Annotated in this window: 33 protein-coding genes and 3 pseudogenes; 15 read left to right on the top strand and 21 right to left on the bottom strand. The window is 70.9% G+C overall.

The genetic code is table 11. The features are described 5' to 3' along the window. The 3 genes from AMK31_RS41230 to AMK31_RS38250 all read right to left on the bottom strand — a co-directional run. Positions 1-159 (bottom strand): transposase (locus AMK31_RS41230; RefSeq protein WP_143204317.1); only part of this gene is annotated, 159 nt, incomplete at its 3' end. A 393-nt stretch (positions 160-552) separates the two neighbouring features. Continuing rightward, on the bottom strand, positions 553-873 hold the full coding sequence (locus AMK31_RS38255; protein WP_143204316.1) for a hypothetical protein: 321 nt from the start codon (positions 871-873) through the stop codon (positions 553-555). Positions 874-1,118: 245 nt separating this feature from the next. Continuing rightward, positions 1,119-1,682: a CbrC family protein gene (locus AMK31_RS38250; RefSeq protein ID WP_073945371.1), complete on the bottom strand. Its 564-nt coding sequence runs from the start codon at positions 1,680-1,682 to the stop codon at positions 1,119-1,121. A 2,004-nt stretch (positions 1,683-3,686) separates the two neighbouring features. On the opposite strand from AMK31_RS38250, the gene AMK31_RS38240 reads away from it, so the two are divergent. Beyond that, positions 3,687-4,229, top strand: coding sequence for a hypothetical protein (locus AMK31_RS38240; RefSeq protein WP_241842874.1), 543 nt, complete (start codon positions 3,687-3,689; stop codon positions 4,227-4,229). Between the two features lie 521 nt (positions 4,230-4,750). On the opposite strand, the pseudogene AMK31_RS38235 reads toward AMK31_RS38240, so the two are convergent. The 11 genes and pseudogenes from AMK31_RS38235 to tap all read right to left on the bottom strand — a co-directional run. Continuing rightward, positions 4,751-6,220: pseudogene (locus tag AMK31_RS38235) on the bottom strand (Helicase associated domain protein); the annotation flags it as partial. A 391-nt stretch (positions 6,221-6,611) separates the two neighbouring features. Continuing rightward, the gene (locus AMK31_RS38230; RefSeq protein WP_241842873.1) at positions 6,612-7,523 is read right to left on the bottom strand and encodes a TniQ family protein; all 912 of its coding nucleotides are present in this window, start codon (positions 7,521-7,523) and stop codon (positions 6,612-6,614) included. Next, on the bottom strand, positions 7,520-8,560 hold the full coding sequence (locus AMK31_RS38225; protein WP_073945370.1) for a TniB family NTP-binding protein: 1,041 nt from the start codon (positions 8,558-8,560) through the stop codon (positions 7,520-7,522). The genes AMK31_RS38230 and AMK31_RS38225 overlap by 4 nt, the downstream gene beginning before the upstream one ends. Further along, positions 8,554-10,647: a DDE-type integrase/transposase/recombinase gene (locus AMK31_RS38220; protein WP_073945369.1), complete on the bottom strand. Its 2,094-nt coding sequence runs from the start codon at positions 10,645-10,647 to the stop codon at positions 8,554-8,556. The genes AMK31_RS38225 and AMK31_RS38220 overlap by 7 nt, the downstream gene beginning before the upstream one ends. Further along, entirely contained in the window at positions 10,641-12,620 is a 1,980-nt protein-coding gene (locus AMK31_RS38215; RefSeq protein WP_143204315.1) for a transposase, read from the bottom strand. Before AMK31_RS38215 ends, AMK31_RS38220 begins: the two co-directional genes overlap by 7 nt. An 11-nt stretch (positions 12,621-12,631) precedes the next feature. Next, a complete protein-coding gene (locus tag AMK31_RS38210; RefSeq protein ID WP_241842872.1) occupies positions 12,632-13,456 on the bottom strand; it encodes a TnsA-like heteromeric transposase endonuclease subunit in 825 nt (274 codons plus the stop codon). Positions 13,457-13,662: 206 nt separating this feature from the next. After that, positions 13,663-13,983 (bottom strand): hypothetical protein, encoded by a 321-nt coding sequence (locus AMK31_RS38205; protein ID WP_206745516.1) that lies wholly within the window; start codon positions 13,981-13,983, stop codon positions 13,663-13,665. Positions 13,984-14,138: 155 nt separating this feature from the next. After that, complete coding sequence (locus tag AMK31_RS38200; protein ID WP_073945365.1) at positions 14,139-15,365, bottom strand: hypothetical protein; 1,227 nt, start codon at positions 15,363-15,365, stop codon at positions 14,139-14,141. A 183-nt stretch (positions 15,366-15,548) separates the two neighbouring features. Beyond that, positions 15,549-16,940 (bottom strand): DNA-binding protein, encoded by a 1,392-nt coding sequence (locus AMK31_RS38195; protein WP_198948672.1) that lies wholly within the window; start codon positions 16,938-16,940, stop codon positions 15,549-15,551. 50 nt (positions 16,941-16,990) lie between these two features. Then, positions 16,991-17,548 carry a telomere-protecting terminal protein Tpg gene (gene tpg / locus AMK31_RS38190; protein ID WP_073945373.1) on the bottom strand — a complete coding sequence of 186 codons (558 nt, stop codon included), beginning with the start codon at positions 17,546-17,548 and terminating at the stop codon, positions 16,991-16,993. A 16-nt stretch (positions 17,549-17,564) separates the two neighbouring features. Continuing rightward, a pseudogene (gene tap / locus AMK31_RS38185) lies at positions 17,565-19,826 on the bottom strand (telomere-associated protein Tap); the annotation flags it as partial. 180 nt (positions 19,827-20,006) lie between these two features. Here tap and AMK31_RS38180 point away from each other — a divergent pair. From AMK31_RS38180 to AMK31_RS38160, 5 genes are all read left to right on the top strand, one after another. Then, the gene (locus tag AMK31_RS38180; RefSeq protein WP_073945364.1) at positions 20,007-22,436 is read left to right on the top strand and encodes a DEAD/DEAH box helicase; all 2,430 of its coding nucleotides are present in this window, start codon (positions 20,007-20,009) and stop codon (positions 22,434-22,436) included. Positions 22,437-22,855: 419 nt separating this feature from the next. Further along, on the top strand, positions 22,856-23,701 hold the full coding sequence (locus AMK31_RS38175) for a hypothetical protein (RefSeq protein WP_143204314.1): 846 nt from the start codon (positions 22,856-22,858) through the stop codon (positions 23,699-23,701). A 209-nt stretch (positions 23,702-23,910) separates the two neighbouring features. After that, on the top strand, positions 23,911-24,507 hold the full coding sequence (locus AMK31_RS38170; RefSeq protein ID WP_073945362.1) for a hypothetical protein: 597 nt from the start codon (positions 23,911-23,913) through the stop codon (positions 24,505-24,507). Between the two features lie 451 nt (positions 24,508-24,958). Then, entirely contained in the window at positions 24,959-25,249 is a 291-nt protein-coding gene (locus tag AMK31_RS38165; protein WP_073945361.1) for a hypothetical protein, read from the top strand. Further along, positions 25,246-25,431: a hypothetical protein gene (locus tag AMK31_RS38160; protein ID WP_073945360.1), complete on the top strand. Its 186-nt coding sequence runs from the start codon at positions 25,246-25,248 to the stop codon at positions 25,429-25,431. Before AMK31_RS38165 ends, AMK31_RS38160 begins: the two co-directional genes overlap by 4 nt. Positions 25,432-25,679: 248 nt before the next feature. Here the strand turns inward: AMK31_RS38160 and AMK31_RS38155 are convergent, their stop codons facing one another. Together AMK31_RS38155 and AMK31_RS38150 are read right to left on the bottom strand one after the other, a co-directional pair. After that, positions 25,680-25,997, bottom strand: a complete 318-nt coding sequence (locus AMK31_RS38155) for a hypothetical protein (protein WP_073945359.1) — start codon at positions 25,995-25,997, stop codon at positions 25,680-25,682. Positions 25,998-26,033: 36 nt separating this feature from the next. Continuing rightward, positions 26,034-26,261 carry a hypothetical protein gene (locus AMK31_RS38150; RefSeq protein WP_073945358.1) on the bottom strand — a complete coding sequence of 76 codons (228 nt, stop codon included), beginning with the start codon at positions 26,259-26,261 and terminating at the stop codon, positions 26,034-26,036. A gap of 299 nt (positions 26,262-26,560) precedes the next feature. Here AMK31_RS38150 and AMK31_RS38145 point away from each other — a divergent pair, with 299 nt between their 5' ends. Then, the gene (locus AMK31_RS38145; RefSeq protein WP_143204313.1) at positions 26,561-27,364 is read left to right on the top strand and encodes a hypothetical protein; all 804 of its coding nucleotides are present in this window, start codon (positions 26,561-26,563) and stop codon (positions 27,362-27,364) included. A gap of 588 nt (positions 27,365-27,952) precedes the next feature. Here AMK31_RS38145 and AMK31_RS38140 read toward each other — a convergent pair. From AMK31_RS38140 to AMK31_RS38125, 4 genes and pseudogenes are all read right to left on the bottom strand, one after another. Then, a complete protein-coding gene (locus AMK31_RS38140) occupies positions 27,953-28,750 on the bottom strand; it encodes a hypothetical protein (protein ID WP_073945356.1) in 798 nt (265 codons plus the stop codon). 173 nt (positions 28,751-28,923) lie between these two features. Next, positions 28,924-29,636, bottom strand: a pseudogene (locus AMK31_RS42355) (8-oxoguanine DNA glycosylase OGG fold protein). Between the two features lie 110 nt (positions 29,637-29,746). Next, positions 29,747-30,715, bottom strand: a complete 969-nt coding sequence (locus AMK31_RS38130; RefSeq protein WP_079187119.1) for a PIN domain-containing protein — start codon at positions 30,713-30,715, stop codon at positions 29,747-29,749. A gap of 372 nt (positions 30,716-31,087) precedes the next feature. Next, positions 31,088-31,915 carry an SDR family oxidoreductase gene (locus tag AMK31_RS38125; protein ID WP_073945353.1) on the bottom strand — a complete coding sequence of 276 codons (828 nt, stop codon included), beginning with the start codon at positions 31,913-31,915 and terminating at the stop codon, positions 31,088-31,090. A gap of 517 nt (positions 31,916-32,432) precedes the next feature. Between AMK31_RS38125 and AMK31_RS41950 the strand changes: the two genes are divergently transcribed. Further along, positions 32,433-32,633 carry a hypothetical protein gene (locus AMK31_RS41950; protein ID WP_073945352.1) on the top strand — a complete coding sequence of 67 codons (201 nt, stop codon included), beginning with the start codon at positions 32,433-32,435 and terminating at the stop codon, positions 32,631-32,633. Positions 32,634-32,875: 242 nt separating this feature from the next. Here AMK31_RS41950 and AMK31_RS38115 read toward each other — a convergent pair whose 3' ends face one another. After that, complete coding sequence (locus AMK31_RS38115; protein WP_073945351.1) at positions 32,876-34,549, bottom strand: hypothetical protein; 1,674 nt, start codon at positions 34,547-34,549, stop codon at positions 32,876-32,878. A 519-nt stretch (positions 34,550-35,068) separates the two neighbouring features. Between AMK31_RS38115 and AMK31_RS38105 the strand changes: the two genes are divergently transcribed. The 7 genes from AMK31_RS38105 to AMK31_RS38080 all read left to right on the top strand — a co-directional run bounded on the left by AMK31_RS38105 (position 35,069) and on the right by AMK31_RS38080 (position 43,120). Then, positions 35,069-35,773, top strand: a complete 705-nt coding sequence (locus AMK31_RS38105; RefSeq protein WP_073945349.1) for a hypothetical protein — start codon at positions 35,069-35,071, stop codon at positions 35,771-35,773. Continuing rightward, positions 35,770-37,752: an ATP-binding protein gene (locus AMK31_RS38100; RefSeq protein ID WP_073945348.1), complete on the top strand. Its 1,983-nt coding sequence runs from the start codon at positions 35,770-35,772 to the stop codon at positions 37,750-37,752. Before AMK31_RS38105 ends, AMK31_RS38100 begins: the two co-directional genes overlap by 4 nt. Positions 37,753-37,789: 37 nt before the next feature. Continuing rightward, positions 37,790-39,865 (top strand): hypothetical protein, encoded by a 2,076-nt coding sequence (locus tag AMK31_RS38095; RefSeq protein ID WP_073945347.1) that lies wholly within the window; start codon positions 37,790-37,792, stop codon positions 39,863-39,865. Positions 39,866-40,001: 136 nt separating this feature from the next. After that, positions 40,002-41,651 (top strand): hypothetical protein, encoded by a 1,650-nt coding sequence (locus AMK31_RS38090; RefSeq protein ID WP_073945346.1) that lies wholly within the window; start codon positions 40,002-40,004, stop codon positions 41,649-41,651. A gap of 124 nt (positions 41,652-41,775) precedes the next feature. Further along, positions 41,776-41,976: a hypothetical protein gene (locus AMK31_RS38085; RefSeq protein WP_073945345.1), complete on the top strand. Its 201-nt coding sequence runs from the start codon at positions 41,776-41,778 to the stop codon at positions 41,974-41,976. 200 nt (positions 41,977-42,176) lie between these two features. After that, positions 42,177-42,347 (top strand): hypothetical protein, encoded by a 171-nt coding sequence (locus AMK31_RS40825; RefSeq protein ID WP_158074577.1) that lies wholly within the window; start codon positions 42,177-42,179, stop codon positions 42,345-42,347. Continuing rightward, positions 42,344-43,120, top strand: a complete 777-nt coding sequence (locus AMK31_RS38080; protein WP_241842871.1) for a hypothetical protein — start codon at positions 42,344-42,346, stop codon at positions 43,118-43,120. The genes AMK31_RS40825 and AMK31_RS38080 overlap by 4 nt, the downstream gene beginning before the upstream one ends. Positions 43,121-43,149: the final 29 nt, after the last annotated feature.

Genomic DNA, 43,149 nt, shown 5'->3' with positions numbered 1-43,149 from the left:
CTCCGGCAGATCCCTCCAGGGCACACCGGTACGGAACTTGAACACGATGCCCTCCAGCACCTGACGGTGATCCCGCCACCTGCCCCGAGCACGCCCCGCCGGCGGCAGCAACGGCTCGATCACCGCCCAGACGGCGTCAGATATCTCCCCATCCCTCACGATCAGTCCAACGATCAGATGATCGGAAAGACACTGCCTAGGGCGCACGAGCGACTGACATGACTCGGACGCCTTTTGGGAGGCACGGAAGGACTACACCGACGCTCACGCCTGGACCGAAGGGACGAGGGCGAGGGCATGGGCGAGTCGTTCGACTTGAAGACGCCCAGCAGATGCGCTGGCGTCTGCAGCGCCTGGCTGCGCTCCATCTCCGTGCGGGACCAGGCTGACTCACGGAAGCCCGCCAGTTCTGGAACCTCCGCGCGAAGGCCGCCGCATCGGTCGGTGTCTCTCGCAATGCCGACGGCGCGCGTCTTCGGTGTGACCGAGGTTGCTGGTGCTCCAGCCGGTGTGCCCCGAGTTCACAAACACACACTCAACTTGACGCTTGACCTAGGCGTTCAGCGAAGCCGGTTCGCTTCCGGCGGCAAGGGTGACTTGGGCGGTCCATGACCAGGGTTCCTGGGTCGGCTCCCAGTTCACCTCAACGTTGGTGCCGTGGAAGTCCCGGGCGAGTTCTGCGACCATCGCTGCCGCTGCGGCTTGCGCGTCTTCTGGGTCGGTGTGGTTCGGCACGTCCAGGCGTCGACAGAGCATTCCGCCTTCCATGGTGAGGACGCTGGTGCGCCAGCCCTCCGGCGTTGCCAGCAGGACGATCCCCTGCGGAATGCCCCAGGAGGGCCGGTTCTTCTTCTCCTTCTTGCGTCTCACCATGCCGCTATCCAACATCGTCTGGTTCGTAGTGGTGAGCTTGAGTGGAGGATCAACTGCCGCGACGGAGTTTGGTTTGGTGCCTGTCTTGTGATGAGCGGGCCGGCTGTATGCCTCGCCGGTGGCGAGGATGCGTCCGACGTCGTAGCGGGTGGCGGGTTGCCGGTTCTTCGAAAGGACCAGCGGGCGGCCGGGGCCGGGTCACCCCCGCGCCGCGTACCGAGCGGACCAAAGAGCTTCGTGGAAGCTCAGCCGACGTCCCAGGATGCCAGGCCTGTGCCGCAGTGCAAGCAGCGGAACAGGTAGGCGGTCGGCTCTCCAGCCCGGTCCAGGGCCCGCAGGAAATGTTCGGTTTCTGACGGCGCCCAGCCGTAACGCTGATGATCTATACGGAGCATGGCTAGAGCCTCCGGGTAGGCCTCGAGCTCGTGATAACCGGCAGGCCCGAGAAAGGCCGCGCCGTCGTCGCAGTGGTACAGCCAGGACCCCTGCTGCCAACCGGCAAAGCCGGGAGTGCGTCGGGTGATCTCTTCGACGACCGGCAGAGGAACGCCGTCGGGTACGTCAACGGCATCGCTGAACACCGCAAGCATGTCGAAGTCCTCATCGCCTCCGGCTGAGACGCTCAGGGCACTTGACGCTGCCCCGGAGTGGATGCAGTGAAGGCAAAGGGAATCAGGTTGGCGACCGTAGATGGGGCCTCGATAGCGAATCTGTCGATGCACGCCACAGACACTGCAGACATGGTCGGTGCGCACCGCGGACCCGGTAGCCAGCGGATCCGGATGGTATCGAAAGGTCGGCTCTGCCACGGGACCATCATGCCAACCAGCAATGAACACCGCGAAGCAGGCATCTGCCACAGGCTGCGATGTACGCAAGATCACCTCACGCGAAGATCGGAGATCTTATGCTCTGTTGGGCTCCCATCGGACTGCTGCCGTCACTGCCAGGGTCACAGCCGGGGCTGCCCGTGGTCATCGCGTCACCTGCTGCACCGTGGGTGCCAGCCAAAGTGCTCCCACCGCGCCTGCCGAAGCGACGGCCGAGGCACTGGCCAGCTGGATCCCGCCGTACGCGGCCGGGTCCCGGTCGCCGTCCGGGCCGGGTGTTGATGGCCGGCCTGAGGAAGAACGCCGCCGCCAGGGTCAACAGCACTACCGGAATGGCGAGGATCACGCGGAGCAGGCGGCGGTCGTCGTCGGGGTGGTGTGGGTGGTCGTCCACCGGGTGACGGCAGTGGCCGATTCTCTGCCGGTCGCCGGGGTGCGAGGGTTTCGGGGACTGCATCAGCGGGTCGCGTTCCTTGCCTGGTCCAGGTGGTGGGCGAAGTCACGGCCGTAACGTTGCGCCTGGTCGTTGTCCCGGTAAGGCCCCCTGACCGTCGAGACCATGGGCAAGCATTCCCTGCCCGGATCGCCGAACCAGCTCTCCCGCGCCGTCCCCCGTGCCGACGGCAGTGACCCGCTCGCGGCCTACCTCAAGAGGTGCCGCCCGCCGCTGGACATCCATCACCAGCACTGCCCACTCCACGACGGTGGCGGACACCTGAGTCCGGACGGCCCGGACGGGCCGCGAGTCTTGGAGGAGTGGAAGGTTTTCTCGTGCGAGCCCGCAGGTACGGCACTCAACCTTGTAGATGCCGCACGATGGGTGAACGAAGAGGCATCCCGCGGAGGTAGCGGCAGGCCGCCCTGCGCCATGTCCCTGGTGCTCGAGGAACTGCATCCCGTTCCCCGGCGAGTACCACGCCTCGTCGAGTGCGCCGCCGGCCTCGCCGGCCACTCCCTGGAGCGCTGAAACATTTCCGCACGAACGCTACGACTTCCGTAGACGGTTCAAGGCAAGCCCCGTCCGCGGCGGCCTGGTCCCGGAAGCCCTTGCTCGGACGTCTGGGGGCGCGGTACAGCCACCTGCGACGCTGCGGGCTGCGGCGGTGCCGCCCTGCACGCGAGTCGCGCCCGATGCCCCTCACCCGGGATGTGCGCCCCTGTCCGCCGCCGCGCACCCTGCCCGATTGGCAGTCGGCACGGCGTTCTCGCAGCGGCAGGGTGACAGGACTACTGGCTCGGTGCTCTGCCGACATCTGCTCATGCTTAGGCGGCGGCAGTCCGGGACGGGCGCTGCGGATGCGGGGGCGAGGCACGCGATGCCTGCTGCTTGAGAAGCCGCCCGGCCATGGAGCGGACCCGCTGGGCGAGTTAGGCATCCCCAGGGGAAGAGGAGACTGGCCGTGCCACGGGCTCCCTCGTCGACGAGGTGAGCAAGTTCCTGGTGGAACAGGGGACCGGCCCGGGCGAAACCGTTGGTGATTGAGCGCCGGGTATCCCTTGAAGGAGCTGGTGTCGGTTACCCGCCGGGAGAGCTCCGAGGCGGATGAACACCTAGTGGAAGACCGAATTCGTGCTGGTGGGTAGGGCGGCATTCCTAGGATTCGGTGGCACCACCCCGGGTGGTCCCATCGGCAGGGGGCAACAGCCGTGCCGGGCTCGGAGGCCAGCGGCCCCCTTTGCAGGGCCGCGAAAGGGATAACGGGGGCAGCATGCCCTCGGTCTCGATCGGCGGAGCACCTCCACGTCGCTGGGGAGGACGCGGGAGCGTCGAAGTACGTCGAGCCGGGCCGCGGAATATTCCTGCGTCGGCTGGCAGGATGCGGACCCGGGTGAGTCCTGCGTCTGCCGCGCCGGAGCACCTCCACGTTGCTGGGGAGGACCGGGCTCTGTGCCTGGTCTCGAATTGGTGAACCTTCAACGGACCCGGCTTGTCCGACATCATCTGACGGTAGCCTGCCGCCCCATCTCATCCCTGGGGGGACCATGACCAACCTGCCCGAGCAGCCCACCACCCCGCCGCAGCCCATCACCCCGCCGCAGCCCGCGGCCCCGCCCACCCCGGGCGTCCCGCAGCAGCCGCCCATCCCGCCCGCGGCGGCGAAGGGCAGACTCAGCCCGCTCGCCGCCGGGCTCCTCGGCCTCGCCGTCGGCGCCGGCCTGATGGGCGGCATCTGGGCCATCACCGCCAAGAGCTCTGACGAACCGGGGACGTTCACGCTGACGGGAACGTTCTCCCTCACCGAGGACGCCCTCACCCTTGGCGACACCTGCAGTGGCACCGGTGGCTACGACGACATCAGCGAAGGCACGTCCGTCACCGTGTATGGGGCGAAGGGGGACGTCATCGCCACCGGGCAGCTCGGTGACAGCGAGAAGACCGGCTACAACTCGTGCGACTTCGCCGTCGCAGTCCCCGACGTACCGAGAGGCGAGCGTTTCTACAAAGTCGAAGTCTCGCACCGGGGCACGGTGCAGCTCACCGCGGAAGAAGCCGAGAACGGGGAGTTCGGCGCCAGCCTCGGCTAGTCGGCGACAGGGCCCCGGCCGTCATCTGTGACGGTCCGGGCCTTCGTCGTGGGTACGGCGCGAGCCAGTCACCGGCCGTCCGTGACCACACGGCCGTGTACGGGATACTCCCCTGTCGGCGGGGAGGCCCTGGCGTACTCGCGCAGCGAGCCCGGGACGATACGAGGCTGACGGCGCCGCCGACCTGCCATGGCGCTTCCGTACCGTCTGGCGGAGACCGGAGGGTTCGCGAGGCAGATCTTGCCGGAGGATGTTGGTGGGGTACCGGTATGCGACGGTGGCCGCGAACGGACGCCCTGCCTCCGGCCGCGGGGCGAGGGTGAGGTGCTGCTGCCCGAGGCCGATCTCGCCGGCATGGTCGCCGTATGCGATGTCGGAGGCCGCCCCGGCTGCCCAACCGCCCGGCCCTCGAGCCCGACCGGCGCTCCTGACCCACATTCACCGATGCGTACGTCTGTTGTAGGGCGTGTCCAGGCGCCCCGCGGGACACGCCACGCTTCAGCACCCCACAGAATCTGCGGCTACGCCCATTCGATGCCGAGTGCGGCGAGTGCGGTGCGTTGGTCGTGGCTGAGTTTGTCACGGCGGGTCTTGGTATTCGATAGCCATACGCCGAGCTTGTGCTGGTGCTCCTGGCCGTCGATGACAACGCATTCGACGTGTCCCCTCGGCACTGGCTTTTGAACGCCCTCGCGCTGGATCCACTGGGTGAGGGCCGCCAAACCGCGCTGGAAGGCTGCGGACGCCTTCCCAGCCCTCTGGGCCACCGGCGCCGGAGTGGGCCGCTCAGCGGGCTTCACGCCCAGCTTGGACAGCCGCTGCTGCTGCTCGTCGGACAGCTGCGCCCAGGTGCCCGGCTGTTTCTGCCGTTGCAGCCATCGTCCGAGGTCGTCGCCGTCGAACGTCACGCCGGGCTGGATGTCGGGCAGTACCCCGCTGGGCTCGTCCTCCGCGAGGTGGGCGAGGATGCGGTAGTAGCGTTGCCAGTCCAGGGGCCAGGGGCAGTTCCAGTCGGGGTCGATCTCGGTGAGTTGTGCGGCCCGTGTCTGTACGCGTTCGGGGTTCTTGCCGAGGCCGTCCCTGCGACGGAGATTCGCTAGTAGCTGACCGATGGGGACGGGCTTGCCGTCGGCGGGGTCGTCCCACAGGGCGTCCTGCCTCGGGGCCATGTGCCCGTGCGCACGGTGGTACGAGCGCAGGACCGCCAGCTTCTTCTCCCAGGCTTCTTCGCCTGGTTCCCAGACCATCCCGGCTTCCGGCGCCTCGAGGAGTTCCTTACGCCGAGGTTCCAGCTCTCCGGCCCGCAGGGCTTTCCGCTGCTGGTGCACCCACCTGCCCAGGGGAAAATCTTTCGTCACGCCCACCGTCGTCTGCTCCTCATAGGGGACGGCGTGCAGGCCAGTGATGCCGTGCTCGGCTCGCCAGCGCAGGAGGGCCTGGTAGCCCTGCAGCCAGACCAGGGATTCCGGCCGGTAGACGCGGGTGCGCAGGAACGCGGCGATGGTGGCGGGGTCACGAGGGCTGGAGAACTGCAGCAGGTCGGACTCCACCATGTCACCGTTCTGCGTCTCCTGCCCTTCTTGGCCGGTGGTGGCGACGATGTGGCCTTCTTCGTCCCGTTGGACGTGGACCTTCCGCTTGCCGCTACTCAGGGCCCTGTTGGCGAGTTGCTCCACGAGGTGCTCGGAGTGGGAGCGCAGGCCCTGGAGCACGGCCACGAGCGGGGCATAGGAGGCGCTGGCGACCATGTCGGTCGGCTCTTCGCCGGGCTGGAGGAAGACGGGCACGATGATGCGGGCGACCTTGGTCGTGCCGTCGAGATTGGGCCGCAGCGCCCGGCCGATGTTCTGCACGATCTCGACCTGAGAGGTGCGGGTGTCGGCGAAGCACACGGCCTCGACCCCCCGCTCACCGGTGATGTCGACGCCTTCCCCGAGCACACGACAGCTGGCGAGGAACGCGCGGTGCACGCGCCGGCCCGCCGCGTCAATGTCCTCGCGGTCCACGAGAGAGGCGTACGTGGCGAGCACGACCACCGGACCGGACCCGGCCCACAGCGCCAGTTGGATTGCGTTGGTGGTGGTGCGCACCCCCAGCGAGGTGAGCACCGGGTCGTTCTCCAGCGAATGTGGCGTACCTGTCGCGCAGGCTGAATGATCTTGGTTGTGACCTGCTGTTGCTCAGCTGTACTGAGTGGTACGTCTGGATCCCAGGGGAGGCTTGCGCCGGGCCGAGGCGTTGGGGATGGGCGATGCGTGGGTTGAGCTGGGCGTTTTCTCTGCGCAGTGAGCTGAGCGTCGTGCCGGCTTTTGCGCAGTGTGGTCGGCGCGCCTGTAGGCAGGGGGAGTTGGCGGCTGTTCCCGGCTGGTGGAAGCGGGTTGTTCAGCGGGCGTGCAGGCGTTGCCAGAGCAGGTCGTGGTCGGCGGGTGCGAGGCGGGGCAGCCGGAGGCGGTCGGAGAGGTTGTGGAGGAAGGCGGTCTGCTGCGCGCGGGTCAGGGGGTGCGGGGGCAGGCGGTCAAGGGCCGTGGCGAGGATGAGCGTCTCGGGATAGGTGATCAGGTCCCGGCAGGTCAGAGCTGGGGAGGCCGGGCCTGGGGGGATGTGGGGATTGGCGTCGGTGAGGCGGTCAAGGCGTGTGAGCCACCGCTGGTGCAGGTGCTGTTGGTGGTCGTACCAGCGTGTGGTGATCGTCGATGCCCAGCTCAGGGAGGCTGTCGTCGCGCGGCGGGCTGTGGGGCGGGGCCGGGTGAGCTCGGGGACGGGGCGGATGTCGAGCGGGGCGGGGTGCCGGGCGTCGCTGGAGGCCTGCTGGTGGGGGGTGCAGATCATGATCCGGGGCGAGTTGGGTGCTGGGTGGCTCCACGCTGGGGCGGCTTGGTGCGGGCTGCGGCGGATGGTGCAGGCGGTGCAGGCCAGCAGCGGCTGCACGGCGGGCGGGACGGGCTGCCAGCGGGCGATGGCGGCGCGGGCCATGCCGATGGAGGCGGGTGGGGGCTGACGGGCCAGCGCGCGGGTGAGGTGTGCGGGCGGGATGCGGGTGAAGGCGGACAGCCGGTGAGCGGCTTCGGCGCTGAGGTGGATGTCGGTGGCGGGCGGGGACGCGAAGGTACCGGTGGTGGCGATGTTCAGGCCGTCCAGGAGCTGGGCGGCGGTCAGTTGGTAGGTGCCTGCGAGGCGGGTGAGGTAGGAGGCTGCTGACTCGCGGGGCAGGGGCCTGGTCCGCAGGGCGCCGGGCTGGGACGGCCACATCGTGCGTGCCCGCACCACCGGGCTGCTCCAGGCGTGCGCGGTCACCGGCTGCTGGGTCGGGTGCGGCGGCTTGTCGGGGTTCGGGGCCGGTAGTGCTCCTCGGCGAGGTGGTCCAGCGCGATGGAGTCCAGCAGTGTCTTGGTGATGCGTTCTTGGCCGTCGAGGAGGGCTTCGATGGCCGCCTGGCGGATGAGGCGGGCCAGGCTGCCGATGCGTCCGGCGGTCCGTTCGTGCAGGTAGGGGGCGAGCCTGGGCAGGCTGCCGGTGCGGTGGGAGCGGAGGTCGAGGGCTGCTTCCAGCGCGGCGATGAGCTCCCGGAACGGCTCGCGTGATCCGGCGCGGGCGGGCAGTGCCCCGCAGTCGATGAGTGAGGCGCGTCCGGCCAGCTGTGCGCCGCGGACTCCGCTGAAAACCGTGCTGGCGGTGACGTCGATGCCCGCGTACACGAACGTGGCGCCGACGCGCTCGGTGAGGTCCTTGAGCCAGTCGGCGGCCTCCGCGCCGTTGGAGGTGCGGGGGTTGAGCCGGTGGATCTCGTCGATCAGCACGAGCTTGACACCGGCCGCGGTGTAGGTGTGGCAGACGGCGGTCGTGATCTGCGCGGTGGTCATGCGGGTGGTGACGGGGATACCGAGATAGCGGGCGAACTCGCAGGCCAGAGTCTTGGCGGTGGCGCCGGGCGGCACCAGCACATACGCCACGGGCACGCTGGTGTCGCCCGGGGCGGCGCGGCGGGTGTGGGCCAGGTGGCAGGTCCGGCCGACCTCGAGCAGCGCGGTGGTCTTGCCGGTGGTGGCCGGCCCGGTGACGATCAGGGACGGGCGGGCGGTGACGCTCTGGCTGCGGCCGAGGATCATCAGCGTGCGCACGTTGCGCGAGAGGCTCTCGATGGCCGGGGTACGCACGGTGACGAACTGCGAGTGGTAGGCCAGGCGTTCCTCCACCGAGCGTGCCGGCTGGCCCGGCTGCGGGGGAGCGGGCGGGGCGGCGTGGGCGAACCGGGCGAACGCATCGAAGGTGGTGACTGTCCCGGGGGAGGCGTCCTCGGCGGCGGGTGTGGTGTGGGGGCTGGTGGTCACCAGTGCTCGGCCTCCTCAAAGGCGTCATACAGCGCGTAGCGGCCCGCAGGCGCAGAGAGCTCCTCGCCTTCGGCGAGGTGCCCGTCAGCGTCAAGGGAGTGGGTTTCGAGGGCGTCGGGACTGTCCTCGGCCCGTAGGTCGTCATCTGCCGTCTGCACCGTGCTTGTCGCCGCCGCGTGGCCCGCCGCTGCGGAGGGTGTGCCGGTGCCGGGCAGGGGGCGGGCCCGGCGCAGGACCTGGTCGGCTGCTTCGGCCAGGTCGGCCTCGTGCCGCTCGCGGTCTGCGCGCTGGTGGAGGGTGTCGCGGATGTGGCGCCAGGCGGTCTCGCTCATCGGGGCGTGGACGTGGTCGCGGTGGATCCACGGGATCTCGTGCAGGCGTCCGTCGGGCAGGCGGATGTAGACCTGCCGCACGTCGTGCGGGTTGAGGTGGACCTCCCACTTGCCGCCGGGATGGGTGGGGCAGGGCCGGCCGCGGTGCTCGTTGAGGACGGCGTGGTCGTAGGTGCGGTAGTTGATACGGATGCCGCGGCCGGTGACGGGGTGGAAGCGCACGGGCAGCAGTTCCGTGTAGTCGGTCCCGGTCAGCGGCAGCGGCACGTACCCGCAGGTGCCCAGCAGCGCGCTCCACATCTCGTTCGGGGCCAGCGCCTTCTTGGGCAGGACCGGGTGGCGCAGCCCGTCGTGGGGGCGGTGCTGCCAGCACGCGGTGACCCATTCATCCAGCAGCTCCTGCAGCTGAGCCACGGTGAAGTGCGCCTCGTCCTGCACCGCGTGACCGCGCTCGAGGACGTGGGAGCCGGTGTAACCGGCGACGTGCTGCGCGAAGAGGGTGTTGATGCTGCCGAACGTCCGCTCGACGGCGCCCTTGGCGGCCGGCGAGCGCGGCGGGGCGGGCTGCACACTGACGCCCAGGGTCTCGCAGGCGGCTAGGAACGCTGCGGAGACGAACACCCGCCCGCGGTCGATGACGATCGTCACGGGCACCACCACCGGCCGCGCCGCCGCCTGCTCCAGTCGCGCATCGAGGGCGAGCAGCCGGTCGTAGGGGACGGCCGCATGGGCCAGGCGCGGATGTTCGGGCCAGCCGGGCCGCGCCGGGTGGGGCACGGCCATCTCCGCCAGCAGCAGGGCCGCGTCCACCGCCTTCGTGCTCTCCTCGCGCAGCACGGCCGCCACCACCGACCGCGTCGCCACGTCCAGGGCGATGGTCAGCTCCGGGCGCACCGGGCGGCCGTCCTCGCCCACGGCCATCACATCCAGGAGGGTGGTGTCGACCTGCACCAGTTCGCCCGGTCGCAGCGCCACCGTCGGCGTGAACGGCCGCACCGGCGTGGTGGTGGCGGTGCGGGCGGGGCGGCCGGGATGCTCCAGCGGATCGGCCAGTACCCGCACCAGCCGGTTGAACGTCGACGGCGGCGGCACTTTCACCACCCCTGGCCCGTGGGTGTCGGCGAGGATCTGCCCGGCCAGCTGTCGCAGCCCCTTCAGGGTGCCCTTGGAGCGGCCGCGCTGGCGGCGCAGCGCCTCCAGCACGGCGGTCACCACCCGCTCATCGGCCCGGCCCGTCGCACGCGACGGCTTGCGCTGCGGGATCAGCCCCATGAGGCCGCCCGCGTGGTAGCGGGCACGCATGCGGCGCACGGTGGCCCGGCTGACCTGCGGCCAGCCCAGCTGTGCGAGTTCGTCGGCCTTGGCCTGCTCCCGCTCGGCCATCGACTTCCGCTCGGGGTCGTATTCGGGCCGGGGCATCCCGCTGCTTGCCGGGCCGCCGGGCAGCCCGGTCTCGATCTCGCGGATGTGGCGCTGCCAGGCCAGAGCCCGCTCCCGCTCCCGCGCGGGCACCGACTCCATGAGCCCCCACGGCACCACCCCGGGCGCGGGGGAGTCCACCACCGCGAACGTGGGGTCGGCGAACAGGAACGAGGCCAGCACCGAGGCGGTCTGCCCGTCCTCGTCGACCAGGCGCACCGACGCACCGGCCACGGCGGCCACCTGCCAGGCGCGGCCCTCGAACGTCACATACGCCCCCAGGCTCACCTGCCGGTGCCGGGCAGCGGCCACCGGGCGGCCGCCGTGCGCGCTCACCACTGCCCGGCCTCCGTCTGCGCGTCCCACAACCCGAACTCCTGCCCGCCACCGGCGGTGCCGTCGGCAGCCGGGCCGCCGCCCGGTTCAGGCACAGCCATCGCGTTGGCTACCTGACTCGTCGGCCTGCCGGCTTGTGCCCGCGCTCCAGTGCCTGGGTCCGGTCCGGAGAATGTCCCGCCGCTCGTGCGGCCGGCGAGGACCTGTGTGATCCGGTGGTGCACGGTGGCGTCGAAGGGCCGCTGCGCATGTGCCTGGTCGGTCCAGGGCAGGGGGTGCAGAAGGCCGTCGGGCAGCCGGATGTAGACCTGCCGTACGTCGTAGGGGTGGTGGTGCACTTCCCACCGGCCGTCGTTGGTGGTGGGGCAGGACCGTCCGCGGTGCTCGTTCAGGCACTCATCGTCATACCGGCGCCGCCCCAGGCGCACCCCGGCGTCGGTGACCGCCTTGCGGCACACCGGCAGCAGCTCGGCGAAGTGGTGCCCGTTCAGCGGCAGCGGCACCGCCCCGCTCGCACCGAGCAGCACCCGCCACATCTCATCGGGCGTCAGGGCCGCCCTGGGCAGCAGGGGATGCCGCAAAGCCTCCTGGGGGCGCGTGTGCCACGTCGCTGTGATCCACTCGTCCAGCAGGTCCTGCAGGTGCGGCAGGCTGAACCAGCCTCCTGCCGCTCCCGCGTCGTCCTCCCCGTGCCCGGCGACAGGCCGCGCGGCGTCGGCCAGACCGGCCGCGTACCGGGTGAAGGCTCCGGCGAGCACGCCGAGCGTGTGCCCGCAGGCATCCTGCGCGCCGTGCACCCGTCCACGGGCGGATTCCACACTGACGCCGAGGCCCTCGCACACGGTGAGAAACCACGACGTGACAGCAGGCCCTGCGGCATCCAGGACCAGCGTCTGCGGTACGGCCGCCGGCCGGGCCGCCGTCGTCTCGAGACGGGCCTGAAGCGGCATCAGCCGCCGCGGCCAGTCCTCGTGCGCACGGCGCAGCAGCCCCGGCCAGCCCGCGCGCAGCGGCCGCGGCACCGCCATCTCAGCCAGCAGCACCGGCAATTCGGCAGCGGAATCCTGCGGGTGCAGCACGGCGGCCAGCACGCAGCCGGTGGCCTCATCCACCGCGGCCGTCACCGACACCGCAACCAGACGCCCGTCCTCGCCCGCCACCGGCGACCCCAGGCGGGCGGTGGCGACATGAACCCGCTCCGCAGGCCGCAACGCAGACGGCGGGCCGCCGATTCGCCGCGGGCCGGTGGCGGTGCGCGCCGGGCTGCCCAGCGGCTCGGCCGGATCAGACAGCGCCTTCACCAGCCGGTACATCGACGCCGCCGACGGCATCTTCACCCGCCCCGGCCCATACCTGGTGCCCACCATCTGCTCCGCCCGCTCGATCACCTGCTTCACGGTGGTCGCCTTGCGGCCACGCAGGTCCCGCAGCGCCTCCAGCACCGCCGCAACCACCCGCTCGTCGGCGCGGCCGGTCGCCGACCGGGGGCGCACCGTCCGCTGGTCGACCAGCCCCATCAACCCCTGCTTGTGGTAGGCGATGCGCCGCCGCTGCACCGTGGCCCGGCCGACCTTCGTCCAGCCCAGCCCGGCCAGCTCGGCGGCCTTGGCGTGCTCGCGCTCGGCGAGGGTGAAGCGCTGCGGATCGTAGGCAGGCCTCGGCTCGCCGCCGCTGCCCGCTCCGCCGGGCAGACCGGTCTCGATCTCGCGGATGTGCCGCAGCCAGGCCAGCGCCCGCTCACGGGCGGCCAGCGGCAGCGCCTGCCACACCTCGGCCGCAGGAAGCTCATCGGCGCGTCGGCCGACGACGGCGAAGTCGTCGGCGGCCACCAGCAGGGCGGCCAGCACACACCCGGTGGCCCCGTCGTCGGCAGCCAGGTGCACCCGCCCCTCGACCAGGCCGGTCACCTGCCAGGTGCGCGCCTGGAACTCGACCCGCGCGCCCACCTCAACACGCCGCCCGTCAGGGACGGCCATCACCTGCCTGCTCAACGTGCCTGCTGCTCCCGCTCAACGCCTGCCGCCGCCGCGCCAGGCCGGACGACGGTGTGCTCGCCCAGCGGCCGGGACAGGTCCGCGGACAGCCGCCCGCTCCACAGCGCGTGGTAGAGCACCGGCAGCGCGCTCAGGACGTCACCGGCCGCCGCGGCGGCCCCGGCCATCAGCGGCCGCGGGGCGGCGAACGCCTCCAGCACCGCCTGCTCCAGCCCGCCCGCATCGCGGTAGCGGGGATGGCGGTAGCCGGCCAGCCACCGCACATTCGCCCCGAGCACCCGCTCCGGCGGCATCAGGCGCCGGTAGGTGAACCCCACCGCCGCACACGCCGCGGCCAGCGCCACGGCCGCCCGCGCGGCACGGTCCCCGGCGGGCTCCTCGCTCGCGGGACAGTCGGCCAGCAGAGCGCCCCCGTCGGCGTAGCGGGCGAACACCTGCGGCACCCACGTCAGGACCCGCCCGCTGCCGGGATCGCGCCAGATCAACCGGACCGGCCGCGCCGACAGGCCCACCACCTGCGGGTCACGGTCCAGCAGCATCAGCTGCGTGCACATCGCCTGCGACCCGTGCATCACATGCCCGGCCGTGGTGGCCGACCACCACCAGCCCGGCCCCCACCTGCGCCCGGGCACCATGGGGAAGGCCGCCACCGGCTGGAGCTGCTCGAACCGAACGGCCACGGCGGCCTCGACCCAGCGGCGTTGCACGAGTGAGCCGTCAGCCCCGGCGAACTCGGCTTCCACTACACCCGGTTCCGGCACCCGGCACGCCCTGCCCGCGACGGCAGGTAAGCCGTCCTGGCTGCTGTCGATGATCACGTACTCCACACAACGTCATACCGGACACACCCCGCAGGAGAACCAGCCGGTAACCGCAACTGCCGTGCCAAAAAGGCCGGTTGCCCTGCGCGGGGCCAGGATGCCGCCTTGGCGTGCCAGTGTCAGTGCAGGTTTCTGCACTTTCCCGCCCGGCCGCCCGCCGTGTCGCGGCGGGCGGGCAGTGGCCCGGGCCCGCCCGGTCGCCGCTACCCCAGAGACGACAGCGCCCATCCCGGGTCGTCCTCGTCGGAACCGAACCGGATCAGGGCGCCGGACGGCATTGCCGCACCGCGTGCGAGCGTATCGACGAAGGAGTCAGCGAGCGCGTCGACCCGCTCGCGCCCAGCACCTTGGCCGTCGTCGTAGATGCCGGAGTCGAGCCACAGAGGGTCGCCGTGTCCCGTGACCTTCAGCATGATCTTGAACGTCTCGTAGTCGTAGGGCGGATCACTCACGCTGACGCCCACGACGGTGTCGCCGCGCACGAGGTCGTTCCGAACGCGTACCCACACATCGCGTTTGGCCACTGCCCCCCCCACTTCCCGCCCTGTCGCATCAGCAGTCCGAGCGTAGCCGCCCCGGGCCCTCTCTTACTGAGCCGGACAGGGCCCGGCCGAGGAAAGGCTCAGCCCGTGGCCTTCATACGGGCCCTCTGCAGCCCGGGGCCTGGCGGCGGCCGGGGTCAGGAGTGGCGGAAGCCGCGGTCGGGGTCGCGGGCCTGGCGGGGGCGGAAGGGCTTGAACCAGTCCGCGGCGGCCAGGTTGGCAAGTCCGAGGGCCTGGTTGATCTCGTTGCCCCTGTCCTCGATCCCGTCCAGAGAGGCGTCGAACAGCATCAGTACGTCGTGATCCTCGAACAGCACGGTCGAGCACCAGTCCCAGTCGAAGTCGCGGCGGTCCTCACCCAGCCCCTCCACTGTTTCCGCGACCATGCGCGGCCGGTTCCGCGTCAGCGACTTGGCCCGGTCGATGCCCAGGTGCAGGGCCATCTCCTCGCCGGTGCAGCCCGGACGGACGGTGCCCGTCCCGGCGAGCTCGGCGGCCAGGTCGTCGAAACAGCGGGCCATCTGCCGCCGCCACTGCCGGTCCTGGCCAAAGGTGATCGGCGGCAGCGAGCCCAGGACACCGCCCTGACCGCGCCCAAGCGGCGCATCACCCACGGCGGCGACATCCTGCCAGATCTGCTCGGACAGCTCCTCGAGCGCCGCCCGCAGTACCGCAGCGGTTCGCGCGGTGAGCTCCTCGTCCTCCTCGCCATCCTCGTCCCAGCCGTCACCCTCCTCGTCACCCTCGTCCCACGCCGCCGGCTGGCCGTGGCGGGCGAGGGAACGCAGACGCATCCGCACGCGCTGCGCGGCCTCTTCGGGAGCGGCCAGAGCGTTGTCGATGATCTGCAGCTCGTCGGAGAACTCCTGGGCGCTCAGCAGCGTGCCGGCCTCGGCGAGCAGGGCGGAACCCGCATCCGTGCAGGCGTTCTTGGCGGGCAGGACCACGGCGAAGTAGTTGTCCGTCAGCCGGTCGATGACGGCGGCCACCACCCCCGCGACGACCAGGGGATCGGCGAAGGCCTCGTCCATCTGCAGCCGGTCAAGGACGAGGACGCTGGAGGCCGACTCGATGAACTCCTCGAACTCGTAGGTGAACCGGCCTTCCTCGTCCAGAAGCTGGGCGGCCACCAGAGCCGGGAAGGACTGCTCGTCGACCATCCGCTCGCGCAGATTGTCGGGCTTCCAGTACAGGCCGCGCACGGCCGTCAGGCTTCCCACCGGTGTGCCGGCCGCGGTGATGCGCACCTCCCAGGTCTGCACCCCCTGCGCGGCAGGGTCCAGCAGATGGTGGGTGTGGTGGAAGTCGAGCGCCAGCCGGGCAAGGTCTGCCCCCGCTGCCGCCGGACCCGGATGAGTACTCAACCTGCTCCCTCGGCGCCTGTCCTCGGCCGTCGCCTGCGACGGCTCCGCACCAGCGTAGTGGCCGGACGGCGGCCATCTTCTGGAAACGTGCATCGCTCCTCACCGGCCCTGGATGCGCGACAGCGGCCGGATGCCCGAGGCGGACTGGCGGCACAGCCCCGGCCTGCTGGCCGCCGGGCCGTGTCAGCCGTCATCCAGGTCTGAGGCCATGATTTCTGCCAGTTCCTGGGCGGGCAGGCGGGCCCACCCGGCGACCTCATCCAGCGCCACCCCGGCGGCGACGGCCACGGTGGCGGTGTGCACGAGGGCCTTCTCGATCAGGGCGGCACTCTCACTGAGGTGCTTCAGCAGGGTGCGGGCCACATCGGCGGTGGTGCCGCTGTGCATGCCGCGCAGCTCCAGCAGCTGCTCGCCGGCCTCCTTGACCAAATGGGTGATGTGGAAGCGGTGTTCGGCGGACACGGTGGCCCGCCATGAGGTGCCCGAGCCGCCCGCCTGTGCCTCGGTCGCCATGACACGCAGCCGGCCGGCCATCGTGGCGGGCTGCAGTTCACGCTGCAGCCGCCACGGATCGTCCCTCCACCCGGGGGGCCCGCCTTCACCGCGCCGCTGGCGGATGACAGCGCCCATCCAGGCGAGTAGAGGCCCGCCGTAGTCCACCGCGCACAGCGGCCCCAGCCAGTTGCGTCCCACCCGCTCGCCCAGCCGGCGGCAGAACGCCCCGTCGGCGGGCAGCGGCCGCGGCCGTCCGGCACCACTGTCCCTCCACACCAGCTCGGCCATGGCCGGGTCCAGCAGCGCGTCGGCCACAGCCACCACCTCCGGGAAGACAACCGCGTCCCGGCCCACGATCCGCCACCGCTCAAAATCCGTCCCCGCGTTGCCGCCTGCCACCCGGTGCAGACGCTGCGGCCAGATCTCCTCCTGCTCCCAGTACAGGGCCTCGTCCCACCAGCGGGCCACGACCGCGTGCGCCAGGGCGAACACCTGACAGGGCTCCGCCGCGGCCCGCACCGCACGGCGTGCCACCCCCGCCCACCGCCGCTGCGCGCCAGCCACCTCCGGGACACCGTGCAGGCTGAGGTGTTCCAGCGGCTGGTCGGCGTCCGCGTCCAGCAGCCAGCGCCCGTGCCGCAGACAGACCCGCTGCCAGCGCGGCAGGTACCGCACCGCCCGTGCGGCCTCTCCTGTGCGCCGCGCGGTGCACAGCCGGCAGGCGAACGCGGCCGGCCCCGCCACAGCGCTCGCCGCCCGCCACCTTGCCTGCGCTGCGGCGGCCTCCCGGCCGGTGCTGATCTTGGGGTCGTCCACGGTGAAGGCGGGCAGAGCGCGCGCCAGCACCGCCGGTTGGACCCCGCACAGTTCGGCGAGCACTTCCCGCCCGGCTTCGTTGAGGACGATTTCCGCGTCGGCCCGTATGCCGCCGCTGTCGTGGCGGGCGGGGGAGTTGCGGCATGTCCACAGCCGCAGCACGCCGGCGGCAGGCAGACCGTAGCGGTCCGCGGCCCGGTTGATCAGTGATGCGGTCAGCTCCCCGTGCCAGCGGCACGGTCCGTAACACCCCTGCTGCCACATCTCTCCCCGGCATCTGTTCCTGGTCTCCTGTCCCGGCGCCCCTGAACGGGTTACAGCTCGAACTCGAGGGCGATCAGGTCGGTGAGTTCCACTTCGAGGCCGTGGGCGCGGCGGCCGTTGTCGCGGAAGTACACCTCGCCCAGGGCCTCGGCCGCGACCTGGCGCAGCCGGTCCTCGGTGAGGCCAGCCTCCTGGGCCTGGAAGAGGCGTGCGGCGTGGCGGGGCGGCAGCGCGAGGGTCAGGTGACGCGCGCGGGCGTCGTCGGTGCTGCCGGGAGCGGCGGTGTAGCCGAACCGGGCACGGACATCGATCATGATGCCGCCGGTGGTGGCCGCGGCCTGCTTCGCCCTGGCTCTGACCTGGGGCTGCCAGCGCGCGCGGACCTCACGTTCCAGCCGGTCGGCGAGCTGCGGCCGGGGGGTTTTGATCTGGTTCTTCACGTACCGTTCGACGGTGCGCTGGCTGATGCCCAGCAGTTCGGCCACGCGCCGGGTGCTGCCCTGGTGCTGGCGGACCAGGTAACGCATCTGCGCCCCGGCGGACTTGGGGATGGGACGGGTGAACGCCCCTTGTACCGCCTTGTCGAGTTCTTCCCCGACCGTGACCATCGGCGTGACTCTCCTGCTCTCCGGTGTCCTTGGCGGCGTGCTCGCCGGTCTTGATGTAGCGGGCGAGGTTGGCGACGTGGCCGTCTGCATCGAGCTGTTCGAGGACGTTGGCGCCCCACAGCACGCTCTGGGTGCCCTCGTGCTTGACCATCCCCGGTGACACCCCCAGGCGGAACGAGCCGGGCACGGTTGTGCCGTCGGCGCCGTAGGGCAGTACGTCGAGGGGGCTGGGGCCGTCTGCGGCATAGACGGCGCAGTCGGACAGGACCGCGACCGGGTACCGGCCGGTGGCCACCGCCAGGTGCAGCATCTTGCGGTGCATGTTGATCCGAGCCCGGGAGATGACGGTGGCACGGATGTCGGGGCGCCACGTCGGGCGGGCGAGCGCGGGCCAGGGCTGTCCCGGCTTCCACCCGCCGCCGCGCGCCTTTTCCCGCACCTTGCCGATGCCGCCCTTGACGGTCATCTTGATGGCGTCCACGACGAGGGCCATCTCCGGGTCGCGGGCCCTGTAGCCGTCCATCGCCGCCAGGAACTCGGCCGGGCCGAGTTTCTCGCCCACGCCGAGGTCGGCCATGGTGTCGACGTAGGCGTTGCGCAGCCGCTTGTACCAGCTGTCCAGGTAGCGGCCGCTCTCGGGGCGGACCCATGCTTCGAGCGGGGCGACGTCGTAGCCGAGTTCGACGGCGTAGGCGACCGTCGGGGTGGCGTACCAGGCCGGGCCCGTCGGGCGCTCGCCGGTCGGTGTGAACGGGCTGGGCAGCAGGCCGGCGTCGAGCCGGTGCCACTGCTTGGCGACCTTCACCCGGGACAGGTCGACGTGGGACAGGTCGACCAGCCAGGAGCCCGGCACCGCCGCGTCGAAGATGGGGTCGGAGACATGCACGGGCGGTGAGGCGAGGCCGACGACCGCGCCGTTGGCGGCCGCGCCGAAGGCCAGGTTCACGTCAAGGCCGACCAGATAGCGGCGCATGCACTCCGCGTCGGTCAGATCCCGCGCCCAGTCGTAGGCCTCCTCGAACAACCGCTCGCCGGGCCCGCGCACATGGAAGCGGGGCAGGTCGGCGAGGACGGGGTGTCCGTCGGGTGCCTCGCAGGGGGCCGGGTCGATCGGCTCCGTGCCCAGGGAGCCGGGCCGGTGCTCGGAGTGCCGCTTGCCCGCCTCGTCCGGCGCGCCGGCGCGGGTAGGCGGGTTGAGAGCGGTCATCAGGTGCAGGCCGGTGACGGCGGTGGAGCCGACCGGCGTCGTGACCCGGGTCGCGTAGATGCCGAGCACACGGGCCAGTTCCGCCGGGCCGAGCCGGGCGGCGTGGCCCCAGGCACGGTCGTCGAGGGCGTGCCAGGACGGGATGCACAGCTGCACGCACCGGCGGCGGCTGCCCTGTGCAGGGCGGTAGATCCGGGCCCACGGCCCCAGTCCCCGCTGGGTGAGCTGCCAGTCGGCGCGCTCCAGCTGCTTGAGGGCCTTGTGTCCGTCCCCGAGCCGCCCGGTGCTCCGCTCGGACTGCGACAGTGCGGCGGGCAGGCCATAGCGCTCGCACGCTGCCTCGGTGAGCACGAGCAGCGGATCGGCGTCCTTCCCCGAGCCGTGCAGCCTCTCCGCCCCGAGCTGTCCTTCGGCCAGGGCCCACTCGAGGAGGGAAGGCAGCGACTTGGCGGGCACGTCCAGGATCAGGCCGCCGATCCCGTAGCCGGTGACGTTCCGGTCGTCGTCGGCGTCGATGACCAGCAGGGGACCATGCGCGTACACGCCGGCGGAGGCGGAGGCGCCTGCGGCGGCCTTTCCCGCGTCGATGCGGCCGGAGGTCTGCGGCGGCCGGGCGGCACGGGACCGAGGCCGCGCGGCTCCCGGTGCGGGGGCAGCCGCCAAGGGAGCAGACCGGGACGCTCCTGCCTCGGCCGTGGCCGCAGGTTGCGGTGCTGTGTCCGGGGCCGGCGTCTGCACGGGCGCTGCCACGGTGAACGTCTGCGGCGCCGCGGCGGCCGCGCTGCCGGTGGCCTCCGAGGCGGCGCCCTCGGCAGCGGGGCCGGCTTCGGGCGGGGGGTAGAGCCGTGCGAGCTGCTTCAGCAGGCGCGCGTACGCCTCCCGTTCCGGCGGCCGCGGCTCGGTCCTGCCCGACTCCCAGCCCCCGACGGTCGCCCGCCGCACATCCAGGGCAGCGGCGACCTCATCCAGGGTGAGGGCGCGGGCCTGGCGCAGCCGCTTGCGCTCCGCCGGGGGCGGCAGCGGGGACCGGGACGCGATCAGCGCGTCGACCGCATCGAACAGCTCGGACATGGCTCCCACCCTACACTTGAAACGCACACATCGCGTACAAACAGCGTACGTATTCCGTACAATTACCGTACTAGCGGTGCTGGGAGTGATAGGGTGCCCGCGCGAAATGGGAGCCTGCGCTGCCTCACCGCTCCCGCGCGCCGCTCGGATGCCGCCTGCTTCGGATCGAGGAAGAAGTCCATGACCCTGGTCGACCTGCCCAGGCCCGGCCGCCCCCGGGCGGACCTCTTTCCCGATCAGGCCGAAGCCGTCAAGCGGATCGTGCGGCATCTTCACCGCCCAGGGACGCGCGGGCTGTTCGTGTCGGCGACGGGCACCGGCAAGACGCTGGTGTCGATCCGGGTCGCGGACGGCCTCGGCGCGCGTCTGGTGCTGTTCGTGGTGCCCACCTTGGACCTCGCGGCGCAGACGGCACTGGCCTGGCGCCGCGACAATCACCTGGAGCACATGGTGATCGTCTCCTCGATGGACACGGCCGGCCGCGACGACCTGGTAGCCGCCCGCGTCATGTCCACCACCGACCCGCATGCACTGGGCGGGCTGATGTCGGTGGTGGGGGAGGGGCCCGACCAGATCCCCGCGTTGACGGTGATCTGCACCTACGACTCCCTGGACAAGATCGAGCAGACTCAGAACACCCGGTTCGCGGTCCCGCCGTTCGACCTGGCGGTCATGGACGAAGCACACCGCATCGCCGGCCGGGCCGACAAGAAGTGGGCGATCGCCAACGACGCGCAGCGGATCCGCGCGGACCGCCGCCTCTACATGACCGCCACCCCGCGCATCTTCGCCGCGCCCGAGCTGGCCGAGTCCGCCGACACCACCCGCCGACGGCGCCGCGCCACGGGAGCGGCCGCGGACGTGGACGCGTTCGCCAACTCCATGGACAACGAGCAGGTCTACGGCAAAAAGGTCTTCGAGTACCCCCTGGCGACCGCGGTCGCCGACGGCCGCGCAGCTGACTACCGCATCGTGGTGCCCACCCTCACCGACGCCGACCTGCGCCGCCGCCTGAACCTGCCCGCCCCCGGCACGCCCCGCCCCGACGCGGCCGATGACAGCGACAGTGCCCTGCGCACCACCGCCCTGCACCTCGCGGTCCTGCGCGCCATGACCGAGCACCGCCTGAAGAAAGTGCTGGTCTACTTCAACCTCGTCTCCGACGCCCACCGCTTCGCCCGCGAACTACCCCACACACTGCGCCTGCTGCGCCGCACGGACCCCGGCCTGTGCCCCGACCGCGCCCCGCAGCTGTTCTTCGCCCACGGCGAGCACACCCCCGCCCAGCGCGCCGCCATCTTCGACGACTTCCGCGCCGCCGACTGCGCGATCCTGGCCAACTCGCGCCTGATCGCCGAGGGCGTCGACATCCCCAGCGTCGACGCGGTCGTCTTCGCCGACCCCACCCGCAGCGTCATCCGCTGCGTCCAGGCCCTCGGCCGCGCCCTGCGCCTGGACATCTCCGGCAAGACCGCGAGCCTGATCGTCCCTGTCTACATCCCGCCCGGCGCCGACAGCGAGGACATCCTGGGCACCGCCTACGAGCCGGTGTGGGCGATCGCCTCGGCGCTGGCCAGCCACGACCACCGCATCCTGGAGCGCCTGCCCGACAAGGCCAACCGGCTGCCGAAGGAGACCAGCGACGTCATCGAACGCCGCTGGCACTTCGACTTCACCGTCCACCCCGAACGCATCGCCCGCGCCATGGACCTGGCCGCCTTCGACCCCCGCGACCCGGCCGTCTCCCGCTCCCGCCGTCTCGGCCTTGCCGCCGCCCAGGCCTACCGCGACCAGTACGGCCACCTCGACGTGCCCGCCGACCACACCGACCCCACCGGCTACCGGCTCGGCACCTTCATCACCACCATGCGCGACGCCCGCACCGCCGGCCGCCTCGAGCCCGACTGGATTGCCGAACTGGACGCGCTCGGCATGATCTGGGACAAGCACGAAGCCGCCTGGCGCGCCCGCCTCGCCGCCGCCGCCGACTACCTGCGCACCCACGGCCACCTCGCCGCCCCCGCCACCACCCCCGTCGGCGCCTGGCTCGCCGAACAACGCCACCACGCCACCAAGAACACCCTCGATGCCGCCCGCGCCGACGCCCTCACCGCCCTCGCCCCCGACTGGCGCCTACCCCACGGCGCGGACTGGCACCGCAAGTACCACCTGCTGCGCACCCACCTCGCCACCGGCGCCGACCCCGCCGCCCTCACCCGCGACACCCTCCTGGCAGGGGTGAAGATCGGCTCCTGGCTCCACCGCCAACTGACCACCTGGCCCGCCCTCCACCCCGGCCAGCAGCACCTGATGACCGTCCTCGGCCTCATCCCTGACACCAACCCCCTGACCCCGGCCCGCCGCACCCGCCGCACCTTCGAACAGACCGTCCAGCTCCTGGAACTCTTCCTCCACCGCGAAGGCCGCGCCCCCGCAGCCCGCGAGACCATCCGCGTCGACGGCGACACCGTCAAGATCGGAGCCTGGCTCGCCAAAGCCCGCACCAAGCACCGCGACGGCCAGCTCCCCGAGGCTCACGCACACCTGGTCGCCACGCTCTTCGACGGCGACTGGACAACCGAGGCCGCCGTCCCCGCCGTCCTGGCCTGAACGCCCGCTGCCAGCGGGGCGTGTCTGTGGCCCGTAATGCTGCGCCGGTCCGGCGTACCGCCCGCTGAAAGGAAAGCGCCCCACCGTGTTCCAGCAGACCCCCCTCTAGGACCGCCTCGTCGCCGAACGCCGCGACGTCCCCGTTCAGGTCCGCGGGGAAACCGACCGGATACCCCGCGACCCGGCTCAGGTCCTGAGCCAGGCGTCCGCCCCCCCAGCCGAGCACCCCGCAGAACGTCTTCGAGCCGAAGCAGCCTCCCAGCACCCTGTAGGCATGCGGCCGTTGCCCCCCCCCGGGCGAGCAGCGGACGGGCACCTGACTGTTCCCCCTCCCGCCAGGCTGTCCAAAGCGGTGCGGCCAGGCAGCAGGTCCGGGTGGTCACCCAGCCCGCCCCGACTCGTTGAAGAGGGTGACAGCAATGGCCGAAGACAGAAGGGCGGGTGGCGACGTGACACAGCCGGCACCGCAACAGGAACCGTTGTGGCGGAGCTACCAGGAGCCGGACGACCGAGGCCTGATCGACGACGTGTGCGACGGACTACGCCTGATCACCGAGCCCGGACCCGACGATCCGGGGCAGACCATCGCTCTGGCGGTCGTGGGAGCCGAAGCGGCCGAAGGCCTCGCCGCCGCCTTGGAGGACGAATGGGCCCTGTATACGCCGCAACAGGCCGCCGTGACGGCCTCCGCCCTGTTCGCCCAGATCGCCGCGGCGGGTGCAGCGCTGGAGAAGCTGGACGGGTGCCTGGACGTCATGGCCGAGCGCGGGGAGATCACCGTCCCCGACTATGACGGGACAGAGGAAGCCAAGCGCCTGTGCACCGCCCAATCCGTCCTCGGCGCGGCAGGCCAGGCCGTCCTCGGCGCCATGGACCCGCGGGACTGTGACGAGGCGGTGGACATCCTGGCCACGACCCCCTACACCCGGCCGTTGCCCGTCAGCACCCACGAGACATTCGTCCAGCTGGCAGGCCTGCTGGGTGACAGCGCCAAACTCATCCCCGGCTGTCGACCGCCCGCCGAGGCGGTCTCCGCAGCCCGGGACTACGAAGACGGCTGTGGCTGCCGCATCGAGCTGACCGACCGCGACGGCATCGTGTGGGACTTCCACCGTTCGGATGGCACCTGGTACTTCATGCCCCTGGCCGACGTCACACCCAGCGGCCGCCCTCTCGCAGGGAAGGAACTGTCCATGACAGAGACGTGCCCTCATCCCCAGCATCTTGCTCTGCTGGTCCAGCAGACGCTGGCCGCCGCTGTCTGACAAGGCACCCCCTGCGGTTGTGCCGCCACGCCTCCACCCGGACCGTCCAGCTCAGCCCATGCCGTTGAGGAAGTGCGGGTCGGGACGCTGCCGGGGGATGTCCGGGCGGATCCGGCGCTTGAGAACGCTCCAGCGATGCCGGGCGCCTTGCCGCGACACGTGCCAGGCGCGCCCGAGGTCTGCGAGGCTGGCGCCCTTCTCGACGGCCCGTGAAGCGTAGATCAGCCGCAGATCGTCCTGGCGGTGCCCGGCGGCGGCAGCATCGGCCGGAAACAGAGCACGCCGCCGGGCGGCGGGGGCGGCCGGTCACACTCCAGCGAGCGCCGGTCCCCACCGCGTCGGGCCGCGCGCTCCGCGCGCAGCCGTGGTGCGGCGGAGCGGGCCGTGCGTCGGCGTACTGCGGCGAGGTCGGCGGCGAGATCCAGGCCTTCGCGGCCGGCGATGGCCTCGGCGGTGTCAGCGGGGCCGTCAACCGGGCCGAGATCCGCGCCATCGCCGACCACCTCGCCCTGGCCCCGCTCACCGCACCCAGGACCCACCAAATCCTGCTCACCGCCGCCCCCACAGCAGGGCTCACCGCGGTCAAGGTGGGCGCCGCTTGGCGGGCGGCCTCCGGCTTCGCACACGGCCGCTACTGGCCCAACCTGCGCGCCTCCCAGCCCCGCGCCGCCATCCCCGGGGCCGACGGCGTCCACACCGTCGCTCTGGTCATCGACGAGGAACAGCACCGGCCACTGGCCGAGTACTGCCGCATCATGCTCCGCAGGCTGCAGGAGCATTACAACGCCCGCGCCCAGGCCCGCTGACCCCCGGCGAGCGGCCGTGCCTCCAGAGCCCGGCCCCTTCGCACCGGCTCGGCTGCCGAACCGCCATCGAGCGGGGCAAACCAGATCGGCTACCGCACACCCCAAGATCTTTGAGAGCGCCGCCGGGACCGACCGGAAGAAGGGCGGCGGCGCTGGCAGCGCAGCCGATGAACTCAGCGCTCATGTATGCCACGTTCAGCTGGTCAGCCCTTGAGAGCGGGTGCACCGAAAAGGCTTGAGGCGGCTGGCCACAGCAGCACCGGGACGAGCGCCCCAACCCCCAGAGATAGGGGATCGCAGCCACAGCCTCTACGGTTCCTCACCGCTCTCATCCACCCGCTCCCGCGGTCTGCTCCCGAAGGATGCGGGTCCACGTTTCCATGAAGCGCTGCGCCGCTCTCGGCTCCAGGGATCTGGAAGAGGCCCGGCGTGACGCTCGTAGGATGCCTACATGCCCAAGCCGTTACGGACGAGCCGCCGCACGTGGGTTGCCGCGTGGGAGGTGCTGTGCGTGGCCGGTATCGCTGCCACCGCCGCACTGAACGCCTTTCCGGCGCCTGACCCGCAGCCCGAGAAGCCCGTCAGCGCCGAGTGCGCCAAGTACATCGCGGACATCGAGACGCAGCTGGCCAAGGCCAAGAGGGAAGGCATTGGCGACGGCGTGCTGGCCTTCACGCGAACCCGGGTCGGCGCGGACGACTGCAGCGATGAAATTCGCGACCACTTCAGCGGCGACCGGTGAGCCGCCGTACAGGGCTCGCCGCGATAGCGGGGCTGGTCTGCGCCGGTGCCGGGGCGATCATCGCCGTGAGCGGCGCGACGGAACCACAGCCGCAGCCCACTCCGCCGCGGGTGTACTCCTCCTGCCTGGCGGCCGACACCAAGCCGATGCCTGTGGGCGACGACTCGTGCGACGGCCGTTGAAGAACCACTGAGTGACTGTCCCGAGCAGGGCGGTGACTAAGGCCCCTGCCCGCCGGCGTCCTTCCCGGCTGGCGCCCGCAGCCGGGAGTGCCACCAGCGCAGCCCCGGGCCCTGAGCCAGAGCGCCGCCCGGGAACAGACGGCGTGGGCGCGCCTCGCCGAAGTCGAGGCGGCGGGCGCACAGGCTCAGCACAAGCAGGAGCTGGCCGAGTACAACGTGGCCCAGGCCCAGCGCTGCGAGCGCCAGGCTCAGGGTGCGCCAGGCGCGGGGTGGGCCTGGCGCACCCGCGGCCCGGGAGGGACCTTGTTGCCGTGCTGCAGCGTGGTCAGCCGTTTGCGGCGGCTCAGGGCACAGAGCGCGACGTCGTACGCCATCGTGCCTAGGGAGAGGACCACGAGCGGCCACACGAGCGGAGATGCTGCCGGGACGGTGCCGTGGACCAGGGCCGCGCCGACGCTGCTGGTGCCCAGTACCGCGGTGCAGGCCGGAATGCCCGGCAGGACGATCCGCAGCACCACCTCCCGGCGCCGGGCCGGGCGGGCTGCGACAGGGGCGGGGGCGCTCATCGGCCGCTCACCGTGCTCGCCTCGGCCGCGGGAGCTTCAGGTACTGACGCGGTTAGTGCGCGAGCTGAAGCCCCGGAACAACTGCGCCACCGCGCTGCCGGCTTCACGGAGCCGCGTGTAGGCGAGTTCGGCGTCCTTCTGCGCTCTGATCATCCCGCGAAGCGCCTTCGCAGCCTTCTCGAGGCACTGGGTGATGCGGTCGACGATGAAGAGAACGCCTTTGAGAGTGAAGCCGTCGGCGGGTGCGGTGCGGTCCTGGAACACAGTCGATCCTTTGCGGCCGTGGGCGGAGTGCGCTGCGCCCACTGTGACACCGGAGGTCGGCAGGCCGGGCCCGAACGGGGCATTGCCCACCCGAAGCGGGCAGAGGGTGATACACGGCGCCGAACGTTCTCAGCGCGGCCGCTCCCACTCCGCGCACCCCCTATCCAGGGCACGCTGAGCGCACATCCCATGCTGCGGGACGGAGTCTCACTACGGGAGCTGTCTCTACTTCGCACCGCCCTACGATGCCTGGACTCGCCCGGCAGTAGCGCGCCGGGCCCATAGCGGAGGTGACAGTGTTGGATCCGGACACTCTGAAGGAGCCGCACGCGCATGCGTGTGTGGAGGCCTTGGCCTCGACTCTGGGCGGGCAACTCCTCTACAGCCCCGGAACGGCCGCCCGCGAAGTACTGCTCGCCGCAGGCGTTCGCGTCGCAGCGGCCACCCACCGATCTCTGGTCGTCATCGATGACGAAGCCCTGCGCGAGGACACGGCCGACTTCCTGGCCGTCTTCGGCCTCGACGAGAACGCGGCCCACTTCCTCACACCCGCCCAAGCTGTCCGATGGCTGCCCCAACTCGGCCCTCAGAGCGTGCTAGCCATCCACCGCGAAGAGGACCACACCGCGCACCTCTTCGTCGGCCGTGCCCCCGACGACCGGGTCGCTGCGTCGGAGACACCGGTGTACTGGCTCAGACCCGCCCACGAGATGAACAGCGCCTCCTCGCCCCTCATCGTCCCTGCGCCGCCCCAGAAAGCCGCAGTCTACGACGACGGGACTGGCTCTCTGACCCGCGCTGCCAGCCGGCTCGCCGAACACCACCGACTGCTCGGCCGGGAAAGGGCACCACTCCCGCAGTCACTGCAGCCCAACCCCGCGAGTGCCCTCGGGGGAGTCCAGTTCGATGAGTGGGCGCAGCAGTTCGCCGAGATTGCACGGCAGTCGCAGAACCGACTGGCAGAAGCGGAGGCTGCTTTGCAAGAGCGGCAAAATCTCCCCGAAGCGCCCGACCGCAGGAAGCACGGCCTTCCTGGACCGCCAGCGCAGCAGCCAGGCGAACAACACAACCAGGGGCCCACCGGCCCTGCACCCGGACTGTAGGGCGGACAGCAGTCCCGACGAGTGCCAGTCTGCAGGGGAGTGTCATGGCGTTCGGCGTCGTCGGGGTGAGCGTCCGTGTCCGTCCCGCCTTCCCGAGCCCGTGCCGCCGGCGCCTCCCTGAACATCGACCAGAACTACGCCTGGCGTCAGCCTCAGCCCACGCGTGTGCGGCGGTGGAGAAGGTGGGTTCGCAGAAGAGGTGAGCCAGTTGTCCGGCTTCGAGTGGCGAGGCCACCGCACCGGGCGAGGTAGTCGGCTGTGGACTCGCGGTAGACGGCCTGGCCCGTTCCAGGTCGGCGCGCGGCGACCGGCGCACGAAGCCGGTCAGTTGCACCTCGCTGCAACCCCTGTCGGCCCTTCAAGCGGATCCGTTTCGGCGATTGCGTCCCATCCCGCGGGACATGTCATCTGCTCGGCACCCGCACGTCCGACCACCTGCGATGCTGGCGGGCCTAGAGCCAACACGGGCCGAAAAGTGGGGGAGAGGCACATACTGGGGCTGGACCGGTGGGCGTTTCCGGGCAGAGCGAATCTGTCCCACTAGCCGGGGGAGGCGGTCGTCATCCTGGGCCGTCCGCGCGCGGTTGCTCAGAGCGTGAGCACCGGTCGGGTGGAGAAGTTGTCGTACAGGCCTTCTCCGTCGGGTCCGTGCACGAACTCGGCCGTCTCGGGGTTGCGGTTGGCGGTCGCGAGGGGGAGCCAGGCCAGCAGGTGGCCGTAGCCGCCGCACACCGACTCTCCTGCGTCGCCGCCGTGGACGGCGGTGACATCGCTGGTCAGCTCGGCGCGGTAGGTGTCGTAGGCGATGTGCAGGCCGAAGGCGTTCAGTTCGTTGTGCGGGCCGGTGTCGTCTCCGTAGGGGATGCGGTCGAGGGGACAGTCGTCGCCCCACCGGAACAGGGTGTTCGACCCGGCGCCGCAGGCGTGTTCCCACTCGTCAGGGCTCGGCATCCGCAGACCACGGGCGGAGAGGACAGCCGGTATGTCGGCCGGGGGGTCGGTCAGGGTCTCGTCTTCCACGGCCATGAGGACGGTGTCCAGGTGGACGCTGCGGGGAGCGCTGAGGATCTGCTCGAGGTGGCTCCGCAGATCAGGCCCGTAGCCGTAGCCCTGCTCCCGGCTTTCGGCGTAGTCGGCGGCCTGCTGCGGGGTCGGCTGCCAGGTGTTGAGGTCGAAGCCCAGGGACACCCGGCCTCCGGGTACCAGCGCGAACTCCTGCCCGCCCCGTTCGACCAGGGCGCGGTGCAGCGGGGCGCCGAGGTGTTCGGTGGCTTCGACGTGTGAGAGTCGGCCGCCCACGTGGTCAGCGGCTTTCTGGGCGATCCGCCGGGCGGTGACCTCGTCGAAGGTCCGCCACAGGTCGAAAGTGAGATCAGCGAGCGACATGGCCGGCAGTGTGGCACGCGGCACTGACACAGCACCGAAAGACGAAGGCCACCTACAGACACTGCCAACCAGGCACGCGGGTGGACCAGTTACTGGGTGGCCCTGCCGATGCCTTGCCCAGGCCCACCGAGCACGCCAGCAGCGCCCCTGCCCGCTCCCGGTTGCGGTGCCGCTTAGCCGGATGTCTCCCAGGCGGTGGTGAACAGCGCACATTCGAGGAGGTCGGGGGCCGCGCCGGACGGCCAGCTGTCATCTGCGGTCAGCTGGTCGGCGGCGGCGTGCATGAAGGAGAGGTAGACCCGGTAGCGGTGGGGCGACCAGTTCCCGTCCGACCACACCCAGGCAGCGATCGAGCCGTCCACGTCGTGGCCGCTGTCACGGCCGACGACAGCGGCCAGCTGCCGCAGACGCCTGGACAGCACGCGGTCGAGGATGAGCGGCCGCGGTCCGCGGGCGGGCGGGCGATACCGGTGAAGTAGAGGAACTTGGTGAAGAAGGCCGGCCCGAGCCGGGGAACCTGCCCCTGGAGCGCGGCGTACGCCTGTGGTGCACCGTGCACGCGCAGTGCGGTGACCGCGGTGGCCAGCGCCGAGTCCAGGCCGTCGAAGGCCAGGATCTTATGCAGGGTCGTCGGGCCGCTGCCGCCGGGAGTGCCGCGCTTTCCCTTGCCCCACACATACGTCGCGACCAGTGCCTCCCTGAACGCCTCGCGCCGCAGCGCGTCGGCGACGGCCGAGACCACCTCTGCCCGGCTGACCGCAGCGTCACCGCCTGCGGAGGTGGGCGCCAGCGCCTCTGGCCAGGGAGTAATCTGAGCCCACCGGCTGGGCCTATAGCGGATCGTGTGCGCGCCGGGTGTCCCGTCCGCGTAAACCGACGCATTCACCTCCCACCAGTGGCCCAGCGCTCGCACGACGGCGTCGGGCAGCAGGCGTGCGGCCAGCTCGCGGTCCACCGCGTCCGCACGCTCCTGGCGACCCTGCCGGTTTTGTTCGGTCACGAGTCGTTCCCTGCCTGACGTACCGCCGGCCGTGGCGAGGATGCGGCGAATTCCTTCGGTTCGGGCTGCTGCGGCACGCCCCCGCCCGGCACGAGCTCGGCGGCGGCCTGTTCCAGTTCCTGCCGGCGAAGTTCGCCACCCTCAATCAGGTACCTGTCGGGCAGGGGCCGCGCAGGCAGCCCCCAGACGCGGGCGCGGGTCCGTACGCCGATGTCGCGGCTGACGACGACCACCTCCGAGGGAGCGACGGCCTGGTACAGACGCAGTGCCGAGGCCACCAACTCGTCGTCCGGCACGGGAAGGCGGGCGTGCCCAGGCTCATCGGCCGCGATGAACACGGGCGTTCCGTCGTCCGTGATCGCCTTCTCGGGTCCTGCTTCCAGCACCGACTCCAGCAACCGGAACACGCCGCGCGCCCGCCGGGAGATCTTCTTGTCCCCCGTCTGGTAGCTCTTGGTGTCGATCTCGTCGACCACGACGTGCGGCACCATGATCGCGGTGCCCTTCCCGAACACCTTCTGCCAGGAGACCTTGTCGAACCGCGTGAAGTGCAGGGTGGTGTTCGTGTCCAGCACCGCGTACCGCACGGCACCGGCGTGCCCGTACCGCTCCTGCATGGCACGCACCCTGTTGGCCACGGATCTGAAGTACTCCCGGAGCTCGGCAAGTTCCACGTACATCATCAGCCGGGCCTCGTCCAACGGCGCGGTGAGGATAGCCCGGTAGCGGCCCGCACGGAGATGTCCCGCGATCTCCCGGTCGCTGAACCGCCGGTTGAGCTCCTCGGCGGCCTTCCAGGTCCACTCGTCGTACCGCTTGCGCACGGCCCGCATCTCGGCCTCGGCTTCCGCGCCCGTTCTCATCATGTGAGGGATCCGGTTGGAAACGTCGTTGAGGCTCCCGCCCACGAGATCGTTGTCCAGGAAATTAATGGCCTCGGTGCAGGTCGTTCCGGCTCTCAGCATGCCCTTGTTCTCTCCCCTCACGGGGCGGGGTTCGGGGCGCCCCGTCCCGGCCCATCCTGCCAGCGCTGCTTACGTCCGATGCGAGTTTCGCTTCCCCCGGCGGCCGTCCCGTTCCAGGAGGACGAGGAGTGGTATGAGGCGGCAGGGTTCATGGTCAGGCGATCTGGCATGCGGGCGAGACCGCCGGGGTGCGCCGCTGGAGGGGCGCCGAAACTGCCAGGACCACCTACCCGCACTTCATGGATGGTGAGATCCCCCAGCTGTGACAGGGCGGCGGGGCGGCCACGCCCGCGCGGACGCTCTTACCGCGGTCACCGTTGACTGGCGCCTGCCCCACGGCGCGACCGGCACGTGCAGTGTCGGGCTGGGGGGTCACGCTGGTGTGGTGCAGAACTGGTGGGCACCGCGCAGCGGGGTGCGGAGACTCCGCTGGGTGGCCCGGCTGTCGAGGCGTACGTCGAGGGCGCCGGGAAGCGTGCTGTGGGCCCGCAGGCCCGTAGGCAGCCGGGAGGCATCCAGGCCGTCACGCCTGGCGATGAGGATGCCGAGCTCGTGACGGCTCACAGGCTCGGACCCTGCGAGATGGTGGACGCCGGCCGCGTTGCTACACGCCAGTTCCAGGAGGGCGGCGGCCAGGTCGGCGACGTGCACCGGGCAGCGGATGTCGTCGGTGAACAGGACACCGTCGCGGGTACCGGCGGCCAGTTCATGCACGACGCGCTCATGCACGGAATCCCCATCGCCGATGATCAGCGACGTGCGGGCGACGACGGCCCGCGGATGCACGAGAAGGATCCCGGTCTCCGCTGCCGCCTTCGCCGCTCCGTACGGGGTGACGGGGTCAGGGAGGCACGACTCGTCGTAGTGGACTCGGGCGCCGGAGAACACCGCGTCGCTGGACACGTGGACCAGGCGGCTTCCGTACTTCGCCGCGGCCATCGCCAGTCGGACGGGCCCCTGAGCCGTTACCGCCCAGTCGGCGTTGCCGCTCGATGCGTTGACGACAATGTCCGCGCCGACTTCGGCCATGACGGCGTCCACGCGTCCTGGATCGCGCAGGTCAAGTGGGTACCACGTGGCGTGGGACGTGGTGCCGGGCCTGGTCGCGTAGGTCGCGGCTGTAGCGTGCCCGGCTATTGCCGCCTGCCGGATCAACTCGGTGCCCAGGAAGCCACTGCCGCCGATGACCAAGACCGTCATGACACGACACGGTAGACCGTCTCGGCCGGTATCGGACACGGCACCACAGAAGGGTGAGCCGGAGGCGAGACTGGAGAACGCTGGCTGTGGGCCTGGCGGTCGTCGGCCAATTGAGAGCGCTCACAAATCCGGGGCGAACTCTGCGGCGCCACCTCAGAGCAGTGCCCGTAGGCCCTCCCGCCAGGCCCCTGCCTGTTACCGGCAGGTTCTGCGCCCGGCGCGCGGGGATGGCACTGCGCGCGGGGAGCAGTCCGGCATCATGCTCGGGATGCTCGTGGCCGTCCATGACCGGCTCCGCCTCCGGGAGAGCGGCGCGGCCCTGTGGCTCACCTGACGTTCCCGGCCACGCCCGCCACCCCCGCCGGATCCAGCCCGTCACCGCCACACTGCCCGCTCGACCAGGGCGAAGCCCTGCAAGAGACCGCGCAGGAACTGTTCATCGACGTGATGAACAGTTCGGCCTCGACCCGCAGCTCTGAGCACCCCGACACCCGCCCCGAAGAGAGCAGACACCACCGTGTTCCAGGGCACCCCCATATACAGCCGCCTCATCGCCGAGCGCGGCGACGTCCCCGCCCAGGTACGCGGTGAAGCCGACCGCATACACCACCACCTGGCACGGACGATGCGCCTGCCCGCACCGCACGACCCACCCAGCCCGGGGCTTCCTCGCGCCGCTCCGCAACCGGGACCCGGCAGGCCGGCCGCCGTGCCGTGACGCTGGCAGGACGACCGTCGTGGTCTCGGCCGCCCTTGCTTACCGCGCGGCCGTCGTAGTCAAGGCGGGCCGCGTCGTGCTCGATGACGATCGCCGAGCCGGTGGCGTACCGCTGATCGCTTCGCCGCTGTGCCGAGCACGGCCGTGGTGGCCGTCTCTACGCACGACGCGCCCCCCAACGATCCGCGCTGCGACATCAGGAAGCGGGCCTGGCTCTACGACCGGATACGGCTTTGCGGCTGTCACCGGCCGCGCCATAGGCGGTGGAGATGCGCTGTGTCGGCATCGAGGACGTCGCGCAGGGCGTCAGGGTGGGTAGGAACGACCAGACCGAGGTTGGCGGCGGACTGCCGGTAGGCCGCCACGGCGTCGGGGTCGCCAGCCGCGAGCAGTGTGGACAGGGGTGGCTGGTCGGTCTCGGTGGTGCGGTCGACTAGGAGCAACACTCGCGCCTGATCGGGGGCAGTGAGCCGGGGCAGTGAGGAGCCCAGTTGGCGGCGGAGCGTATGCCACGAGGTGATGCCACCTTGCCGGGCGGTCCTGCGCAATGCCCCGCGGACGGCCCTCGCCACCGCTTCGAGCTCCTGCTGCGAGCGCTCTACGCGGTGAGGCGGTCGCGGGGCGGCCGGGAGTGGTACGGCATCTGCCTGCGGCCCCCGGGTACGGCTGCGCGACCGAGGCTCGCGGCCGTACGGTGCAGTCCGGTCCGCTGGAGAACCGGACCGTGCCGACGTTATCCAGCCCGTGCGTCCGGGCCGCGGCAAACGATGCTGGACGGAGTGGGCCTGCTTGATCAGTGCCTCCTCCTCCACGGACAGGTGGTGGCCCTGCCCGCGCAGAGTGATGGCCTGCTGCAGCACGGAGCGGATGTCCTCCACCCGCTGTTGAGCTATGGCATCCTGCAGGCGGGCGAACACCAGTTGCCGCACCTTGTCCTTCTGCTCCTGCCAACGCTGCGCCGCGCTCAGTGCCTTCTGGAGCCTGGCACGGGTGGCCGTGTCCTTGAGCCGGCCCAGCAGATGGTCGCCGTCAGTGCACAGCTCGCGGACTTCGGCCAGATTGTCGGCGCGCTGCGCGCTGCCCAGCCGGAGCACCAGGCGGTGTACCTCCCCCAGTCCTGCGTCCGAGGCCGCAGGACTGGCGGCTGCCGCCGCAGGGGCGGTACCTGCAGCCGTATCGCTCGTGCCCGGCGCCGCGGCTCCGGGGCGAGGCGAGTCGAACTGCTCCCAGCGGCGCCGCAGCTCGGCGACGACCGGCGTCACCAGCCCGTTCGGGGCCATCGTGCAGTCCTCGAGCGCGAACCACTCGGTTCCGCGGCCCAGTGCTTCGGTTCCGATCTGGATCCGGCGGCACGGGCCGTCGCTGTAGAACCGGACCCGGTTAACGTACCGGCGGCGGGCCAGCGTCTCGTACTCCACCCGCACCCCCGGCCCGAGGACCGTCTCGGTCCGCCCGGTGGGGTCCCAGCGCACCGGGACCTCGCCGTTGATGTGGACCCGCAACTGCATACCGCCGTCGACGTCGATGTCGACCACGGACCCGACCGGCGCGCCTTCGTGCCGGGCGAAGTGGAAGTGTGCACCGCGCCCCTGCTCCCGTAGCCATGCGGTGGTCGCGGCCTTGAGGTACAGGTGATCGGCGCTGCCCACACCCCCATGGGTGCGAGAGCACCCCGTCAACGCTCCGTCAGGGCCGGGGTAGTGCGCGAAGTGGCAGGCCCGGTCGGTGTACAGCTTCGTCGCTAACCGCCCGCCGCAGCCGCCCAGCAGCACCCCGCACCAGAACGTCGCCCCTCGGTACAGGTGCCGGAAGACGTCCAACTCGAACGCCTCCAGCGGTAACACCAGCGGCTCGTCGGAATCCCGGTGTCCCAGCACCGCCGTCTGGATTCGCCGTGTGTCCCGCTTCGCACCCATCCCCGGCCCTTTCTCATCGACATGCCCACGCCCTCTGCCGGTGTCGCCCCAAGCCTGGTGGGATGCTCGCACCCTTCACCGACAAAGGCGCCCTGTTCGGACGGCCCCGCACCGAACGTACGAACGCGGCTTCCGGCGCGGACAGAGCGATGCCTGCTGTGAGGCAATCCCGGCAAACGACCGCGCCGTCTACGCTGACGGCTTTGATCCAGCCCTGCATCTCCTCAGGCCGCAGCCCACCTGCGTACCCAGGTCCATGCCTGGGTACGCAGTTCGGCCGGAGGTAGATGCTCGGCCTGGTGACTGAGCATGGTGTAGGCGTGGACTCCAGCGAGCGCCGGTCCGGGGGAACGTCGCGGTCCGTATGCCGCCGCGACGCGGCGGTACGAGCGGTGCGCTGCGTATCGCGGGTGTTCCTGCCGTTTGGTGACCTGTGGGACTGCTCTGCAGCATCCGTGTACTTACATTCGCCTTGTCACTCCATGGTCAGGCCCGTGTGCGCCTGGTTACTCTGGCGCGATGGATCACGAGGGGGCGGAGCAGGGGCCGGGGGTGGCGGTGACCAGCCGGGAGCAGGACGCGGTGCGCCTGCTGCTGTTGATCGACGGGGCGTGTGAGCCGCTCACTGAGGCGGAGAAGGCAGTGCCCGGCCTGGAGCGGGCGGTGGGCGTGATGCGGACGCAGGTCAAGCTGCAGAAGCTGGACTTCTGGCTGCGTAATCCGGACTACCTGGCCAACGAGTTGCTGACGGCCTACGAGGACGAGCCTGAGGAAGCGCTGCTAGACCTCGCCGGCCGCATTCTGGACTCCGAGGAGCCGGAGGTGCGGCGCTATCCGATGCTGCGCCACCACTTCGGCGCCTACGAGTGGCTGGACGACGCCCTGGCGGTGCTGCGCAGCGCCGGGCTGCTGGTCCGCAAACGGCGGGGAACGGTCAACCGGGTGCGCCAGCACGACTACTTCCTGCTGGAGCACGGCCGTCACGTCGCCCGGGAGATCATCCGCCAGGAGCCGGACTTCGGCTACTACGTGCAGCGCGTCGAGGACGTCCTGCGGCTCGCGGGGGAGAAGAGCGGCAGCGAGCTGAAGAAGCAGCAGTACCTGACACGCGAGTACGCCGACACGCCGCGGGGGAGCCGGATCGGGTCGATCAGCGGGCAGGCGCGCGACCGGCTGGCGGCATTCCGGCAGCAACTACAGGTGCAGGGAGCGGGGGGAGCATGAGCACGGTGCAGGAAGAGACACTGCTGGAGACGCGCATCGCGGACAAGGCGGGCGTGAAGGTCGACGACGTCCGCGACGTGTTTGCCGCATACGGGTTACCGCTCGTCATCTCCCCAGCACGCCCGCGGTCGCTGCGGGTGCACCGCCTGCGGGTGGCCGGCGAACGCACCGGCGACGTCGAACCGGGCCCCTTCGACACCACCCTGTCCTTCTCCGAAGGCCTGACAGCGCTGGTCGCCTCGAATTTCAGGGGCAAGACGTCAGTGCTGGAACTGCTGACCTGGTGCCTGCGCGGCACGCCGCGCAGCGAGATGCAAAGCCGTGTCCGCAGCTGGCTGCACCACGTCGACCTGGACGCGACCGTCGCGGGTGAACCCATGGCGTTCCGCCTGAACCTCACCGACGGGGAGATCACTGCGGCCGTCGTCCTGACCGGCCCCGACCCGGCCGCACTGGCCGGCGCACGAGGCCCCGCCCCGGACCAGGGCATCACCGCCCTGCTGCGAGCCTCCAGCACCGACAGCTACGCGGAGCAGATCGCCGGCCTGATGCTGGGGCGGATGGATCTCCAGCCCCTGGTCAACAGCTTCAAGGAGACCAGCACCCAGACCCACGGGTGGCCCGCCTACTTCGGGGCGGTCTACCTGCCGGCTGGCGGTGACAAGGCACTGCTGGGCGAGGTCACCTCCAACGGACTGCCGGGCCGTCTGCTGCAGGTATTCCTGGACCTGCCCGCGGCCGCCGCCCTCACCCGCGTCAAGGCCGTGCACGACGTGCGCCTCGCCGAGGACAAGGCACGCCGCGCGGTGGCGGCCGCCGAAGCAGCCGAACGCGCATCCGAACGCGAACGCCTCGAAACCGAGTTCGCCCAGGCCCGCGACGCACTGGCACGCCTGCTGCCCGGGGACGGCGCGGACGCCTCCCTGACCGACCTGGCCCACGACGCGGTCCAGCTCGCCCGGGCACTGGCCGACGCGCAGGACGCGTGGGACGAAGCCATGCGCGTCTTCCGTCGCGCGCGCACCGAACGCCAGCAGGCCGCCAAGCTCCTCAACGACGTCACCGAAAGCGCCACCGCCCGCCTGCTCTTCCACGGCCTGAACCCCACCAGCTGCCCCCGCTGCGACCAGCAGATCGACGACGCGCGCCGCCAGCAGGAACGGCACGCCCACACCTGCGCGGTGTGCGCGCGCGAGGTGACCGGAGACGACGAAGACCCGCAGGAAATCAAGGCCGAGGCACAGCAAGGGCTGGAGACGAGTACCGCCGCCGAAGCAGCAGCCAAACAGGCTCTGGAACAGGCCGAGGCCACCGTTGATGGCCTGACACGTCGGCTGGAAGGCGCGCAGGAGCAGCTGCGGCGCGCTCAGTCCGCCGCCGACCTGCCTGCTCGCCTGGCCGCACAGGAGAACGTGCTGCGGTTGGAAGGCGCACTCAGCGTGTTCCGCGAGCCCGAGGAACCTGCCCTGGACGAAACCGAGGCCAAGGCCATCAAGGTCCTGGCTGCCGCCGCCGACCTGCTGGAAAAGGACAGCAAGACGGCCGCGGAGGCACTGTTCAAAGAGGTCAACGAGGAGACCGCCGACCTGGCGACCCTGTTCGGCGTTCCCTCCCTTCAGTCGGTGTCGATCGACCGCGGTGCCCGCCTAAAGATCTTCCCCCTCGGCAGCAAGCAGGAATGGTTCAAGGACCAGACCGCCGGCGCACGCCTGCGGCTGCGCATCGCGGTCGCTATCGCCCTGCTCAGGGTCGGTCGGGCAAACGGCGTATCCACCCACCCCGGCCTGCTGCTGATCGACAGCCCCAAGTCCGAGGAGATGCAGTCCGCCGACGCCCATAAGCTCTTCAAGGAACTGGCCACCGTCGCAGCCGAGAGCGACCTGCAGGTAGTCATCACCACCGCGGACTTCGACCTGGCCCGCGCAGCCCTGCCCGCCGACAGCATCCGGCAGGCCGAGCCCGGCGCTTCCCTATGGTGATACCGCACCCGAAAGCACGCAGGAAAGGACGGCTGCCGTGCCGCAACTCGCCAACCGGCTGACCGAACTGGCCGCAGACGGCCAGCCCATCACCTTCCCTGCCCTCGGCCTCGCCCCCGACACCGTCGCCAGCCAGGCCGGCGACGTGGCCGCCGGCCCCTTCGCCCCCTACCTCGCCGAAGCCGTCGCCGACGCCTACAACCGCAGCGACACCCAATGGCAGCCCGCGGCCACCGCACTCCCTGAAGGACTCGCCGCACAGCCCAGCGTCCTGCACCTCACCGCCGCCATGGACGCCCTCCTCCACAGCCCCGCGGCCGCCAAAGCACTGGGCAAGCCCCTGACCGCAGCCCTGCTGCACGGACTGCCCGACCGCATCGAGGCCGCACCACTCCTGGCCGCCGCCCGCCTCGAAGCCGCCGTACGCCTGGCGGTCGCCGAAGCGGTCACCCCCTTCAAACTGTGGCAGACGCTCGAGGACGTGCCGACCGACGGACCCGAAGACTTCCTCGAACGCCTGCCCCGCCTCCTCGGCCTCACCCTCGACCGCTGGGCCGACGAGGACACCTTCGCCGACACGGTACGCGCCCTGCTGCAGCAACTCACCCACGACGAAGCCACCGACGTGGACGCAATGTTCGAACTCGGCTGCGACCTGCTGCGCCGCGCCCTGTCCTCCCAGGACATCGGCACCGTCACCACCCACCTCGTCCAGGCCCGCCACCAGTTCGAGACCGCCGCCCAGGCCGAAGAAGCCCGCCACGACGCCCTCACCTACGCAGCGGTCTGCGACGCCATCCTCGCCTTCGGCCGGGCAGACGCAGCAGCCATCAACCACGCCGCCGACCAGATCGCCGACACCCTGGACCAGCGCCAGGCCTGGCTCCACCGCACCCACCAGCCCGAATGGCTCCAACCGCGCCGCTCGGCGGAAATCGCCTGGCACCACCTCGTCCTGCAATTACGCGCCGCGGCCACCACGCTCCAGGACGACGCCTGGATGGACGCCTGGCAAGCCCTCGACACCGTCCTCGCCGCCTACAGCGCCGCCCGCACCGTCTGCCCCCTGGCAGGCGACACCGGCCAGGGTCTGGCCCTGCTGGTCCAGCCCGCGATCGAAGACAGCTTCCTGCGCCAGCAGGCCTTCCTGGCGCAACTACGGCGCGCCACCCAGGAAACAGACCAGCACGGCGCCCGCAGCTTCGATGCCGCCACCGCCAGCACCCTGCTCACCGCGATCGAGACCGCAGCCCAGCGCGAGACGAGCTCCGCCAGCCCCACCGCCACCGATGACGGCAGCGATGACGACGACCCCGGCGGAGCAGCGCTTGCACGCCTGCAACGCCTGGCACCCACCCTGCTCCTCCAGCTCAAAGACCAAGCCCTGAGCATCGCCAGCACACTCGACGACCAGCAACTCCTCACACTGGAAGGCCTCGCCCACGACAGCGACGTCGCCCGCCTCAAAGCCACCGACCCGCTCATCGTGCCCAAACTCGACCAGCTCACGGCCGAGCTGTCCGCCCACCCCTCATTCACCGGAGAAGTCCGCCGGACCTTCTCCGTGCTGGTCGAGCAAACCCTCCTCTTCCTAAAAAGCCGCACCGACATCACCCGCACCAACCTCCTCGGCTCCACCAAGAAGGGCGAACCACCCCCCTTCGACTACCGGCGTAAACCCGAGGGAGACCGCAAGCCCGTCGAAGCCGACCTGCAACGTGACTTCCATCAGTGGCTCCAGAAAGGCCCCCTGCACAACGTCGTCCTCGTCGAACCCGACGACGTGGGCATGGGCCGCGCCGACGTAATGACCCACTTCGGCTCCCTGCGCTACCTCACCGAGATTAAGCAGGACGCCACCGACAACGATCCCCAGTACCTCGAAAGCCGCTACCTCACCCAGGCCGCCGAGTACAGCAACACCAACGCCCCCTTCGGACAACTCCTCGTCCTGGACCTCACCCCGAAGGACAAGACCCAAGGCAACCTGCGCGTCGACGAAGTCGCCTGGACCACCACCCACCAGCCGCGCGGGGCCACAACAGACCGGGCAGTCGTCGTCGGCATCGTCGCCGGCAACCGCACCACGCCCTCCGCCTACTCCCGCAAGTAAGCCAAGCATCCACCAGCTTGCGACCACTGCCCTTACCGCTCGACGAGGACTCCGCAGACGACATGCCAGTGGTCGATGCGACGATCACGCGGGCTCGTCGCTGGCATGAGACCTCTAGACAGCAAGGACCGACAAGGTGTCCGTCAACGCAGAGACCAACGTGCGCATCGCCCCCTGCGCCCTTGACGCCCTGCGCCGCATCACGGCCCGACGGGGCACCTCTCGGGACGAGACGGTCCGCCAACTGCTCGCCGAACACGTCACAGCACAAGAACAAAAGCACCCAGAAGACCGGCTCACCCACATCTCCACCGTGCTGCGCTACCCCCCGCCGCCGCGCTGGCGGGGCGACGCAAGGAAAGACGTGCCCCTACGTGTGCGGGCGCCGCACGGCCTGCTGGAGCGGGCCCGCGCGGTCTCGCTGCGGTTACCGGGCCAGCACCCGCGCGCCTACCGGGACTACCAGGGCCGCATGCTCACCGACGCAGTGACGACCGCCATCGCGGCAGCCGAGTCCTTCACGGACGACTTCCTCACCGGCCTGCTCCCCCTGCTGCGGCACGGCGCCGCCCTCGGTCTGTGGCGGCTGACGGTGGCCGCAACCAGTACCGGTCCCGAAAAGGCATGGCTGGTGGAAGCGGAGGCCGTGCGGGCCGACCTATACCTGTCTAACGCCCCCCTGACCCCCGACCAGGAGTACGCGCTCCGCGTCGCGGAAATCTTGGAGCGGGACGAGGCATGGCACGCAGCGGACCGCTTCCGCCAGGCAACCGGCCTTGCCCGTGACTACCTCACCGGCCACGATGCCAGGCACTGGGAGCAAGTCCTGTACGACCAGGCCGAGGCGTTCAACGAGGATTACCAGGACCTCCTGCAGGCCGACGACAGCGAGGAAAGGCGGTGGCGCAGGCGGCACGGAATCACGAGCTACGACTTCACTGGCCGGGGCGGTACCGCAGTCTGGCGCGCTCAGCGCCGGGCGAACCTTGAGTACTTCGAAGAGTGGCTGGTCAAGCGTACGAAAGGAGATCCGGCAGCCGGCGTGATGGAGTCGCCCGGCTGGCTGCTGCGCACACCGCCTACCTGGCTCGCCCACGCCCCCGCCCAAGCCGCCGGTCAACCGCCCGAGCCGTTTTCTGCCTGGGCGGCAAACGGCCGACTGCTGGCCTTCCCGTACCTGGGTCGGCAGGCCTTCTGGCCACTCCTGCCCACGCCGGGCTTGGGATGGCAGCCGGTGCCCGGCTTCGAACCCGTGGCCGCGGCGGCCGCCACGCTGCGCCCCGACCAAATCCTCGGCTTCATCGAAGCGCTCCTCATCGACTGGAACCACACCTTCGCCGAGGAGCCCTCCTTGCGGATCGCCCTGGACCTGCCCGCCGACAAGGCGCGCCGCTTCGACTTCATCACCGCCAAGGAACAGCACCGGATCATGGCCGAGGCCCGCGCCATCACTCTGGAGAACATGGACCGCTTCATCGACCGGGTCACCGACACGGGGGCCAGCGAGATCTACCTTCAGAGGCTGAAAGAGGCCCGCGGTAACGCCCGCGAGTTCCACCGCCTCACCCTGCAGTACAACAAGCACAAGAGGCCGACGTTCGGCGTGGGCCGGGCCACCTGGAGATGGCCCGGACGAACGGTTGCCGCTGAGCTCGTCACCGGAGCCCCGCCCGACCTCCTGCAGTGGCTGGCCGCCACGGCCCATCGGCACAGCACCCTGCTCCTGGAACAGGCGATGCAAGAGGCTTGGCAGTGCGCCTTCGACCAGTACGGCTTCCGCATGTGACACCCACCGATACACAAGCTGACCCCCTGTCCTGTGAGCTGGATGCAGGCCCGAAGACACAAGCCGGGCACGACATCCGCGCACCCTTCAAAGGGCGCCCACTTGAAATGGGGGAGACCTCGCAATGTCCCGACCGCTGATCTCGTTCCTGGCCGCCGGCGTCACCGGCATGGTCGTGGCGCTGACCGGCGCCCCGTGGTGGCTGGCTGCCACGGCCTTCGGCTGTCTCGCGCTGGGCCTGGGCGTCGTCGCCCTCCAGTCGGTCTTCCCCCAGGAGTCCGCGCACCGGCTCGCCTGGTGGCGCGACCGCCGCCGCCACCGGTAACGCCCAACGCGTCAACCAGGGCGCGCCCTTGCGCACGGCGGGGCCCCGATCGGTCCCGCCGTGCCCAGCAACGAACGAGCCCGCCGTTACCGCCCCACCCGGGAAGGGCTGCCCCGCGAGGTTCTTCCCGTCCATGCTCGGCCGGCATGGCCAGATAGAAGCGCCGCCCCACCCGGGGGCCAGCACAAAGGAGTCCGACCGTGAACAGAACGCGACAGCCCGGGCCGGATGCCGCTCACAGGATCCTGCTGTGGCTGATGGTGACTTCCGCCGCGGTGCTGGCCGCCCGGAGCCCGCAATGGACCAGCGCCCTCACCACAGCGACCGCCGTCTACGCCGTCGCCGGCCCGGACCGCGGGAGGCGTCCGTGACCCGCACCCCGCCCACCGCCGCGGAACTCGCCCTGGCCACCGAGGTCGACCGGCTGGGACTGACCGCCACCCCTCACCAGCTCGAACGCTGGCGCGCCAAGCGCTGGCTGGCCCCGACCGACCAGTGGACCGACCCCGCAACCAGCGCGCTGCGCCCCGACATCGTCCACCGGACCGCATGGCTCGCCGCCCTCTCCAGGCCAGGCCGCGGCATCAGCTGGATCGGCTGGACGTTCTGGGCCATCGACGACACCGAACAGACCGCCGCACTCCTGCGCCAGGCACTGATCCGGACCATCCAACTGCCTCTGCGCCAAGCAGGCATCACCCTCGCTCAGATCCCGCACGGAGACAGCGACGCTGCCTTCGAAACTCGCCAGAACCTCGCCGAGCGGCTGCTGCGGGGGCGGCGCGCCGTCGGACGGGACCTGGACGGCCTCCTGCGCGACCACGCCAGCGCCGCGGGCATCGCCCTGCCCGAACCCCGTACGGTGTCCAACCCCTTCGACGCCGCCCTGATCCGCGTCGGCGCCCGGCTGCTGGCCGGCGGCATGGCCGACGTCAGCCCCGAGGAACTCACCGAGGCCTGGCGCAGCGTGTGGACCGGCCCGCCCGAGCAGCTCGACCGGATCACCGCCGCCCACCTCGCCGCCGACGAAAACGGAACCGACCTACGCGCCCTGTCCCCGCTGGCGCACGGACTGCCCGAACTGGTCCGCGCCCTCGAGCAAGCAGACGCGCACCTGTGTGCGTTCTCATTCTTGTTGCGGTAGGGGGAATGCTCTGACCTGTGAGGCTGCAG

The organism is Streptomyces sp. TSRI0107 (assembly GCF_001905845.1).
GTDB lineage: Bacteria > Actinomycetota > Actinomycetes > Streptomycetales > Streptomycetaceae > Streptomyces.
This window is presented reverse-complemented; position numbering and strand designations above follow the sequence as displayed.

Coding starts and splice junctions, on each gene's coding strand:
- AMK31_RS38240 (WP_241842874.1), top strand. CDS start 3,687: ATGACCAACCTGCCCGAGCAGCCCACCACCCCGCCGCAGCCCATCACC.
- AMK31_RS38085 (WP_073945345.1), top strand. CDS start 41,776: ATGTCCCGACCGCTGATCTCGTTCCTGGCCGCCGGCGTCACCGGCATG.
- AMK31_RS38175 (WP_143204314.1), top strand. CDS start 22,856: ATGGCCGAAGACAGAAGGGCGGGTGGCGACGTGACACAGCCGGCACCG.
- AMK31_RS38125 (WP_073945353.1), bottom strand. CDS start 31,915: ATGACGGTCTTGGTCATCGGCGGCAGTGGCTTCCTGGGCACCGAGTTG.
- AMK31_RS38100 (WP_073945348.1), top strand. CDS start 35,770: ATGAGCACGGTGCAGGAAGAGACACTGCTGGAGACGCGCATCGCGGAC.
- AMK31_RS38115 (WP_073945351.1), bottom strand. CDS start 34,549: ATGGGTGCGAAGCGGGACACACGGCGAATCCAGACGGCGGTGCTGGGA.
- AMK31_RS38215 (WP_143204315.1), bottom strand. CDS start 12,620: ATGGCCGTCCCTGACGGGCGGCGTGTTGAGGTGGGCGCGCGGGTCGAG.
- AMK31_RS38195 (WP_198948672.1), bottom strand. CDS start 16,940: ATGTGGCAGCAGGGGTGTTACGGACCGTGCCGCTGGCACGGGGAGCTG.
- AMK31_RS38105 (WP_073945349.1), top strand. CDS start 35,069: ATGGATCACGAGGGGGCGGAGCAGGGGCCGGGGGTGGCGGTGACCAGC.
- AMK31_RS38130 (WP_079187119.1), bottom strand. CDS start 30,715: ATGCTGAGAGCCGGAACGACCTGCACCGAGGCCATTAATTTCCTGGAC.
- AMK31_RS38155 (WP_073945359.1), bottom strand. CDS start 25,997: ATGAGCGCCCCCGCCCCTGTCGCAGCCCGCCCGGCCCGGCGCCGGGAG.
- AMK31_RS38255 (WP_143204316.1), bottom strand. CDS start 873: ATGGTGAGACGCAAGAAGGAGAAGAAGAACCGGCCCTCCTGGGGCATT.
- tpg (WP_073945373.1), bottom strand. CDS start 17,548: ATGGTCACGGTCGGGGAAGAACTCGACAAGGCGGTACAAGGGGCGTTC.
- AMK31_RS38140 (WP_073945356.1), bottom strand. CDS start 28,750: ATGTCGCTCGCTGATCTCACTTTCGACCTGTGGCGGACCTTCGACGAG.
- AMK31_RS38165 (WP_073945361.1), top strand. CDS start 24,959: ATGCCCAAGCCGTTACGGACGAGCCGCCGCACGTGGGTTGCCGCGTGG.
- AMK31_RS38180 (WP_073945364.1), top strand. CDS start 20,007: ATGACCCTGGTCGACCTGCCCAGGCCCGGCCGCCCCCGGGCGGACCTC.